This is a genomic window from Odoribacter lunatus (genome assembly GCF_943193135.1).
GTDB lineage: Bacteria > Bacteroidota > Bacteroidia > Bacteroidales > Marinifilaceae > Culturomica > Culturomica lunata.
This window is the reverse complement of record NZ_CALPCZ010000003.1, coordinates 1-57,671: the sequence shown is the minus strand read 5'-3', so window position 1 is coordinate 57,671 and position 57,671 is coordinate 1. Positions and strand designations below refer to the sequence as shown.

Here is a 57,671-nt window from a genome sequence, read left to right as displayed (position 1 = left end):
AACAAAGTACTGCAAGACTATTTCGATAAACTTGAAAGTGAAAAAGGAGCCAATGCAAAAGCTAAAGGTGAAAAATTCTTAGCGGAAAACAAAAATAAAGAAGGAGTAATTACACTCAAAAGTGGTCTTCAATATAAAATACTGAAAGAAGGAAACGGTAAAAAACCCAAAGCAACAGATACCGTTAAATGTCATTACGAAGGACGGTTAATCAACGGGACGGTTTTTGACTCCTCTATTCGCAGAAACGAACCGGCGGAATTTCCGGTAAACGGTGTCATCGCCGGATGGGTGGAAGCCTTGCAGATGATGAATATCGGTTCAAAATGGCAACTGTACATCCCTTCCGAACTCGCTTACGGTGCACACGGAGCAGGACAATCCATCGGACCGAATGAAACCCTTATTTTCGATGTAGAATTACTTGATATTTTATAAACTATAAAGTCACGAAACAATGAATGCAAAATTATTATTACTGACACTCTCTGCCGGAGTCATCATGATGAGTAGCTGCAACAGCGGCTGCACAACCTCCACCACGGCAACATTAAAAACGGCAAATGACACGGCCAGCTACTACATCGGTTACATGTACGGATCAGGACTTGAACGCTCCGGATTAAAGAAACCGAACATGGAAGCTGTTGTTGCCGGAATGAATGCCGCATTGAAAAAAGCCGATGTGAAAACCGACCCACAACAGATGCAAATGTATCTGAGCATGTATCTACAAAAATTAGCCATGCAAGTTGCTGCTGAAAATCTGGAAAAAGGACAGGAATTTTTGAAAGAAAATGCTAAAAAATCAGATGTAGATACATTGGGTAACGGTATTCAATACAAAATACTGAAAGAAGGAAACGGGCCGAAACCCACCGCTACAGACAAAGTAAAAGTACACTACAGAGGTACTCTCATCGATGGAAGCGAATTCGATTCCTCCATTAAAAGAGGTGAACCGGCTGAATTTTACTTAAATCAAGTTATCCCCGGTTGGACACAAGCCATACAGCAAATGCCACAAGGCTCCAAATGGATTATCTACATTCCTTCCGATCAGGCATACGGCCCAAGAGGAGCTGGAGCTGCCATCGGTCCGAACGAAACCTTGATTTTTGAAGTCGAACTGCTCGACATCAACCCGAAAGCAGAGGAAACGAAAGAAAAATAAATATCGCTCAACGATATAATTCAAAAAAAGGAGAAAACAGATGTTTTCTCCTTTTTACTTTATATAAAAACAACCTTTCAGACGAATATCATCGGAAGAAGCCCCTATTTTCACTTCAAACTCTCCGGGTTCCACAACTCGGTTCATTTCCGCATCATATAGCGCAAGTTCCTCTTGCCCCAGAACAAAAACAACCCTCTTTTTCTCTCCCTTAGCCAAAGCTATACGCCGGAAAGCCTTCAACAAAACCGGTGGTTGTGAAACAGACGCCACCCTGTCGCTGATATAAAGCTGCACGATTTCATGCCCGTCATAATCACCGCAATTAGTCACCGTACAACTCACTACCTGTAACGAATCCTTTCCATTCCCCACCCGTATTTCCAGACTATCATACTTAAAATCGGTATAACTCAATCCGTAACCGAACGCATAAAGAGGTGTCCCCTCCCCGTCCATATAATCCCGGTTTCCCTCCTGCGAATAATACACCGGAAGTTGTCCCTCGCTGCAAGGCACCGATACCGGCAATCGTCCCGACGGGTTATAATCACCAAACAACACATCCGCTACAGCCGCACCCCCTTGCTCTCCGGGATACCAGCACGTAAGCAAAGCCTGGGCTTTCTCTGCCGCCATATTCATATTCAGCGGCCGTCCCTGAATATAGACAACAACCAACGGTTTACCCACATCTGCAAGCGCTTTCAACAACCGTTCCTGTTCTCCCAACAAACGCAACGTACTCCGGTCAAAACCTTCTCCGCAATCCATATCCGACACACCTTGCTCATCCTCTGTGGAAACCGTCGCCGCCCCCGTAGCTATATACTGCGTTTTAAAATCCCGGGCACTGGAGCCACCCACCACCAATACGACCACATCCGCCTGCGCCGCTACTTTCACCGCTACCGGAATATCTGCAGTCGAACTCTCCCGCACAGCACATCCTTTCACATAACTCACCTTCGTAGAAGGCGCCACTGCCCGACGTATGCCATCCAAAACCGTCACAATCTCTTTCCTGTCTTGCGGAGCAGTGTAATCTCCCAACTGATTATACATCACATCGGCATTGGGGCCGATAACAGCAATATGTTTCACCTGCTTACTCAAAGGCAAAATCCCCTCATTCTTCAACAACACAGTACCCTGTCTTGCCACTTCACGCGCCAATTCCTTGTGCTCCGCCGAACGTACCAGCTTTTTCGCCAAGGCAGGCGAAACATAGGGATTCTCAAACAATCCCAAACGGAATTTCAAGCGAAGTACATTCGCCACCGCCCGGTTCAAATCATCCTCCGTAATCTTTCCCTCCTCCAAAGCATTCTTCAAATTCCTGCCAAAAGCATTTCCTCCCAAATCCATATCCAAACCGGCTTTCAAAGCCAGCGAAGCCGCTTCCTTATTGTCTTGCGCCACCCGCATCCCGACAATACCCTCTATGCTGAATAAATCCGAATAGACAAAACCATCAAATCCCCACCTGCCACGCAACACCTCCATCAATAAATACCTGTTCGCCGTACAAGGCACCCCGTCTATCGAATTATAGGAAGTCATCAATGTACCCACACCCGCCTCCACGGCTTTTCTGAAAGGAGGCAAATACTCCGAAAACAACTGACGCATCCCTACATTGGCTCGGTAACCGTTATGTCCGCCTTCGGGAATACCATAAGCGGCAAAATGCTTGAGCGTCGAAAACAAATGCCTCCCGTCATCCTGCCTGTCCCCCTGCATGCCTTTCATAAAAGCCACCCCCAACACAGACGTCAATACGGGGTCCTCGCCAAAAGTCTCCTCCATACGCGACCAACGGGGATCACGGGCAACATCCAGTACCGGCCCGTACCCGATGCCCGCTCCCTGCAAACGGGCCTCCAAAGCAATGGCAGCACCCATTCTGTATATCAGCTCCTCATTCCACGTACTGGCCTGCGCCAGAGACGTCGGAAAAACCGTCGTACCTATGGCCATGTGACCGTGCGGACACTCTTCGGCAAACAAAACCGGTATACCCAGACGGGTTTGCTCCACGGCATACCGTTGCAACGCATTCAAAGCCATAGCGGCCATCTCCGGATTCAAACCGGTCTCCAACGTCTTCTGTGTCCACGGATCTGCACGAAGTACCGCCCAAAAAGAGCCCGCAGGCATCTCCGCCATCCGTTTTTTATAAAGTTCCGACACCTCCACGCCCTTCTTCGTTTTCGTATACATCTCCCAACCCATCGGACAACACAACTGTCCCACCTTCTCTTCCACCGTCATGCGCCCGAGCAAATCCTTCACCCGCTCCTCAACGGAAGCCTTCGCCTCCTTATACAACGGCTTTTGCGCCGACAATCGCCCTACGGCAACAACAACAATCACAAACAACCAAATCCCGCGTCTCATCTTTTTCGTGTAAACTGTAAAGCTATCGACTCATTTTTCAACCCTTTGGGCAATGTCACCGTCACCTGCTCACCCACAACCTTATACCTCAATTTCCGACCATCCCCCAACAATATCATATCGCCTTCCGGCACATTACCAGTCCACAGAACCGTTCCCGGCAATACCTCGTCATCAGGCAACGCATACACGGCATACAGCGTATTCCCATCCTTATCTGCCGTAAACCACACATTTCCATCATGATAATGCGGAGTCGTACGAGTAGCATAAATTGCTTTTCCATTCGCACGCAACCACTTCCCCACACCTTTCAGACTCTCTTCCACTTCCGGCTGTATAATACCCTCCGGTGTAGGTCCGACACCCAACAACAAACAACCACCCTTGGCCGTTATCTCCGCCAAAATGTTCACCACCTGATTCGACGTCTTATATTTGGCATCCGGAGCCCATGCCCAACTGTGCGACAACGTAATGCAACTCTCCCACGGATGATTTATCTGTCTGTCCGGGATACTGCGCTCCGGCGTCTGGTAATTCTCATTCTTTCCCTTAATCGTCCGGTCCACCGCAATCAATCCCCGTTGCTTTCCCGACCGGGCTTTTGAAAGCACATCATCCAGATAAACCTCCTCGCCGGTAATCCAACCGCCATCCAGCCACAAAATATCGAACTGTCCGTAATCCTCCATCAACTCGGTAAGCTGATTCTTCGTAAAATCCTGATACTTTTTCCACCAATCCGGATGCTGCTCCCGTTTATAATTCTGCATACGGTTCGGCGTAGCATAGTAAGGATTCCAAAACCACTTGCAATGCCAATCCGGCTTGGAAAAATAACACCCAATCATAAAATCCTTTTCCCGAAAAGCATCAAACACATAACGCGCCACATCCCTGCGGGAATTATCCGCAAAAGGACCTTTGGCAATGGAAAAATCCGTGTACTTAGAATCAAACATACAAAAACCGTCATGATGTTTCGTCGTGAATATCATATACTTCATACCCGCATCTTTCATTACTTCCGCCCACTGTTCCGGATTAAACGCCGTCGGATTAAAGACATTGGCCAATCCCCAATACCACTCCTTATACCCCTCATACGTATACTCTCCGGGACGCGTAATCCACCCTTCCGAACAAATCTGCCACGACTCCACAATTCCCGGCACGGAATACAGACCCCAATGGAACAACACCCCGAACTTCTGATCCTGCCACTTTTCCAATTTCTCCAGAACCGCCTTATCCGTCGGCCATTCATACCCGTCGGACTGCTCGTGTACAAAACTATTTTCTTCTTGCGCGTACACTTGGCATGCGAAAACAAATCCGCAGATACACGCCATACATTTTTTCAATCCACTCATAACCGATTTTATTAATTATCAATTCTTGCCTTTACTTTCAAACACTCATCCTGCAAAGCCGTCCGAAGCAACCGGTAACGGCTGACCGATACCGGAGCCTTCACCAATTCGGGAACATTAAACGAATAAAGAAAACGCTTATAAAAATTTCCTTTTTTCTGCGGCAACACAAAAGGCTTATGCACTACCCCCTCCGTATCAATATAAGCAATATACGGACACGTATAAAGCCCGTCTCCCCGCCGGCTGCTGAAAACCACCCAACGGCCGTTACCGCTCCACGTGTGATAACTCTCTACACTTTCACTATTTAAAGCCTCCAGCGGATAACATGCCGACGTCTTCAAATCGAGCATCCACAAATCCGCTTCCTGATGCCAGATAGAAAAGTTCCCGTAATCGGACAAGGTAAACATCAAAAACCTACCGTCCGGAGAAACCCGCGGAAACGACACGCTCTTCCCGTAACGCTCCCCCTGATACAACGTATCCACCTTCTCGCCGAATGTCCGGCTTTCGGCATCAAAATCAATACTGCACAAACTATACTTCACCTGCTCATACTCATCGGGCATAGACCGCTTGCGCGCCGAACAAAAATACAGTTTTTTCCCGTCCGGAGAAAAAGCCGGAAACGTTTCATACGCCTCTTCATCAAACAGCAAAGGCGACGTAAACACCTCATTCCGCCGTACATCATACACCACCACATCCGAAGCCAGGTCCATCACCTCTATGCGGTTCCGGTGATGTGTATGGAAAAGCTGCTTCGTATCATTCACCGAATAAGCGATAAACTCACCTCCCGGATGCCAATAAGGATATACCAGCGCGGAAATCGTCCGGTCCGTCTTCGTATCCAGCTTCACCACCTTTCCCTCCTCCGATAGGATAGTTCCTCCGTGCTTGGCTCGCAAATGAAACGTCATCTTATCCGGATTCTGCATACAAAAAGAGTGACAATTCATGCAATTACGCCCCGTCTGCTCATTCGTAAGAACAGCCCGCTCATCGAAATTCTCCAGATTACGCTGATAAATTCCCATATCGTGCCACATCTCATATCCCGGCGGTATCAGCCTGTACACCAGATAAGGATCTATCGGTTCTTCCGCCACGGTCAGACAAAAAGGCCGGTAAGCCTTCCACCCCTCCTCTGTCCGGACACAATGTTCCGCCCGGATTCTCTTTCCTTTGGCCGCCGCCAACAGTTTTTTCCACTCCTTCATGTGCGGAATCGCCGCTCCGTCCCGGCATAATGCAACAATCCGCCGCTCTTCGTATGACAGGACAATCGCTTCCCCCTCCGGCATAAAGAAATTAAGCGGAGCGATATTACCCGGAACAACAACTTCCGAATAACTCCTTTCCAAAGGAGAGGCATCCTCCAAATGTCCGTCAATCCGGAACTCCCTCCCGCATGCCACACAGGCAAACACAAAACAAAACATCCACCATTTCATCCCTTATACAAACATTAAATAAAACCAATACGTATCCTTAAAATAAGGAGCCAATGCAGCTTTCCGATTTCTGTTGTTCCTCGTCTGGAACAATGCCTCCTGATAACTTTCATACAGCTTCCGTACCTCCGGAGAAACCCCGAACTCTTCCCACCGTTCTTTTTCCTGCTGGTACAACGCCACCACCCCTTGCTGAAAAGCAAGCGGAAGTGCTTTCAGACTCTCCGTCCCGTAATACTTGTCAAGAAACCGGCGAAAGCCCTCCATATCCTTTGTCAGCAAATAGGAAAGTCCCAGATAAGCCACCGCTTTCCCGTTCTGCGGATTGGCATCCAAAATATCCTCCAATTCCGGTACCCAGCCGTAAAACATCGCAAAACGATTATGCCTACTCAAACTGCGCCGCTTCTCTCCCAACTCCGCATCCGCCTCCACAGCCTCGTCATTGTACAAAAAGCGGCGATACTCCTGTGCCCACTTTCGGTAAAAAAGCGTCTTTTCCAGCAGCGACAAATATTTATCCGCCACGGCATAATGCCCCAATATCAAATTCGTCTTCACCAACCTAATCATCGTTTGCACCCCGTACCCTTTCGGAAACGTCATCTGGGCTTCAAACGCATGCTGTTGTGCCTCCGCCACCCATCCCACCGTATAACACACATCACTCATAACCATCCGCACCACTCCTGTATTACCGCTATTCACCAACAACGCTCCAGCCCCATACGGTTGAAAACGAAATGCGTAATCCCCCAAAACACCCTTCTGTGCCAACGCCATATTTGCATAATTCATATACACCTGATTCGTAAGCGGCTGACGGGACAACACATTCAATATCTCCTCCCACCGCTCTGTAAAAGCATAATGATTCAATTGCCACACCAATTGATTGGAATCCTTGCGCACCAGCTTCTCCCCTCCCAAAAAGAGTCCGACACCCATTCCCCACAGCAGCACTGCGGTCACTACCTGCCACCGCATTTGAACCTTCCCTGAACGTTTCCATAAACGTCCCCACGCCAACAACAGCACCGGTACTCCCCAAGCCAGCCAATGATACCACGGCATCTCCATAAAAGAATTATAATAAAAAGCCGGAGAAAAAGCCCACAGCGACACAAAAGGAAAAATCAGCGGAAACAACCAGCACCCCAACGGCAACAAAAGTGTCGCTTTCCAATGGCCCCGGCAAAAAAACAGCAACATACCGCACACAGCATACACCGTTGCCACGCTTCCCAACAAATAAAATACCACCGGTATACTCCCGGCGAAACATAGTGCTTTCACCCTGCCGTCCTGCCACCGGACGAAAAAAGATAAAAGTGCTATGACCAACAACAGGCAAACACTCCCCGTCCATTGGTAATAAAAATCACATTGGGAAAAAAGCTGCACCACAGCAACAATCGCCACCCATCCCATCGGCACCCCCGCCCTGCGGAACAAAAACGCCATACACGGCATCCCCAGACAAACGGGCAAAACAAACAGCCATGCCCCCCAATGAGGTACGGAAAAAAACTGCATTCCCCAACCGCACAACCATTCTCCAAAACCGCCCAATCCCTTCAATGCCTTATAAAAAGAATCCCCATCCGTCAAAAACAACCCTTCCTGCTCCCACTCACACAACTGGTAAGGAATCGAAACATCCACCCGCCACCACAGTAACACACTCAACAACACACCCAAACCCGCATATATCCACTTCATAAAAATCACATATTAAAAGAAAGGGGCTGAAAGTCAGCCCCCTTCAACAAAACACATAAAATTAGTAACCCGGATTCTGTCTCAAATTCGGATTGGCATCGATAGCCGTCTGCGGTATCGGCAATACTTCATTCTTGCCTACCGTAAAGGTACGATTTTCTTCAAGCTCTGGAGTTGTAAGTTCTACATCAAAATCTCCATCAGCATTCTTTGTGTCCAATATTTTACCCATCACACGTACAACCGGTTGATTCAATACGTCTTGAGCTATACCCCAACGGATAATATCCATCCGGCGGAGTCCTTCATAAGCAAATTCTACCCGACGTTCCCGACGTACCAATTCACGCAAAGTTGACTGACTGTTGTATTTTGCCCGATCAACTTTCGGCATCGGAACTCTTTCACGTACTTGGTCTATAGCATCATACACAGAAGCATCAATCTGATTCTGTTCTATTTTTGCCTCTGCATACGACAACAGAACTTCTGCATAACGCAATACAGGGAAATTCCTATCTGCATCCCAAATATCATCAAACTCATCCAAATTACCGTAGAATTTCTTGAAATTATATCCTGTATGAGTACAGTTATTAGCATCAGGACCGTAATCCCCACTCTTCGGTATGATAGAAGGGAAACCTTTGCCTCTTGCTGTCGTATCACCTTCTTGGCCATAAATATCATACACCTGCCCCGGATAAAGAATCGTTGCACGCAAACGCGGGTCACGACCTACATACGGATTTTTAGCATCATAATCAGCAGACTCCTCTATAGTCTCCCCAGTTGCCATTTCATAAGCATCCACCAACGCCTGTGTCGGTACGATAGACGACCAACCACCGTAACCATTAGCCATATAAGCACCAAACCACATGCTATAGTTACCTTCTTTATTGTGCTCTGTAGAGAAAATCACTTCGCTATTGTATTGGTTAGCCTTATAGAATGATTCTTCATAATTCAGCTTCGGCATAGAATATTTTCCCTCATCCATGATGGTCTTCGCCATTGCTGCAGCATTCGGATAATCACCGGTAATCAAATATACACGGGTCAAGAAAGCCTGAGCTGCACCTCTCGTCAATCTACCGGCGGCAGCCGTAGCAGGAAGAGCGTCAATACACTCATTCAACTCTTTCTTAATAAAATCCAAAATCGTATTTTTATCAGTACGAGGCACCATAGCATCTTCTATAGTTGCAAACACCTCTTCCGTAAACGGGAAATCACCGTAGCAATTTACCTTCCAGAAATAAGCCATTGCACGAAGTACCCGTACTTCTGCCCGGTATTGATTACGCTTTGCCTCCGAAGAGAACTCAATCGTATTCTCCCGCATCAGATACTCATTGTAGGTACGGATATCCAAAAAACTAAAATAGTTTACAATACTAACTCCGGAAGGAGCCATAGATCCGTTAGCAACACAACGATAACCTTCATGTGTATGGAAATTGTACTGATTATCGGTAGTACAGTCCCAATACCACATCTCTTCTATACGGTAAGGACTGGCAATACTGCGATAGCAACCGGTCAAAGCCACATCGGCATCTCCTTCAGTTTTCCAGAATGTAGCAGGTGACAAAGCATCTCCCGGTGCTCTGTCCAAGAAATCTTCCGAACAACCGGCAAACATTGTCGGTACCGCTAAAAGCAGGCAATATTTAAAAAATCTTTTCATATTCAATTCCTTTTTAATCGTTAATAATTAAAACGTAACATTCAGACCCACAGAATGTACCTTCGTTTGCGGATAATAGTTACCACGTCCGGCTGGAGCTTCCGGGTCCCAACCTTTCAAGAAATTGGTTACCGTCCAAATGTTCTGACCGGAATAGTAAATTCTCACTTTGGAAATTCCGGCTTTTGCCAACCAATTCTTCGGCAACGTATAACCTACCTGCAAATTCTTCAAACGAAGGTAGTTTGCATTCTGTAACCAGAAATCGGAACAGGTATTCGGCATACTTACGTCATTCAAACCAATCGTTGCACGCGGGTATTTGGCATTGGTATTTTCCGGTGTCCAGCTATCCAACCACAATTTAGCAGGTTTAGCAGCATCACCATCAATAGAACCGATAGCCTCAATACCCAAATATCCTTTCACGTCAGCAGCACCCTGGAAGAATGCCATTACATCAAAACCTTTGTAATTTGCTCCAATATTAAAACCATAAGTTATGCCCGGATCCCAAGAACCCAATACAACACGGTCATCTGCATTGATGACACCATCACCGTTTACATCCACATATTTCAAATCACCGGGACGTACAGTATTACCAGTAATAGCATATCTATGTTCAGCATTATAAGCATCTATTTCAGCCTGAGACTGGAAGAATCCATTGGTTTTATAACCGTAGAAGCTATTCATGGCTTCGCCTTCACGCATAATAGATGAATAATCTCCGCTACCATATTGTTCTCTCACATCCCCCATTGATTTAATCTTATTCGTATTGAAAGCGACGTTACCTCCGAAATTAAAGTCTACTTCACCAAAAGAATCCCGGTAGTCCACAGAAATTTCAAAACCTTTGTTGCTCACTTTTCCTACGTTGTCATAGTAACTACTCAAAGCATAAGTAACCGGAGTAGACACTTGCATCAAAATACCGTCAGTGGTCTTATCGTAATACTCCAATGTTAAATTTACTTTCTGGATAAATGACAAATCCATGGCAACACCCCACGTAGTTGTCTCTTCCCATTTCAAATTCGGATTGGCTGCATACACTGTTTTAGCACCAGAAGAAATAGATCCTCCGAAAGGATAATTATATCCCAAGGTCATGGTAGAAACTGTCGGATAATATCCCTGGCCGATATCCTGGTTACCCAGTTTACCCCAGGAAGCACGCAACTTACCATTGTTTACAACTCCCTTCAATGATTCAAAGAAACCTTCTTCAGAAAAACGCCATCCAGCAGATACAGAGGGGAATGTACCCCAACGATTACCGCGGGCAAAACGGGAAGAACCGTCATAACGCAAATTGGCTTCCAACAAATATTTGCCGGCATAATCATAATTGATACGTCCGAACCAAGAAAGCATTGCCAATTCACGAGTATAACCGCTATTACTCATACTAGCAGTACCTCCGGCATTCAAATCAGTCAAAGTATTACTCGGGAAATTTTGACGATAAGCCTGTGTATTTTTGTATTTATACAATTCGGCATGATAACCGCCCAATACAGACAAATTATGAGCTCCGAAAGAATCTTTATACTCGGCAATTACATCACCGGTAATACGGTCATAATGCGTTGCACCTTCCCACAATTTATCTACAGAACCTTGTGTATATGTTTCAGAAAACTTCAACGCTTTACGCATTTCGTGCATATCCTCATAATACAATTTATAAGATCCCATCGCCTTTACGGACAACGACGGCAAAATATAATATTTGGCAGAAGCAATAGACTGCAAATTATGACGAACCCGGTCATTCGTAGAATTGTTATCCAACCACGCAATCGGGTTACCGTCTCCGATTCTTCCATACGTACCGTCAGAATATTTATAAGGAACCATCGGAGAAATCATATTTACTTGACGGAAGAATTGTGCGAAACCACCAACATACGGGTTAGTCGGCTCTGTCAAATCAATATGAGAATAAGACATACTGAATGACGTTTCCAAATTGTCTTTCGGATTCGCATCCAAATTCAAACGCATGTTATATTGCTCTTTTTTAGCATGACGAACAATACCATCTTGACTTTGATAACCCAAAGAAGCCATATAACGCAATGCCTCATTACCACCGGAAACGCTCAAATTATGTGTCTGCTGGAATCCAGAATCTTCGTAAAACAATCCTTGCCAATCCGTATTTGCATAATTATCGGGATCGGAACCATCCTCAAATTTACGGATATCTTCTGCTGTATAAGTCGGAGCATATCCATTATTTATACGAGCCTGATTGGTCAAACGGGCATATTCCGCAGAACTAGCATATTCAGGTAAATCGGTAGCCGACTGCCATCCGAAAATACCGGAATAATTTACAACAGCTTTACCGGTCTTACCGCGTTTGGTCGTAATCAAAATCACACCGTTGGCAGCCTTTGAACCGTAGATGGCGGAAGAAGCTGCATCCTTCAATACGGAAATTGATTCAATATCATTGGCATCAATGTCATTCATGGTAGATTCCACTCCATCCACAATCACCATCGGGTCGGCAACGTTGAACGTACCGGTACCGCGTACGCGAATCGTACCGTTATCCGAACCAGGCTGACCGCTTCTCTGAACAACTGTAACACCGGGAAGCAAACCCTGCAAACCGGCAGAAACGGAAGTAATCGGACGAGCCTCAATCAATTTGTTGTTTACGTTAGCCACAGAACCCGTCAAATTCAACTTTTTCTGCGTACCGTAACCAACCACAACCACCTCTTCCAGATTCAGATTGTCTTCTTTCAAAGAAATCGTAAGCGGACTTCCGTCCCATTTTACTTCTTGGGTCTGATAACCCATGAAAGAAACAACCAACGTACTCCCCACAGAAACATTATCAATGGAAAACTTACCGTCGAAATCCGTAGAATTTCCATTGGTTGTTCCTTTCACCAACACAGCCGCACCGACAATCGTTTCGCCCGTCGCTGCGTCTTTCACCACTCCGGTACATGTACCCGACTGTTGTTCGGTCATTGCACCTGACATTCTCTTTCCGGCAAATGCATAGTTACCCACACATAAGAAAAAAGAGAAAAATAGCATTACTGCTAAACTTAAGTGTTTTGTCATAACTAAAATGTTTAAAATTAAGTATTTATATCAAAATAATCCAATTGACCGGATCTCCGTAAAAAATCCGGCTCAATCGTTTAATTATTTTCAGCTAAAAATCCCTTTATCACCTCCACACATCATTACTCAATCGTTTTCGTTACAAAATACAGGTACATGCTTGCTAAGCAGGTATCACTTTTATAAATCATTTATTAGTAACCACTTTTGAAGTAAAAACTATAATCTCCAAAGTAAAAATCACTCTTTTTTTTCAAATAACTTCCTTGCACATTATTTCGACGGTAAAATTAGAACGAAATTCGGAAACAACAAAATAAAATCGTTAATTTTTATAAAATGCTGTGGTTCTAACATTTAAAAATTAAAAATAATCCTCAACAACATCTTAAAAAGCCTCACCCTCCTTCAACTTTCCCATCACCGATACCTGCTTAGCAAGCAGGTATCTTTTATTTTCACCTTCACCTCTCCCCTAATCATGTTTATTAAAGATTTTCGTTGAGTTCTTTTGAAAAACGTTCAAATTTGCCCACATTTGCAGTCAAATTTTTAAAAACCATGAATTACGAAATTAGCGGTAAACTCATTTTTAAAGAAGATACCCAACATATCAGCGACAAGTTCCAGAAAAGGGAATTTGTCATCGAAGTGGAGAATGAAAAAAATCCCCAATGGAATGATTTTGTCAAAATACAACTTATTCAAGACCGTTGCGATTTGTTGGAAAATATCCAACTAAATGAAAATATCAAGGTATATTTTAATGTACGAGGCAGAAAATGGGAAAATCAGGGGAAAGTATCCTATTTCACCAATCTGGAAGGCTGGAGAATCGAGAAGGTGGCACAGGAAGCTCCGGAAAACATACCGGTACCCCAATATACCGTAGAAGATATTCCCCCGATGCCCGAAGCCGACGACCTGCCGTTCTGATACTTTTTCGCCGCAGGCTCCTGTATTTCCGTACAGGATTTCTTAAAGACACTGCCGTTATACTGCCGTATTAACTCCGAATCAACTCCGTTCCGAAACGGAGTTGATTCGGAGCAAACAAATTAAAAACATACAAGCATCCATACGAAAGCATAACGGACGTATGGCGTTTCACTTATGAGAAATTAGCTTTATCTCCGTATCGGTCAATTCTATCTTTTTCTCTTTAAAAAGAGTGCCGATAGCTTTCTTGTAATCTTTCTTGCTGCATTCAAACAGATTGTAGATAATTTCCGGTGCAGTTTTGTCGGACACATCCAAGATTCCTCCGTTATCTTTCAGTTTCTCGAGTATCTTATTTACAATAGCATCTATCCGGCTGTATCCCCTCTTTTGCAAAGTAATATCTATTTTCTCGTCTTCCCGCACCGCTTTGATATAGCCTTTCAATTTCTGCCCCAGTTTCAAAGGACGGAATATTTCATTCCGGTATACAAGTCCCCAATAAAGATTGTCTACAATAACACTATACCCTAAATCGGATTGGCGGGCTATCAATACATCCACTTCCTGTCCCGGCTTATAATCAACAGGAACGTTATCAAGGTATTTCTCTATTTTTGCCGTCGCAACGATACGGTCTGTCGTTTTATCGACATAAGCATAGACCAAATAAGATTTTCCTTCCACCATCCTTTCCCGCTGTTCACGGAAAGGAACGAACAGGTCTTTGCGTAATCCCCAGTCCAAAAAAGCGCCGACAGATGTCACCGATACCACTTTCATCCGGGCAAATTCCCCTACAGCGATATTGGGAGTTTCTGTCGTAGCGATGATTCTGTCTTCAGAATCAAAATAGATGAATACTTTTACGTAATCTTCCGGAAAACAATCTTTCGGGACGTATTCGTTAGGCAACAATATTTCCCCCCATTCTTCCCCGTCCAGATATACCCCGAAGTCTACAACCTTTACGACCTGTAAAGTATTGTATTTTCCTATTTCTATCATGTTGCAGCAGTAAAAGTCCCTATCCCATTATATTTTCCACTTCCCCTACCGTGATAGGAATGCGTTTGTCTCCCAATACCCGGCAGCCTTCTTCCGTAATCAACACGTCGTCTTCCAAACGGATTCCGCCGAAATCTTTAAATGTCTCTATCTTGTCATATACCAAAAAGTCTTTGTGCAACCCCTGTTGTCTCCACTGGTCTATCAGCGCCGGTATAAAATAACATCCCGGTTCATCGGTCACAACGAATCCCGGTTGCAGGCGCCGTCCCATACGCAAAGAAGAGGTGCCGAACTGGTTTACCGGACGTACTTCGTCGTCATAGCCGACGTAAATCTGTCCCAAATCCTCCATATCGTGCACATCCAGCCCCATCATGTGTCCTAGTCCGTGAGGCATGAACAGGGCGTGTGCTCCGGCAGCCACGGCCGCATCAATATCCCCCTTCATCAAGCCCAGTTCTTTCAAGCCCTGTGCCAACACCTTGCATATTTCCAGATGAACGGAAAGATAAGTCACTCCCGGACGGGACAATTCCAACGCTTTCCGATTACAGGCCACGACGATGTTGTACACATCCTTCTGCCGGGAATCGAATTTCCCGTCTACCGGTACTGTCCGGGTAAAATCGGAACAGTAGTTCATATCGTTCTCCGCACCGGCATCCGTCAGCATCATCCGTCCTTTTTTCAAGATGTTGCCATGATAATGATTATGCAATGTTTCTCCGTTTTGAGACAATATGACCGGAAAAGAAACCATTTTTCCGTAGGAAGCGGCAATACCTTCTATCAATCCCGCCACATATTGCTCTTTCACTCCCGAACGGCAGTTTTTCATAGCTGTCGTGTGCATCTCGTATCCGATGTTGCAGGCATTGGTTATCTGTTCTATCTCACACTGTTCTTTTACGGAACGTAAAGCAACAACAGCGTGTATCAATTCGAGGGATGCATATTTTTTCTGCAATTCGGGGCGAATCCCCAATAATTCTTCTATCTGCAGCATATTCGCATGTCGGTAGGGAGGCAGGAAATGAATTCTCCTTCCCTCTGCTATCGCTTGCCGAAGCATATCGGCCAATCCGGCAAAAGGGCTTGTATTTTCCACTCCGATTTTCTCGCCCAGTTCTTTTACTTTCGGTTGCGGTCCCATCCAGATAATATCGTCCATATCGACATCATTCCCAAACAAGTATTCTTTGCCGGAATCCGCATCCAGCACGCCGGCAAATCCCGGCATATCCAAACCGAAGAAGTAAAGGAAGGTGCTGTCCTGACGGAATTTGTAGGTATTGTCCGGATAATTTGCCGGCGATTCCCCGTTTCCGAGAATCAGTACCAACCCGTTGCTTACTTTTTCTTTTAATGCTTTTCTTCTGTTTTTATAAATCGTAGCCTCAAACATATCTTTTCTATATAATATTAATTCATCAATAGCGTATTTTCAAATTATTGAGCCGCATGGCACTGTTGCGGGTTTCCGGATTCGCCAAGCGGATGCCGCAGGTGTGCCAGGAACGGGATTTCAACGGACAGGCATCCGTTTCCAGTCTGTACACCGGGAAGTCTTCCAAAGGCCGGAGACTGAAACACAGTGTCTTCTCAAAACGGTTGTAGGTTTTTATCAACAAGGTGTTTTTCCCTTTTTTCAGAGGAAGGAGCACCTTTTCTTTGTTATACCCGTTCCCCCTTCCGGAGGAGTGCGTCGTCAGGACTTGCCCGTTCAGCAGCACCATGACACCATTTCCGCTTCCTATCTCAACCGCGGCATCGGTTTCCCGGTCCGCTTCTATCTCCTGCCAGAACAGGAAGGAACGCCTCTCTCCCGCCGGGATTTCCCATTTTTCCCCGTTCTGCCAGTTCTCGCACAGCTGCCATCCCTCGCCGGCCGGTCGTCCGTTGATAAGCATCACTTCCGGTATACTTCCCAAGAGACCTCCCGAGCGTTTCCGGTACAAGCTGCCCCATTTGATTTTCGAGGGCTGCGGATGCTGTTTTTTTCCGCCTTCCAATAGGAACTCTTTTTCCGTACCGTCCACGGTCAATACGATTTTTTTCCCCTGCTCTTCTTCCGTATAGAAAATCACCGGCTTCAACTGTTTCGCAGAGGTCTGTATTCCCCAATTATAAGCGATGATACTCCTGAATCCCGTATAATAGTCCATACTCGAATAAGCATACAAAGGCACCGCATTTTCGCATGTCAAGGTTCTACCCGTCACAAAAGCATGCAGCGGAAGTATTTCAAAACCTTCTTCCAATTCTATGCGAATAACCTCTACCGGCAATTCAGGCGTGCTTTCCGGTTCCGGGTAAACAGCCCAGGTTCCTTTCTCTTCGGCGGTTTTCAGCGGTTTTCCGCCAATATACTCCGCCTGTTTTATTTTTCCTTTCAGTCCTTCGAGTAAAATGCGTTCCGGACGGTTTTCTTTTTCTACAAAAAGATAGAGATTATTTCCTTTGACCGTTATATCGCCCCACTCCGCAAAATAATCGAACGGATTCGCCTGTACCCCGTAAATCGCCTCGCCGTATTTATCCAGCCATGCCCCTATGCCCATTAATACTTCCTGCTCAAAAGGTATAACACTGCCATCCCCCATCGGTCCGATGTTCAGCAGATAGTTGCCTCCACGGCTGACAATTTTTATCAGGCTCTCTATCTTTTCATGCACTTTGTCCGCCACTTCTCCCCGCTGCTGCCAGGAGCGGTAGCCCCAGGTCTCAGGAAAAAAAGAGGCCGCAGTCTGCCACGGCACACCTATTTTATAATCGGGATATTCATTGTCCGCCATAACACTAAAATCCGAACAATCGTTGCCCAAGCGTCCGCTAATCATGCACCGAGGTTGCAGACGGCTGACCAACGCATACAATCCCCGGCTCTGTTCCGGTGTCAAAGACCCCATATCAAACCAAATTTCGGATATAGGGCCGTATCCGGTCATTATTTCCTCCACCTGTTTCAGGTTGTATTCATAGTGTTCGGGCGTCAGCGGGTCGGCATTGTGGCTGGAAATCGGATAAGCCTGCGGGAAATGCCAGTCTATCAATGAAAAGTATACCCCAAAACGCATGCCCTTTTTCCGGCAAGCCTCCGCCAGTTCTTTCATGACATCCCGTTTAAAAGGAGTGGCATCCACTATATTATAGTCCGTATATTGGGAATGGTACATGCAGAATCCGTCGTGATGTTTGGAGGTAAAAACAATGGATTTCATCCCTGCTTTCTGCGCCAGCCCGACTACCTCTTCCGCATTCCATTTCACGGGATTAAAACTGCGTACCACTTCGGCATACCAATCACTGAATATTCCGCCATGTGACTGTATTTGTTCGCTGTATCCGCTAATTATCGGTTTATCGTTCCAGACTCCGCCCAATTCAGAATACAATCCCCAATGAATGAACATGGAATATTTCTGATTCATCCAAGCAGAATCGGGCTTTACTTGTCCGTAAACGACATTTATTCCCACAAATAAAATAAAAAATATCCTCAACATCCCATAAATAATTTATGGGGATAAAAATAGTATTTATAAAAATAAAACCGTGAATGTTAGCGAAAAAAGATTCTTTCAATCGTAACGCTCGTTCAATGCGGTACGCTTGTTTCTGAAAATAATGGCAGTCAATGGAACGCAAAAGCCGGCGATAACAACAAGCCATGCCCCGTAACGTATGCTCACTTCATTTGCCATAATGCCGCTCATGCGTCCGCTTAAACTCATCATGGTATCCTGCGAGAAATCAATATCCATGATCCGCCACAATACCACAATTCCCGCTACGATACCGCAAAGGGACATCAGCCACAGCGTTCCTTTGGAAACATCTTTTCCCATATCCCGCCGGATGGCTAAAAAAAGCACCAAAAGAAACATGATGAAGGTAAACCAGCCCGAGGAAAATACTCCCGTAAGGTTACCGACCATTTCGACATAATACCACGGTAAAAACGTAGCTACTAATCCTATTATTCCTACAATAAATATGGCAAAACGTTGTCTGTTCATAATTTTTTATTTTATGGTTTCCGATTCATATACGCCAGAAAGTAAGAAAAAGTTCATTACTTGTTTTCTAATATTTTTAATGAAAATTATCAAAAATATGTGCTACTTTTTTTGATTATCGAAATAAGTATGAGTAATTTTGGATGTTTTTTCACGGGAAACGTTTTCATTCTTCAATCCAGAAGAAGAAGGTTTATTGTGATGTAAGGTATTTTTGAATATATTTTATTGATATACAGTTAATTTATTTTTTAATTTCATTATTTATGACACCAACTCATATTGAACACATCGGCATTGCCGTAAAAAGTCTGGACGAGGCTATCCCTTTCTACGAGAAAGTACTGGGCTTGAAGTGCTATGCCATTGAAGAAGTAAAAGACCAGAAAGTGAAAACGGCTTTTTTCCAGGTAGGCCAGACGAAGATCGAATTGCTCGAATCAACCGATCCGGAAGGTCCTATCGGTAAATTCGTGGAGAAGAACGGCGGCGGCATGCACCACATGGCTTTTGCCGTGGACGATGTGGCTCAGGCGCTGAACGACGCGGAAGCAGCCGGCTGCCAGCTGATTGACAAAGCCCCCCGCGGCGGTGCGGAAGGTCTGCGCATCGGATTCCTGCATCCGAAATCCACCAACCGGGTATTAACCGAACTCTGCGGTAAGAAATAAAACGGTCATGAAGCCCGTATCCGGGAGGATATGGGCTTTTTCCTTTATAAACATCATAAATTCAAACCCTATATGATTACAAATCAAGATAAAGTAAAAAAACTGATCGAACTTCGCGCAACCGCGAAGTTAGGCGGTGGTGAAAAAAGGATCGAGTCCCAGCACAAAAAAGGGAAACAGACAGCCCGTGAACGTATCGAAATGCTGCTGGACGACGGCAGTTTCGAAGAGTTCGACATGTTCGTCACACACCGGTGTACCAATTTCGGCATGGAGAAGACCAAATTTCTGGGCGACGGTGTGGTAACCGGACAGGGTACTATCGACGGACGTCTGGTATTCGTGTTCGCACAGGATTTCACTGTGTTCGGCGGCGCATTGTCCGAAACGCTGGCACAAAAAATCTGCAAGGTGATGGACAAGGCGATGGTTGCCGGTGCTCCGGTCATCGGCCTGAACGATTCCGGCGGTGCCCGTATTCAGGAGGGTGTCACCTCACTGGCCGGCTACGCTGAAATTTTCGAACGCAATATTCTGGCTTCCGGAGTGATTCCGCAGATTTCCGCCATTTTCGGCCCCTGCGCGGGAGGAGCCGTTTATTCTCCCGCCCTTACTGACTTTATTCTTATGACCGATGAGACTTCCTATATGTTCGTTACCGGTCCGAAGGTGGTAAAAACCGTTACCGGCGAAGATATCAGCACGGAGGACCTGGGCGGTTCGGGCGTTCACTCTTCGAAATCAGGCGTTGCCCATTTCAAGGTGGAGAGCGAGGAAGAAGGTATCCAGATTATCCGCAAGCTGTTGTCTTACCTGCCTTCCAACAATCTGGAAGATGCACCGATGATCGACTGCACCGACCCGATCGACCGTCTGGAAGACAGTCTGAACGAATTGATTCCGGACAACCCCAACCAGCCTTACGATATGCTCCAGGTAATCGAAGCCATTGTGGACAACGGGGAGTTCCTCGAAGTACACCGCAATTTCGCCAAGAACATCATCGTAGGTTTCTGCCGCATGGGCGGTATGCCGGTGGGTGTCATCGCCAACCAGCCTAATTTCCTGGCAGGCGTACTGGATATTCAGGCTTCCCGCAAGGCAGCCCGTTTCGTACGTTTCTGCGACTGTTTCAATATTCCGATTCTGACGCTGGTAGACGTTCCGGGATTCCTGCCGGGCAGCGGTCAGGAATACGGCGGTATCATCATCCACGGTGCCAAGCTGCTGTTTGCATACGGCGAGGCTACCGTACCGAAGGTAACCGTTACTCTGCGCAAGTCTTACGGCGGTGCTCATGACGTTATGTCCTGCAAGCAGCTGCGCGGCGATGCCAACTACGCATGGCCTTCGGCTCAAATCGCCGTTATGGGTGCTTCCGGCGCCATCGAGGTTCTTTACGGAAAAGAAGTGGCCGCTATCGAGGATGCGGAAGAAAAGGCCAAGTTCATCCAGGAAAAGACCAACGCTTACGACGAGGCATTCGCCAATCCGTATCAGGCCGCTTCCTACGGATATATCGATGATGTCATCGAACCGCGCAATACCCGTTTCCGCGTGATCCGCGCTTTCGAAAGTCTGCGTACGAAGAAAGTGGTCAATCCGCCGAAGAAACACAGTAATATACCTTTGTAAAATAAAGAAATATGACGAATTCAATTATACTTTTCACGGATCTGGCTGCGGAAGCCAGCGGATATACCATTTCTGTCGTGAGTATCATTGTGGTATTTCTGTCCCTTACCGTGCTGGTGCTTATCTTCATGGCCATTCCCAAACTGCTGGAAATGAAGATAAAGAGCAGCATCAAGAAGACGGGGGCGACGGAAGTAGCTCCGAGCATCAAGATGGATGCCGATATCAATGCCGCAATTGCCATGGGTCTGCACATGTATTTCAATGAGTTACACGATGAAGAGAGCAATGTCATCACGATACACAATGCACCCAAACAATATTCACCGTGGAGTTCCAAAATTTACGGAGTACAAAATCAGCCTTTGAGAAAATAAAAAGGTAAATCAGCGTATTATAACTTTAAAAAAAAGAGTATGAAAAAATATAAATTCAAAATCAACGGCCAGGTCTATGAGGTAGAAGTGGGTGAATTCGAGGGCAACAACGCTACCGTATCCGTAAACGGAACCCCCTACCAGGTGGAGCTGCAAGGCGAGGAAAAGAAAGCCAAAACCCCGGTATTAGCCCGGAAACCGGTTGTCAACAAACCCGGAGAAGGCCAGATTAAGAAATCGGATAACGCCGGCGGTGCGTTTAAAATCAACTCCCCGCTTCCCGGCACGATCAAGAAGGTCAATGTCAGCGTAGGAGATACGGTGAAGGAAGGCGATTGTCTGATGGTCATGGAAGCCATGAAGATGGACAACAATGTGATGGCTGAAAAGGGCGGTACGGTAAAAGCCGTTAAAGTAAAAGAAGGCGACGCCGTTCTTCAAGGCGATACGTTAGTAGAAATTGCATAATCGAAAAGTGTATGAATAAACTTATTTTCATTACGTTATCGTTCCTGTTCGCATTCCTGAACGGTCCTCTCTGCCAGGCAGCGAACGGAGATAACTTAAAAGAAGAGCTTGTACACGGCAAGTGGGTCAATAAAGCCGACGGCTATATTCCCAATGCGACCGGCAATTCCGACCGGACCGTGGCCCGTTACAAGATATATCAGTTCAATGAGAACGGGACGTTCACGATGGACTCCATCAAGCAGCGTTACACCGGGACCTGGGAAATGGAGGGCAATACGGTTACCATGCTTTTCAATCCCAAAGTGATTACGGAGTTTTCTCCCAATCTGGACCCGAATGCTTCGGGACAGGGGTATGTCACGACCGATGTTACGGTTAATTTAGGCGAAAGGAAGGCCGTGGTGACGCCGGAAGTATTGAAGTTCGGCAATCCCAGCCTGGATGCCGTCCACAATTCGGACGCCGTTGCCGGTATGAAGAATTTCTGGGAGTTCACGGGTTTTGCCAATGCTACCTGGAAGAATCTGGTGATGATTCTGGTGGCCCTGCTTTTCATCTGGCTGGCCATCCGCTTCGACTATGAGCCTATGTTGCTTATCCCCATCGGTATGGGTATCATTATCGGAAACATCCCTTTCTATATGGGTGAGGCTTTCAACCTGAAACTCGGTATTTACGAACCGGGCTCCGTGCTGAATATCCTCTACTCGGGAGTGATCAACGGATGGTATCCTCCTTTGATTTTCCTGGGTATCGGTGCCATGACCGACTTCTCGTCACTGATTTCCAATCCCCGCCTGATGATTCTGGGAGCTGCCGCACAGATCGGTATCTTCGTGACTTTCATCGGTGCGCTGTGGCTGGGCTTCGCTCCTCCCGAAGCAGGTGCTATCGGTATTATCGGCGGTGCAGACGGTCCGACTGCCATTTTCCTTTCTTCCAAATTGGCCAACGGCGTGAATATGCTGGCGGACGGAACTCTGGTGAAGAACCTGATCGGTCCTATCGCTATCGCCGCCTATTCCTACATGGCACTGGTGCCGGTGATACAGCCTCCCGTTATCAATCTGCTGACGACGAAGAAAGAGCGGAGAATCAAGATGCGTCCTCCCCGTTCCGTAAGCCGTCTGGAGAAACAGCTGTTCCCGATTATCGGCTTGTTGCTGACGGCGTTCATCGCTCCTTCCGCACTGCCGCTGTTAGGAATGCTTTTCTTCGGTAATCTGCTGAAAGAGTCTACGGTTACCAACCGTCTGGCCAATACTGCCAGCAACGCTCTGATCGACTCGATCACCATGCTGCTGGGTATCACAGTGGGTGCTTCCACGCAGGCCGATGTGTTCCTGACCGATACATCCATCAAGATTTTCATTCTGGGAGCGTTCTCTTTCGTGATTGCCACCGCCAGCGGTGTGCTGGTTGGAAAGCTTATGAGCTGGCTTTCTCCGAAGAGCAACCCCATCAACCCGATGATCGGTGCGGCCGGCGTGTCTGCCGTCCCCGACAGTGCGCGTGTTGTACAGAATCTGGGACTGAAAAACGATCCCACCAACTATCTGCTGATGCATGCCATGGCCCCCAATGTTTCCGGAGTGATCGGTTCTGCCGTCGCCGCCGGTACGCTGTTGAGTTTCCTGATGTAAAAGCGGTTTATTCTATAAAAACTCCCGGGTTTGAAATCCGGGAGTTTTTTTATAACCATTTTTCCCCTATCTTTACCCGAAGAATTTTAACAACGACTGATTTATGAGTTTACGCGGTTTCGGAAGCGACAATTTTTCAGGTGTCCTGCCCGAGGTGTTCAATGCCTTGAAAGAAGCGGCCTACGGGCACCAGCATTCCTACGGAGAAGATGTCTTTTCAAAAAAAGCCATTCAGGATTTCAAGCATATTTTCGGCGAAGATATAGAGGTATATTTCGTATACAACGGTACGGGCGCCAATATTCTGGCGATTTCCGCCTTTACCCGCCCCTTCCATGCCGTGATATGCGCGGAAACCGCCCACATCAATGCGGACGAATGCGGAGCCATACAGAAACAGACGGGCTGCAAGCTGCTGACGGTTCCCACTTTCGACGGGAAACTGAATGTGGGGCTTATCCAAAATCACATGCACGGTTTCGGGGACCAGCATCATTCCCAGCCGAATCTGATCTCCCTGACGGAGTGTACGGAACTGGGCACTGTATATACTCCCGAGGAGCTGAAGGAAATCTGCGATTTCGCCCATGCGCATCATCTGTATGTCCACATGGACGGAGCACGCCTTGCGAATGCCGTGGCTTATCTGGGCTGCGACCCGCGCGACCTGACGGTCCGGGCGGGCATTGACGTGCTCAGTTTCGGCGGCACCAAGAACGGCATGATGTTCGGTGAAGCGGTGATATTCTTCAATACAAGCGTATGCCCCGATGTCAAGTATATCCGGAAACAGGCTATGCAGCTGCATTCCAAGACCCGTTTTATCGCCGCCCAGTTTTCCGCGGTACTGAAAGACGGCCTGTGGCTGAAAACGGCAGGTCATGCGAACCGTATGGCCGAGAAACTCGCCAAAGAGGCCGCCCTGATTCCGGGGGTAAAGATTACCCAGGAGGTACAGGGGAATGAAGTGTTCGCGATTATCCCCCGCAATAAAATCGGCGTGCTGCAAGAGGAGTGCTTTTTCTACATATGGGACGAAAACGCTTCGGAAGTGCGCTGGGTATGTTCTTTCGACACCACGGAAAACGACATCATCGAATTTGTGAATCTGCTCCGGAAAGAACTGATTTAGGGAAGGGGAATCATGGAGCGCAGCTTTATAGAAACCGAGGACGGCAGCACGTCACTCTATGTACCGGCGTTGAATGAACATTACCATTCCGTTCACGGCGCGGTGCAGGAATCGCGCCACATTTTCATTCAGGCAGGTATCGAATTTTACGGACAGGAAAATATCTCCGTTGTGGAGGCCGGTTTCGGCACAGGGCTGAATGCCTATCTTTCGCTTATCCATGCGGAGACCCGGCATTGCAGCATCCGTTATACCACACTGGAGAAATATCCCCTTTCGGAAGATGAAATCAAGGCGTTGAATTATCCCTCCCTCCTGCCGTTCGACAGACCCGAATTATTCAACAGGCTGCATACTTCCCCTTGGGAAGAGGAAATCGCCCTGACACCTCGCTTCACCTTTCTGAAACGCCGCACGGATATTCGGGAATGGCAATCCGACACACAAGCGGACATTGTCTTTTTCGACGCTTTCAATCCGGAGGTGCAGCCTCATCTGTGGACTACGGAAGTATTCCGCCGTTTCCATGAATCGCTGAAACCCGGCGGCATTTTAGTCACCTACTGTGTCAAGGGGATTGTCAAGCAAGCCTTGCGCGACGCCGGTTTTTCGCTGAAACGTCTGCCCGGCCCTCCCGGGAAACGGGAGATGCTGCGGGCGACAAAGGCCTGATTACCATTTATCCGTATGCACTTTGGAGGCATCCCATTTGTCTTTGGGTGTCTGGGGCGCCGCCGGATAGCCTACCGGAATGACACAAAGAGAAGCGATGTGGTCCGGCAGTCCGGTGTATTTTTTCGCGGCTTCCATCCGGTCTTCATAAGGATAGGTGGCAGTCCACACCGCACCCAGTCCCAGTGCCTCCGCTGCCAGCAGTATGTTTTCAGCAGCCGCGGAACAATCTATGTACCAGTAGGAAGATTTCGTCACGTCTCCGCAAACGACAATGGCCATCGGAGCATCTTTCAACATTTTGGCATACGGCAGGGCAGCAGCCATGGAATCGAGTACGCCACGATCGGTCACGACAACAAATTCCCAGGGCTGGGTGTTCTTTCCCGTCGGAGCAGCCATACCGGCTTTCAGCAGTAATTCCGCTTTTTCCCGCTCTACCGGCTTCGGCAGGTATTTCCTCACACTCTTTCTGGCAAAAATATTTTCCAGCGCATCCTGCGTCTGTCCTTCCCGGTTTTTGTCACCACAATTACATGCTGTCATCATAAAAGATAAAATAAAAGTTGAAACGATTAAAGTAAGTTTTTTCATGCGTATCTGATTTATATCAACGATCACCGCTTTTCTTTGGCCTGTTCGTAGTAAACCCTCCTCTCTCCGAGGTGGCGGCAAACGAAGCGGTGTATTTCTTCGTCGCTGAGTTTGCTGACTATCGGGCGTCTGTGTTTTCCGCGGATCAAACGCTCCGCAATGATATCGACAGGCGTATCCAGAAAAATCGTATGTCCCCGCTCGTTCATGTAGTCCATGTTCCCGTTGAAGCAGGCTGCACCCCCGCCCGTCGACATCACGAAACTTTCATACAGTTCACACACTTCATGCAAATAGCGGGTTTCCAGTTTCCGGAATTTGTCTTCTCCTTCTGCTGCAAAAATCTCCGGAATGCTTCTCCTCTCCCTGTCTGCGATATAAGCATCGAGGTCTATAAAGCGCATCCCCAGTTCGGCAGCCATTTCGCGCCCCATACGGGTTTTCCCGCAAGCCATATACCCTACAAGAAAGTATTTCATCGAATCCGGTCCTGCTATTCAAAATCTATTTTCATCTGCTCCGTGTCTTCCGCTATCTCGGAAGGATTGGTCACTTCGAATTCCACATCGGTGTTCAGTTCTTCCGGTTCGCTTTCTTCGGTCTCAATCACGAGAGGTTCCATCTCCCGTATTGTCTTCACTTCAAACGTAGTGAGCCGTTTCCCGCGTGCCTTGTAGGATTTTTCCCCGATAAATTCGTCCGCCTGCACGGTTTCTTTCGGGCGGGTGGAATATTTTCCTCCAAAGCTGATTTCGAAACGGGGATGTTTTTCTCCGCTCAGGACTGCCAGGTAGGAACCTTCCGTCTCCCCGATGAAGGAGGCCAGTTTGGCGGTTTCCTCGAATTTGAAGCGTTTCACGTAGTAGAATCCCTGGTCCGCATCGAAAAATACCGCCGACCAGATTTTATGGGGATCAAATTTTTCAATGACGGAATAGCCTTCTTCATAATGGTTTCCCAAATCGAAATCGGACGTGTAGTACGTCCCGTTTTTATTCACGACCAGTATCCGTTCCTCGCCCTGGAATTCTCCCAGGAATCTTCCCCGTCCGTCGGTGTTCAGGCGCAATACGTCCTCGTCAAACCATATTTTTCTGCCTCCCAAGGTGGACACGCCCTTCTGCACCAGATTGATTTTATGAATATCGTTCTTAGAGAGCAGATTTCCCTGCGAATCCCTTCCTTTTATGGCCAGCTGGGCGAAGTCGTAATCAAACACCAGTTTCTTCATGCCCGGTTTCGGTTTCAGGCACACTTTAATCACTTCCGCCTCGCCGTTGGGGTTGGCACTGAAGTAGACGATTCTCGACCCTGCCGTTCCCTTGGTGAGGTTGTACTGTTTGTCCCGGGTGGTTCCCGTGACGCAGAAGCGTTTCACGAAGTAGGAGCCGTACCGGCCGTCTCGGTAGGCCACATTGTATATGGTCCGCTTGTCGTTTTTCTTGAAGACATCGACATGCTGGACGTCTTTTCCGACGAAAATCTTATCGGCGACTTTCGTGACATAGTAGCTTCCGTCTTTCCGGAAGATGATCACATCGTCCATGTCCGAGCATTCGCAGATGAATTCGTCTTTTTTCAAAGCCGTCCCGATGAATCCCTCTTCCCGGTTGATATAGAGTTTTTCGTTGGCAACCACGACTTTCGCCGCCTCGATGTTCTCGAAGTTCCGGATTTCCGTTTTTCTTTCCTTTCCCTTGCCGTATTTCTTTCTTATGTTCTCGTAGTAGCGGATGGAGTAAGGAATGATATGCTCGATGTTGTAGTTCACCTCTTTTATTTCCTCTTCCAGCGTGCGGATGTGGTTATCGGCTTCTTCGGAGTTGAATTTCAGGATTCTCTTCATTTTAATCTCCAGAAGCGCCTTGATGTCTTCATCCGTCACCGGACGGTGCAGCCGCGGCAGAAAAGGAAGCAGTCTTTTGTGTACATGGGCGATTACAGCCTCCACCGTGCCGCTCTCCTCAAATTCTTTGTCCTTGTATATGCGTTCCTCTATGAATATCTTTTCCAGCGAGCAGTAATGCCATTCCGTTTCCAGTTCATCGAGCCGGATTTCCAGTTCCAGTTTCAGCAACTTGACCGTATCGTCAGCGGACTGCCGCAGGATGTCCGACACCGGCATGAAGGAGGGTTTGTCGTTCTCGATTACGCAGGCATTGGGAGATACGGACAATTCGCAATCCGTGAAAGCGTAAAGGGCATCGATGGTTTTATCTGAAGAGACGCCGGGTGCCAGGTAAATCAATATCTCCACGTTCGCCGCCGTGTTGTCGTCTATCTTCTTGATTTTGATCTTGCCCTTTTCATTGGCTTTGAGGATGCTGTCTATCAAAGACGAAGTGGTGCGCCCATACGGGATTTCCGTAATCTTGAGCACTTTGTTGCTGCTGTCTTTTTCTATCCGCGAGCGGATTTTCACCACTCCCCCCCTGAGTCCGTCGTTGTATTTGGAGACATCGATCATTCCGCCTGTCGGGAAATCCGGATACAATACAAATTCCTCCCCTTTCAAATAGGCGATGCAGGCATCTATCAATTCCAGAAAGTTGTGAGGCAGTATCTTGGACGCAAGTCCCACGGCGATACCTTCTACTCCCTGTGCCAGCAACAAGGGGAATTTCACCGGCAGCGTGACCGGTTCCTTGTTTCTTCCGTCATAGGAAGCCTGCCAGACGGTCGTTTTGGGATTGAACACTACCTCCAGGGCGAATTTCGAAAGCCGCGCCTCGATATAACGGGGTGCCGCCGCATCGTCACCCGTCAGTATGTTTCCCCAGTTTCCCTGACAGTCCACCAGGAGGTCTTTTTGTCCGAGCTGTACCAAAGCATCCCCGATGGAGGCGTCTCCGTGGGGATGGTATTTCATGGTGTTGCCGATGATGTTCGCCACTTTGTTGTACCGTCCGTCATCCATTTCTCTCATGGAATGCAGGATACGGCGCTGCACCGGTTTCAATCCGTCGTTCACATAGGGGACGGCCCGCTCCAGTATCACGTAGGAAGCATAATCGAGGAACCATTTCTGGTACATGCCGTCCAGATGCTGTATGGACCGGATGCTGCCGTTCTCGTCCTGTATCTCTTCGGTTTCTCTTGCTTCTTCCGGTTCTTTTTCTTCTTCGTCCCGCTCCTCTCCGTTATAGTTCTCCTGCTCCTTTTCGTCTTGTATATCCATGGTTATCCGTATTATTTTAATTGGGGAACCGAAGTTATTTCAGTTCATCTTTTTCGATATATAGATTGTCTATGATAAAATCCTGGCGTTCCTGGGTATTCTTGCCCATGTAGTAGCTCAGTACCGTTTCAATGGAGTCACCCCGGCTGAGACGCACCGGTTCCAGCCGGATGTCTTTTCCGATAAAATACTGGAATTCATTCGGCGAGATCTCCCCCAAGCCTTTGAAGCGGGTGATCTCCGGCTTCGGTCCCAGTTTCCGTATGGCTTTCTGGCGTTCCTCGTCCGTGTAGCAGTAGCATGTTTCTTTCTTGTTTCTCACCCGGAATAAGGGGGTTTGCAGGATATAGACATGACCGGACCGCACCAGGTCGGGAAAGAATTGCAGGAAGAAGGTCAGCATCAGCAGGCGGATGTGCATTCCGTCCACATCGGCATCGGTAGCTATGATGATGTTGTTATAGCGCAGATCCTGCAATCCGTCTTCGATGTTCAGCGCCGCCTGCAGCAGATTGAATTCCTCGTTCTCGTACACCACTTTTTTCGTCAGTCCGTAAGAGTTCAGCGGTTTTCCCCGCAAACTGAACACGGCCTGCGTGTTGACATCCCGGGATTTGGTAATGGAACCGCTCGCCGAGTCTCCCTCGGTGATAAAGATGGAGGATTCGTTTTTCCGCTCATGATTGGTGTTGAAGTGCACCCGGCAATCCCGCAGTTTCCGGTTATGCAGGCTCACCTGCTTGGCTCTTTCCCGGGCTATTTTCTGGACTCCCGCCATCGCTTTGCGCTCTTTCTCCGTCTCCACTATTTTCCGCAACAGCAGTTCCGCGGTATCGGGATTCCGGTGCAAATAGTTGTCCAGCTCTTTCGTCACGAAATCGAAAATAAAATTGCGGACGGTGGGACCTTCCGGACCTACATCCTTCGAGCCCAGTTTGGTTTTCGTCTGGGATTCGAACACCGGTTCCTGCACTTTTATGCTGACGGCACCGATGATGGAGGTGCGTATGTCCGTCACATCGAAGTCCTTTTTGTAGAAATCCCGCAATGTCTTGACGACAGCTTCCCTGAAAGCCGCCAGGTGGGTTCCCCCCTGCGTGGTGTGCTGGCCATTTACGAAGGAATAGTATTCTTCTCCGTACTGGCGTCCGTGGGTCATGGCGATTTCTATGTCTTCCCCTTTCAGGTGGATGATCGGATACAGGCCTTCACCGCTCATATTTTCCGTCAACAAGTCATACAACCCTCTTTTGGAATAGAACTTATGATCGTTGAAGAGGACAGTTAGACCGGTATTCAGGAAGACATAGTTTTTAAACATGGCCTCCAGATACTCGGCGATGAAATGATAATTTCCGAAAATCTCACGGTCAGCCCAAAAGGTCACCATTGTTCCGTTCGGTTCGTCCGTGGGGACAATATCCCGTTCTTCCACTATCTCTCCCCGCCCGTACTGGACATATTTGGTCTCTCCGTCCCGGAATGCCTGAATGACAAAGGTTTCGGACAAGGCATTGACAGCTTTGATACCCACACCGTTCAATCCGACCGATTTTTTGAAGGCTTCGGAGTCATACTTGGCACCCGTATTCATTTTGGAAGATACGTCCACCAATTTCCCCAACGGAATGCCCCGACCGAAGTCCCGCACCGTCACTTTCCGGTCTTCCACAGTAATCCGGATTTCATTCCCGGCACCCATGGCGAACTCATCAATCGAGTTATCCACCACCTCTTTCACAAGAATATATATACCGTCATCCGGTGCCGATCCATCACCCAATTTACCGATATACATCCCCGGCCGGCGACGGATATGCTCACGCCAGTCAAGGGTCCGGATCGAATCCTCAGAATAATTTTCTACCATTTTTTATGAGTTTTGCACAAAAATAGTGAAAAACTCACGAAAAAAAAAGTTGAAAAAAGGATTACGGCTTTAATAGATTTATCGGAACGACATAAATTCCGTCTTCCCTTCGGTAAGCCCCGCCTACGGCAGTGAGAACCATAAGGAAGTCCGGCGATTTCTCGTCGCTTTTTTCGGTGATTTTATTACGCAGTATTTTTAAAGCCCTCGCCCCGTCTTCCACACGTTCGTTCCCCCCCAGTTTGATTTCTATGGCGCCCCAGCGTCCGTCTTCCAGATGAAGCACTGCATCGCATTCCAAGCCGGCATTGTCTCTGTAATGCGTCACCGTACCGTTAATGGCTCCGGCATAAACGGAGAGGTCCCGGACGGCGAAGTCCTCGAAAAACAATCCGAAACTTTCCGGGTCTTTTTTCAGATCTTCAGGTCCTACCCCCAAAGCCCGACAGGCAATGGAAGTATCCACAAAGTGCCTTGTGGGCGTACTTCGGATGGAGGTCTTCGACCGGATGTTGGGTTTCCAGGCCGGCAAATCTTCTATAATATACAAATCTTTCAACGCCTCCATGTAATCGTCAAAAGTCTTGTTATCCATCGTGCGCTCATTGTTCTGTCTCACGTCGGCAATAATAGTAGAAACGGTCGCTTCGGTAGAAATATGGCGAGCGTAACTCTTCATTATCATTTTCAGAACTTCCGGTTTCTTGTTTCTGAAACGCTCGTTCTCACAGTCTTCAAAGACAAAAAGACCGTTGTAATAGTTTTTCGTGATTTCTATGGCAACATCCCTGGGAGCCTGAACGGATATAGGCCATCCTCCTCTGCATATCAGGAATGCCACATCATCCAGAGTAAATTCCGTATTCATATCCCAGGGAAGGTCCCTGGCCCCCTCAAACAAAGCGGACAAGGAGACGACACCTTTCGATTCTCTGGATTCCCATAAACTCATCGGACGCATCTTTACGGGTGTTATTCTGCCTGCGCCGCTGTGGTGCACTTCTGTTTTGTCCGCAGGCGTAGAACTGCCTGTCAGAATATATTTTCCGAACCGATAGTCGAAATCCAGGTCATCCTTCACTTGATTCCATATATCAGGAGCTTTCTGCCATTCATCTATCAATCTCGGCGTTTCACCTTCCAATACGGCTCTGGGATTTATTCTTGCCATGTCAATGGCTTGTTTCGTATTCAATTTTACGAAACTTTTCTGATACAGCATGCAAGTCGTCGTCTTGCCGCAAAATTTCGGACCCGCTACGACGACCGCCCCTGAAGTTTTCAGTTTCAGTTCTATCTCTTTTTCAATGAGTCGCTGATAATACATAGCCTGCTATTTTGCTACAAAAATAAAAAATTCCCACGATTTTCAATGAAAAATTCCCACGATTTTCAATGAAAAATTCCCACGATTTTCAATATTTTAATTCTACAGAAACTTGTTCGTCATTTTTTCAATACAAAGTTTCCGTAAACGACGGAAATAATTCAAAAAAATTCCGTTTTTACGGAAACATGTCAAAAAAGGAAACACGCCTCTTTAACGTTTTTCAACGTTTCAACCCTTTCAACTTCTTTAGCCCCTACTTTATGAATTTGATAATCTGTGTCCCCAATCCCACACGATACCCCTGTGAAATGAAGACCACCTCCCCTGCTTTGTTCACTATCAGAATGAGGGGCAGGTTATCGGCATTTTTCAGATTCAGGCTCCGGGCGACTATTTCCTGCAATCCACCTTCCGGATCATAGCCCAGCAGCATATTGTCCGGCAGCGGCTTGAAGTCATGCCGGGCGAATTTCTGCAATTGTGTCCAATTGGGAAAGAGAAAGTACATCGGAATACCTTTCGCTTCAAAATCATCTTTCATATTACTCATATCCCGTACCAGATGATTAGTCGGCTCCTGATTGGCTGCGATCCATGCCACTACGGTATACCCTTCTTGAGGTAACCTCATATTTTCCTGTATTTTGCTCTTTTCAGAAATATACGGCATCGGCGTACTCACTTTTCCCAATACGCTTACTTTCTCTGCCCCCCCTCTGACATTCATTTTTACACGAGTGAGTTCACCGGCTTTTACTCCAAAAGAAACTATCTCTGAAACAACAGAACCATCACTATGCCGATTACCAGTTACCAAGATATAATCCCCTGCATCCAACACTACCGGGCTACGGAATATCTTGCTATATGCAACACCACCACCCATATCAACATCCGCATTACTTCCCAAATCAATCAGACGGGCGATGCCGTTTTCCAAACGAGAAATCGTAAAATGAGTATAATAAGCCGGATCTTTTACCTCTCCTCTGTCATAAACAATCATCAATTTCCCCTTAGGTCCCACTTGCTGTGAAGGGATAAACAAAGCCTGTTGCCAGCCCTTGCCCTCGTTGTATTCCGGTTTACCATCCATCGGATTCAGACGAGCAGCGATACCCATTGTACGGCATGCCGCAACAAAAAACAATTCTTTTGAACGCGTATCTGTCACACCGGCTTTCAATACACCTGCCGGAGGCGTAGCCACTCCTATTGTATTAACAGAATCCACTACCCGCAATTTTTGCATAACTGAAAGCAAATCCTCTACTGTAAAAATCCCGTTTTCTTTCAAATATTCCCTCAACAACTCCCGATAAGCCGTAATCTCTTCATTTTTCACTCTCGGATTCAATATATATTCTTTATACAATCCGGCATTATGCAAATCTTCAAAACGAGGCTGCTTCTTAAATTCATACGCCCCACGCAAATGCTCTTCCCATACAGTAGCCTTCGTATCCTGCAAATCCTTTCCGGCAACTACTTCCAACAAATCCATTGCCGTCTCTATATCTCCCACTTGTAAAGTATAAACCTTTTGAAGAAAAGCTACAATTTCAGGATAATTTCCCCGAGCTTCCTTCAATAGTTTTGTCAATCTTTTTGTATCCACATTCCATACTTTGGCTTTATCTGCAATCTGTTTTTCACTGATAAACGAAGCCACATAAGCATTTCTGACGGAATCCTCTTTCATAAAACGTCTGTCATTCACCGCCCTTTCCTCATCGGGCACTAACGCCTGATACGCCTTTTCCACCGGAGGAATCATATCATAAGCCAAACGATACCCCTCCTTGCCATTCTTATCCAATACCACTGTTATCTCTTCCATCGAAGCAGCTTCCAGTTTCCCGAAACCATACTTTCCCTGATTAGAAGCCCAAATCAACCAATCTCCCAATCCTACCGTCAATTCAGATGTACCCGACTCATCAGTAAACAAGACTACCGATGGATAAAATTCACCATAATTATATATCTCATAAGCAACCCTTGCCCCTGCCACCGATTTACCTTCAGCATCCACCACCTTCACTTTTACCTTACGCACATCCGTATAATTACCCGTCACATTCACGCTTGTCATATTCGGATTAACAGAAACCACTTCCTCATCGGCAAGATAGCGGCCGAAGACCCTAGCTGTCATAAACAAACCACGACGTACAGGAGCTGTAAACCAAGCAATATCCAACCGAGGTTCCGGTTCACAAGCCCCCAAATACTTCCATTTTCCATCTACCCACACTTCAATCCACGCATGATTATCATCACAATGCGCCCACCGGGGTGTATACACCTGACGCGCCGGAATACCCACCGACCTCATGGCAGCCAAAGCAAATACCGACTCCTCTCCGCAACGTCCGTAAGCAGTAGTTGTCATCGTCAATGGCGAACAAGTTCGGGCATTGGTCGGTTTATAAATCGCTTTTTCATGACACCAGTGATTCACTTCCAAAGCAGCTTCTTCCATCGAAGCGCACTTTTTTACCCTGTCCCGCAATTCTCTATAAAAAACCATTCTTGATGAATCCAGACTTTCATTACCGGCCCGCACCGGTAATACAAAATGCCGGAATATCACTTCGGGTATATCCTTTCCCCAAGGCATTTCTTCGCGAACCAGCAAAGACTGCCGTACATTCTGTAACAAAAAATCCCCTCCATAATAAGCTATATCGATTAAAGGAGAATAAGCATAAAGAAATTGAAGTGCTTCTTTTTCTTCCAAACTCAATGGCTGTTCAAATACGGCAAATAAATTTCCGGGAGCATCCGCCAACATCTCTTTTTTTATTCCAAAATCCCGTTCTATCCGTTGCCGCCCTTGTGCATCCGCAACAAAATGTTTTTCCTTGTGACAGCCCACACACAATGCCGTCAATACCGATAACAAAACCAATCTTCGCATCATATATCTATTTAGTTATTTATAAGCAACTTCCTTAAATCCATACACCCGCAACGTACCCTCCGTATCTTTAAGCACCAAACGTCCAAATTCATCAATTCTTACAACCGAAGCCTCAAACTCTCCCTCCTCATCTTCCCACCTGTAAATCCCCTGACGCCGATACAAACATTCCATAAAATCCCGTTCCAAGACCTCATATTCTTCTATTCTACCATAGCGTTTTCCGATACACGCCAATAATTCCTCCACCGCTTTATCCAAAGGTATTTCCTTGCCCGTCAATTGGAACAATGACACCGGATTCGGCGCATCCGAAAGAAATACTGTCTGGTTAATATTCACGCCTATTCCACACAAAGAACTCCGAATAAAACGCCCTGCAACGGTATGTTCTATCAAGATACCACAAATCTTCTTATCCCCCACATATACATCATTGGGCCATTTTACAGATACCCCTTCCACATACTTACTTACAAAATCATAAACACCCAAAGCACATACCATCGAAACGGCAAACTGCCGAGATGCCTCGTAACACGGTGGACACAACACAACTGTTACGGCTATATTCTTATTCGGTTCACTTTCCCAACGATTGGTTGCCTGCCCGCGTCCCGACATCTGACGATAAGTCAAAACGACCCTTTTATCTTTCAGTTCCTCACGCTTCCATTGTTCCGCTTCCGTATTAGTCGAAGTCAATGCCCCATACTCCCACACTTCAAATCCCGAAACATTGTATTTCTTTATCATTTCACCCTTATTTCCGTTCTTCTATTTTTCGCCTTTCCTTCTTCTGTATCATTAGAAGCGACAGGATTTTCCTTACCATATCCCTTATAAGTCATTCTTTCTTTCCTTATACGATGAAGAAACAAATACTTAAACACTTCAAAGGCCCGGCTCTCTGACAAACGATAATTATAATCATCTGTTCCGCTATCGTCCGTATACCCGGCAATCTCTATCTCCACATTCGGATTGCGCTGCATAAACGCTACTAACTGCAATAATTCAGCCTCCGACTCAGGACGCAAGGAGTAATCGTTTACTTCAAAAAAGATTCCTTTCAATACTAAAGAAGTATTAGTCCGAATCTTTTTCATAACAATCTTCCGGTAAAGCGGACGTTCCCAATCTGCCTGCCCAACCAGCACCGTATCCGAATAATACAGATAACCGTCTTTCAATACACTCAACAGCAATATACTCTCCGCAGGTGTACACACCAACATTTCCGAATTTACATACTTTCCATCATACAAAGCCAACGTATCCCGCCTTCCAATCACCTGCACCGTAACCTGATCCGGAATAAGACGCATATCTTCCTCATCTGTCACTTCCAATTTCAAATAAGACGTTTCACCACACCGAAATTCATCCTCCAGCTCATACCGATATATATTCCGCTTTCCATTTTCCCGAGAGGCAAAATATCCTTTTCGTCCCGAAGCATCTACCGCAAATCCCATTTCATCCTCAAAAGTATTCACGGTAATCCCCACATTCTGCGGTTCTCCGACTTCCTCCAAATCCACTTTATAAATATCCATTCCTCCCATTCCCGGATAAGCATCAGAAGCAAAAAACAACGTCTTCCCGTCATAATGTAAAAAGGGAGCCATTTCCTGTCCTCCTGTATTAAAATACAGCAATCGGGGCTCCGACCATACTTGTCTTCCATTCTCTTCCCGACGCAACAAAACACTATACCAGATATCACTTCCTCCCCTTCCTCCCGAACGATTGGAAGCAAAAAACAAATGCCTGCCATCCGGAGAAATCGACGGCTGTGCCTCCCATGAATCCGTATTGACAGGTTCTCCCAAATTCACCGGTTCCGACCACACACTATCAGAAAGCCGATAAGCCACATAAATATCACAACTTCCTCTCGAATCGGGACGTCCGCATCCGGTAAAATACATCATCTGCCCATCTGCCGTCAATGATTGCGTACCTTCATTCCCCGATGTATTCAAATTAAGGCCTTGACTTTTCCCGTCCCGAAGCATCCGGATATTTTCCACCCCATCCTCCAGCGCCGTATACAATATTGTTTCACCCGTTATATCCAACGAAGGCCAATAAACATCCCCCGCCTCTGCAATAAACAATTCCCGTTCCTTTTTCTGCTCCGTTGCCAACGCATGCAAAGCAAACTCACAATTCTTTCGCTGCTTTCTTGCACGCACTGCATGCTGTTGCTTTTTATCCTTTTTCAAATACTGCTCATAAGCAAAGCCAGCTTTCTCATAATTCCCCAAGGCCATATAATCTTCCGCCAGAAAAAAATAATACCCCGTATATCTCATGGAATCCAACTCAAGTCCCGCTTCGATAGCTTCTATTTCAGTTTCCTTATTCTTCTGCTTATTATAAATATCCGCCCGTAAAAAACAAGCCTCGGCAAAACGTCCCGCCTCCTCCGCTTTATCCAACCTCTCCAACGCCTCTCCATACCGCTTCTCCCGATAAAACCGCAACGCCTCTTCATACTCTTCCCGCCCCTTCTTATTTGCAGACACATTTTGTGCCTCGACAACCACAGAAGCCAACAAACAAACAAGCCAGCAAACACACCACTTTCTCATCATAAAACCATATTATCCAAAACAATTGCGAATCTAAGAACTTAATCTCAGATTCGCAATCCCTCTTTCTCAATAATTATCCGGGAACAATTCAAAAAACGCCCGCGGATGCAGACAGGACGGACATACCTGGGGCGGTGTTTTCCCCACATGCATATACCCGCATTTACGACAATACCACCTTACCTCTTCAGGACGGGCAAATACCCAGCCATTCCGTACATTTTCCAACAACTTCAAATAACGGTTCTCATGCATTTTCTCCACTTCCGTCACATACTTAAATGTATTCGCTACAGCCGTAAATCCCTCATCGGAAGCAATCCGCCCGAACAAAGGATATAAATTAAAGGCCTCATCATGTTCCCCTTCCGCAGCCTCCAACAAATTATCCTCCGTCTGTAAAACCACTCCCGCAGGATAGGCAGCAGTTATCTCCACCATGCCTCCTTCCAGATAGCTGAAAAAACGTTTCGCATGCATCTCTTCCTGCAATGCCGTTTCGTAAAAAATACCTGCTATCTGTTCGTAGCCGTCCTTACGTGCCACCTCTGCAAAAAACGTATACCGATTTTTTGCTTGCGATTCACCGGCAAAAGCCTTCAATAAATTCTGTTCCGTTAAACTCCCTTTTAAAGCTTTTTCCATAACTCTGAAATTAAATAATTAAAACAACTCTTTTACGTTTTTTTCTAACAACTGTTACAATTTCCCAAAAGAAGCATTTCCCGTAAGTATAAATACACATCCACAATACGCATTTACCCACTCAAAAACTTGCCAGAAATAATCTACTTTTGCATAAGTAAATTTATGCGGTATTTGATACTATCATTCGATTACTATGTCAGAACTAATTGAAAAACTAAAACAGGACATTCATTACATCGAAGGCATGAACAGTTGCATGAACTGCGGTGTCTGTACCGCCATCTGTCCTGCTGCCGAATTCTATAATTACGACCCGCGCACCATTGTCGAGTCCGTACAACGTAATGACGAAGAAACTATCCGCACCCTGATACATTCCGATATGATTTGGTACTGCGGCGAATGCATGTCCTGCAAAACACGCTGTCCCCGGGGCAACACGCCAGGACTCATCATCATGGCTTTACGTAAATTGGCACAAGACGAAGGTACATTCGTACACTCCGAAAAAGGACGCCAGCAATATGCCTTAAAAAGGGTTATTGACACCCATATCCTCGAACGGGGATATTGTGTCACTCCCGATTTAGTCAAGCCCGAAATGCATCCGGAACAAGGTCCCGTCTGGGAATGGGTATACGACCACATGGACGACGTCATGGAACGGGTACACGCCAATTTCCGCAAACCCGGCGAAGGAGCCTTAAGGGAAATAGATGCCGAAAGCATGGACGAACTGCACAAAATCTTCGACGTCACCGGTGGGACGGCCTTCCTGCAAAACATACAAACCTGTTCGGAGAAAAAAGCCGCAGAAACAGGCACCGATATGGAAGATTATTTTCTCCACACCTATACGGACAACAACGGTTCTCACGCATAAACCGACCTGCAACTATTGACAATCATTATGGAACTGTTAGGAAAAGAACAAATATGGAAAGAATACCAGAAAGAAATTGCCGACAACAACTACTTCTATGCACGCAGTTGCATCCGGCAGACTTTCTTTCCCGGCTCGGAATGGGTCTATCTGGATATTCTTCGTAACAAACTACACAAAAATGTCATCGATGATCCCCGTCACACAACCTGTACAGGTATCGGTTACCATTCGGATGTCGTACCGATAGAAACAATCATGACAGTTGTTGCGCGGCATTTCGCCCTCATGACAGAAGCAGGCTATGAAAACCTGACCCCTTCGTGCATTACCTCTTTCGGTATTTATACGGAAATCCTGGACACATGGGAACACCACCCCGAGATAGAAGAAAAAATCAGGGAGTATTTGTATAAAGCGACTCGACGGGAATTTAAAAAGCCCCGTAACCTCGCCCACACTTCCGATATTATCTACAAATTCAGAAACGAGATAGCCTCTCAAATTCTTCATCCGTTAAAAAACATACACACCGGACGCCCTTTAAAAGTCGTAGACCACATCGGGTGCCATTATGCCAAGATGTTTCCTTCCAAAGGTATCGGAGGTGCGGAATTTCCGGCCGTACTGACCGGCATGATAGAAGCGTGGGGTGGTGAACCGATAGACTATCCGGAACGGCGGCACTGTTGCGGTTTCGGTTTCCGTAACTACCTCGTCATGGCAAACAGGGGGTTCTCCGTTGCCAACTCCAAAAAGAAATTTGAATCCATGCAGCCCTACGAGCCCGATTTTATCGTCGCCAACTGTCCGGGATGTGCCATGTTCCTCGACAAATGGCAATATACTATCAGTGAAATGGAAGGCATCACTTACGGAGCCAACGGCTACGGTATTCCGGTACTTACCTATGAGGAAATGGCCGCATTGGTCTTGGGATACGACCCGTGGGATATCGGGTTGCAAATGCACCAAGTTGCCGTAGAACCTTTACTTGATAAAATGGGTATCCCATATGATCCCGATAAAAAATATTGCAACAGCCGGGGTGAATCTTTAGGTGCGCCTAAATGCCCCACTTATTTAAAAATAAAATAATCATAAACTCTTTATCCGTATCATGAACGTTATCATCATAGGAGCCGGTCCCGCAGGATGCGAAGCCGCATTCCGCTTAGCAAACGAAGGCATCCAAGTGGACTTGATTGAAAAAGAAAACAGCACCGGAGGTAACCTCAATAACTGGTATCAACTTTTCCCCGACAGGAAAAGCGCCAAAGACCTCAACACCATTCTGTCAAACCATCTTCAACATCCCCATATCCGTCTTCATCTGAATACAGAAGCTACCGATATCACCCGGGAAGAAAACGGCAAAACTTCCGTCCAGCTCAGCGACGGAGCCTTACTTACCGGTGACGCCCTGTTGCTTGCTACCGGTTTCAAACTTTTTGAAGCCCAAAGAAAAGAAGAATACGGCTACGGCATTTATGAAAACGTCATTACCTCTGTGAATTTGGAAAACAAATTCATCAACCATCAAATCACCATGCGTTCCGGAGCCCTTCCCCAACGCATCGGATTTATTCATTGCGTCGGTTCAAGGGACGAAAAAATCTGTAATTACCATTGCTCCAAATTATGCTGCATTACAGCGGTAAAACAAGCCATCGAAACCCGTGAGCTACTGCCCGAAGCGGAAATCATCTGTTTCTATATGGACATGCGCATGTTCGGACCGGGATACGAAGAAATGTATCGGAAAGCACAGGAAAAATACAACATCAAATTTATCCGCGGCAGACTTTCCGAAGCTTCTGAAAATCAAAACAAACAAATCATCATAAAAGCCGAAGACACATTAATCGGCAAACCGCTACGCATGACACTGGATTTATTAGTACTCATGGTTGGCATGGAGGCCTCGGAAGGAAGCCAGAAAGCGGCTTCACAATTGCACTTGACCCAAGCTCCCAGCGGATTTATTCAACCTGCCGACCCCCACTACGGAAACAACCGTACCAATCAGGAAGGAGTCTTTATAGCAGGCTGCTGCTCCGCCCCGATGAACCTGACAGACACATTAGCCGACGCACGGTCAGCAGCAAATACCATAAGCGAATGGTTAAATCGTAACACGCAACATTAAATCAGACGACTATGAACTTTTGGGGATATTCCATATCAGAAGCCCGGGTCATTGACTACGACAAAAACGATAAGTCTCTTGCCACCTGCCTTGCCCAAAATGCCCCCAGCAGCAAACTGTGCATCGGATGCGGAGGCTGTACCGCCACCTGCACCGCAGGCAATCTCACCGAATTTAATATCCGCAAACTCCAGATGCTGGTTAAACGGGGAGAAAACAACGAAATCCGCCAACAACTACACAAATGTATGCTGTGCGGCAAATGCACATTAGTATGCCCGCGAGGTGTAGATACCCGTAAAATGATACTAACCCTGATTGATTATCTTCACCGACAATCTCTATAAACCCTCAATTCATTAAAGCATGTATTACGATAATTTTGTACTTCCTTTTACCATAGGTATCAATATACTGCTCATATACCTTGTTGTCAAATATGCACGTTGGATTCGCACTTTCTCTAAAAGCGATAAACGCTTAATATGGAAGGGGATGTTCAGCGTAAAAACATTCAAAGCCATTAAGGAAGTTTTTTTAGAGTGTCTGGTACACCACAAAATCTACCGCACCAATCCTTTTCTCGGATACATGCACATGTGTTTCGGGCTGGGATGGTTCCTGCTTATCATCATGGGGAAAATAGAATCGACGGTATACCATACCACCGCTTTCAATCCCCCCTATTTCGCCATCTTTTTCCGCTTTTTCCACCCGGCAAACGAGACTTTCCCGTATAGCAATGTTTTCGCATTCCTTATGGATTTAATTCTTCTTTTCATCCTTTCGGGACTTTTGCTGGCATTTACCAAACGGATCTATTCCAAAGCATTGGGATTGAAAAAAACGACCAACCACCGTCCTTTCGACCTGCTCATTCTAACCGTCCTGTGGCTCATCTTTCCGCTTCGGTTTCTTGCTGAAAGTTTTACCAGCGGCATCCGCGGAGGAGGCAGTTTTCTCACCCACACCGCAGGAGACTTCTTCTCCCGCTTTCTGCCACTGGATACCCTTTCTTATCCGGCATGGTGGGCCTATTCCTCTGTCTTGGGTTTATTCTTTATCTTGCTTCCTTTTTCCCGTTATATGCACATTCCGACGGAAATCGTCTACATTTTCCTGAAAAACTGGGGTGTAAAACAAGGCAAAGAATTTAACGCATTCAGCAACATACAACTATACTCCTGCTCTCGGTGCGGCATCTGTATAGACCGTTGCCAGCTCAATACTTCATTGGGCATGCAAGACACACAACCGGTGTATTTCCTGAAAAAGATACGCCACCATAGGGATTATTCCGTCCAAACGGAAAACTGCCTGATGTGCGGACGCTGTGAAGCCGCCTGTCCCGTAGATTTAAAACTCAATGCCCTGCGTTTAAGCAAACGCCAAGACAGAACCCGGATAACCAAAGACACATACAGCTACATACAACCCGGCCCAAACGGAGAAAGCAAAGTCGCCTATTTTGCCGGCTGCATGGGACACCTCACACCATCCGTTATCCGCTCCATGCAATACCTTTTTAAACAAGCACACGTCGACTACACATTCATAGACGAACAGAAAGGCATCTGTTGCGGCCGTCCACTCCTGCTTTCGGGCAACCGCTCTGCCGCTACCGTTATTATGGAGAAAAACAAAGCGGCTATCGAGGCTTCCGGAGCCACTCTTCTTGTCACCTCCTGCCCGATTTGTTATAAAACTTTCAAAGAAGATTATCAGTTGAACATCCCGGTAATGCACCACAGTGAATATATCCACATGCTTATTAAAAACAGGCACCTTTCGCCCCGGCAGGCAGAGTATACCACCGTATTCCACAACCCTTGCGAATTAGGGCGGGGTGCAAACGTCTATACCGCTCCGGAAAGCGTCTTAAAAGCGGTAAGTCATAAAATAGCCATCCGTTATGACAGTAAAAATTCACTCTGTTGCGGCGGCTCTTTAGCCAACATACACATCACCGCCCCCCAGCGGACAACCATTGCAACAGATACGGTAAACGCCTACGCAGCTTACAATCCGGACTATATTGTCACAGCCTGTCCGCTTTGTAAAAAGACATTCACCAAAAAATCTTCCGCCATCCCTATCAAAGACATTGCGGAAATTGTCGCCGAAAACTGTTAAAACACATAAATAAAAAAGAGAGGGTGCCCGTATCGGCACCCTCATTATTTACAATGTAAGGAAGTTTTAATTTAAAATCACTCCTCCGTTGTTTGTCGGGTTTTGTGTCAATGTTCCCGGATAAGCATTGATAGCATTCTGCGGGATATAATATACTACCCGGAAATCAGTTGCCGACACATCTTCCAATTGTTCGTGCGGTCCCGGGAAACGGCGAGTCAATGCCTTTCCATTACGGAATACATCATAACTGCGTTCTGCCTGATAAGCCAATTCCAACTGACGTTCCTTGTCAATCAAGTCGCCGGCTTCGCTTGGATTCAGAGAACCATATTCACCACCAAGAATAGCACGACCACGGATAGTATTCAAATCTGCCAAAGCAGCCCCGTAATTTCCCAATTTAGCATATGCTTCCGCACGGTTCAGGTAAATTTCACCCAAACGGCTGATAAGCGGAGAATGCAAATGAGAATCTTCTCCCTCACGGGAACATTTCGTAATATAGAACTGCGGATTAGCACGATTCAAGGTGATAAAATAATCTTCAACACCAATAACTTCCGTCAGCACTTCAGTAACATTTGTTCCTATATTATACTTAGCAATCTTAAAAATACCTTGTGCTTCATCTACCACCTCCAATTCGTACTTAATCGTGTCGATTCTAACTTTTCCTACTTTTTTATCCTTTTCCCACACAGAATCTACAATAGCAACTAGTTTATCTTCACCCTGTTTATATTGAGTTACTCCTTCAATAGCATAATACTTACCATTCTCGACAACCAAAGAGTCCTGGACATAGCTATAACCGGTAAATTTATCCAATGAAACACCAGCTTGCAACGGAAGACTCGGTTTGATAAAACGAAAGACCTTTTTATAGTTACCTTCCTTATCTTTTGAATAGGTCGGTTCTATGAAAGCCGCACGAGCATCCACAATTGTATAGTGATCCGGACGCCAGTCATTTCTTCCGGTTTCATTTAACAAAGCGATATACTTAGCACTGGCAAACATTTCACCCCAGCCCATACCACCGATATTGGCATACATACCACCAACACCGTAATAATGGTCAAAACCGGAAAATTCGGAAGCAACACGTTTGATTGCAAAAATTGTTTCCGGGTTATTTTCAGGAGTAAACGTATTATACTTCATAAAATTATCTCTGCTCAACAAGCTATAGTCTCCCGAATTGATAACCTTGTTTGAATACTCTACTGCCAATTGTGCATACTGCGGATTCGGATTTTCATACGTACCGCTCATATACAGATACACACGTGACAACATGGCCTGAGCAGCCCCTTTAGAAGCATAAATAGGTCCCTTATCAAGCGTAATCAAACGTTCAGCTGCTTTCAAGTCACTAATTACCTGCTCATAAGTTTCCTGTACGGTAGCCCGGTCCGGCAGAAACATTTCTCCTACAACATTATCGGGCGTACCATTTACGATGGGTACTCCCAAATTCTTGTCAGGAGCCTGATAATAAGGACGTCCGTAAGCCCGGCACAGATAGAAATACATCATACCGCGCACATAATAACATTCGCCGATTTTATTATCGATTTCAGCACTCTGCCCTTCCTCTATCATCTTAATAATATTGGAAGCCTGGGCAATAGCCTTGTAACCGTAATCCCAAAAATTCTGCAAACGGTAATTATTCGGGGTACGGGAATAAGAAATAAATTCAAAAAACGCATCCGTGGAATTTCCGCGAATCACCATATTATCACCGGCATACTCTCCGCAACGGTGCATCGGGTCCGACCAAGTCTTCAATTGTGCATACATACCGTTCATCAAGGCATCCAACGAAGCATCCGGATCATCGGTAATCTGTTCTGCCGCCATAGAACCGTATGGCAAACAGTCAATATCGCAAGCAGTCAGCGAAACTGCCGCAGCTACTAATATTGTAAATATTTTTTTCATATAATTCAATTTAGAATGTTAGATTTAATCCGAACATAAACTTACGTACGGAAGGATATACGCCGGGACCAGCACTTCTCATAACAACTCCGTCTGATGCCGGGATTTCGGGATCCACACCGGAATAATCCGTAATCGTGAACAGATTCTCGCCGCTCAATGCTACACGTAAATTCTGAATACCCCATTTCTTAACCGGAATATTGTAACCCAAAGTCAAAGAACGCATTTTCAAGAAATCACCGTCTTCCAAATAACGGGAAGAAGCGGAATTGCCTTTATCCGCATTATTGTATTTAGCTACCGGATGCGTTGCTTTGTCACCTGGTTTCTCCCAACGTTTCCAGCCGCTTTGCAGTTTCATCTGATTACGGTCGCAATACGCACCGTCTGAATCATACTCCTGGCGGGAATAGTTGTAAATCTTACCGCCGATAGAATAACCGAATACGGCATTCAAATCAAAATTTTTCCAGGTCAGTGTTGTAGAGAAACCTCCGAACAAATCGGGAGAACCGGAGCCGCATTTGAAATATTCGGCTTCCGCATAATTGGAGGTGGTCACCAATTCTCCGTTTTCATCGGTTTTATACCACATCGGGGCACCGTTGTCCGGATTAACTCCAGCCCATTTCTTCAAATAATAGGTATCAATCGGTTCACCTACTTCCAAAATACGATTGGCAGAACCTGCAACACCGCTACCGTCACCGATGATGACCGGTTTTACGACGTAACTGCCGTCGGCTTCTTTTTGTTTGTACAGGTTTTTCAACTCGTTCTTATTATGGCTGATGTTCACTTCCACACTCCAGTTCCAATCTTTCGTACGGATAATATCTCCGCCCAATGAAATTTCGTAACCGGTATTGCGCATCTCTCCGATATTCTTATAGATGCTCGTCACACCGGTCAGACCGGTTACGGGAACATTGTACAGAATATTGTCGGTATTCTTGATATAATAATCGAATGTCAAACGCAAACGGCTTTGGAACATAGCTGCATCCAATCCCACACCGGTAGTATACGTTTTTTCCCAAGTCAAATCTTTATTACCGATAACGCTGATCAAAGCTCCGGAATTGGTATTATAACTGGCTCCGGTTGATACCGCATACAAGTCATATTGCGGATAAAGTGAACTCGGACGGTTACCTACGGAACCGTAAGAAGCACGAACTTTCAAATTATCCACCCAATCGGCTTTAAACCAATCTTCGCGATTGATAACCCAACCGGCACTGAAAGAGAACAAGTTACCATATTTAGCATTGTCACCCAAGTTGGAAGCACCATCCCGACGGAAAGAGAACTCTGCCAAATATTTGTTATCATACGCATATTTCCAGTTTGTAAAAATAGACTGTACTTTCCACTCAGAAATACCGCCTTTGGTACGTTCGGGTTTTGCCACAACATCCAATACCTCGAATCCCGGAATAAATCCCGTTCCGTAAACATCCAGCGATTTGTACCAATAATCTTTGTACTCATACGAAATCAATCCGTTAAGGGCATGTTTTCCGTTAAACGTCTTATTGATTAACAATTTTTGGTTTGTCAGTTTACGGGCAGTTTCCGAACGCCATTCCGTCAAACGTCCGTCCACATTTTCACCTCCGCTTGAACGCGGGTCGGTATAACTGTGCTGGGAATAATTGTTATAACGATAGCTGTTTACAGAAGCAAATGTCAACCAGTCGGTAATCTTCACATCGAAATCGAAGTTACCCATAAATTCATGATTTGTAGATTCAGAGTAATTTCCATACTCAAGGTCTAACAGATAGTTGGTGGAGGAGGTATTTACCCAGCCGCTGTAACGATGCGAAACCAATTCTCCGTTTTCATCATAAGGGCTATCCCACGGCAGCATGGAATACATAGCCGTCACGGAATACTGTTTATTTTCAATATCCCGGCGCGAACCGCTCACTGACGGTTTCACCGTCAACCAATGATAAGGTTTGTAATCGGTATTGAAACGGAAACTATAGCGTTTGTAATCATATCCTTTTACCGCACCGTCTTCATCGTAGTAACCCAATGAAAAATAGGATCTGAGTTTATCGGAACCTCCTGCCAAAGACAGATGATAATCCTGCGTAAAACCGGTATGAGTAGCCAAATCCCACCAATCGAAATTGCTGTTGCGCAAGTCGGCATTCCAACGAGAGAAACTGATTTTATCTGCATTCTGGAAAGAACTGTAATAATCGTACAATTCCGCTCCGTTCATCACTTCCAGATTACCGGTAGTCAAACGACTGATACCCAATTTTACGGAAGCGTTGATTGTCATTTTACCTTCCCTTCCTTTTTTTGTCGTTACTACGATAACACCGTTGGCGCCTTCCGAACCGTAGATAGCCGTAGAAGCCGCATCTTTCAGGATGGTCATGCTTTCGATATCGGACGGGTTCAATTCGCCGGCACTGCTACCGACAATGACTCCGTCGATTACCCACAACGGCGATGTACTACCGCTCAAAGAAGCCTGTCCGCGGATAACCACCGCACCGGCACTTCCCGGCTGACCGGAACCCGGAGCTACATACACGCCCGGCACCTTGCCGTTCAACATATTCTCAACCGAAGGAGTCGTGATGTCTTTCAATTTATCATTCTTGATACTTGTCATGGCACCCGTCAAACTCTCTTTACGCTGGGTGGTATATCCCACAACAATTACCTCGTCCAAACTTTGGGAATCCTCCTGTAAGGTAATAACCAACGGAGTACCTTCCCATTTCACCTCCTGTGTCCGATAACCGATAAAAGAAACAACCAAGATGCTTCCTTCCTGAACACCGGCAATCGTAAAATTACCGTCCAAATCTGTAGAAGCTCCCGAAGTCGTGCCTTTTACCAAAATAGATGCCCCCACAATGGTTTCACCTGTTGCATCCTTCACCACTCCGGTACACGTGCCCGTCTTTTGTTCGGCCAATGTACCTGACGTTCTCTTTCCTGCAAATGCGTAGTTACCTACACACAGGAAAACAGAGAAAAATAGCATTACTGCTAATCTTAAGTGTTTTGTCATAACTAAAATGTTTAAAATTAAGTATTCATATAAATAATATCCACTTGCCGAAACAAGTTTCCTACTATTTCAATTTGACCACGCTCTCACTGTTATTCACCTTATCGGCCTATTCCGGAAACATTTTCATTTTCTCTTTCATTTTTCCCCTTGGGATACATGCTTGGTAAGCAGGTACAACAGACGATATGGTTTGTTTTTTTTAATTGCCATATTTTGATGTTTATTAACACCTTACATATTGTTTAAGACTTATTAGGCTGATTTATTATAAATAATTAACGGTTTAACTTTTATTCTTGGAGTTTTGTATTACATTTGCATTGGCATATTTCATGAGGAAATATTCGTTCTCAGAAATAATTTTAGTGATTAAAATAGGTTTAATCATTTTTTTATTCCCTTATGCTCAAACGTTTGCATGAGTTCGATACCTGCTTACCAAACATATATCCTTTTTCAAAACTATTCTTTTCTGTATTTCAGCCAGATAAATAAATTCTCTCTCAAAATACGACAGCAATAAACTATGAAAGTTGTAAAAGAAAACACGACGGCCTAAAATGAGCCCTAAAAGTTTTTATCTAACCTTTAGGGCTCATTTTCTATGAGAACAAGTAAAAAACAAACGATAAACATCAATATCAACGAAACATCATTTTTCCACAATAGTTTCAATAAATAGCTTACCGTTTTTAATTGGTTCTTTTAATAATTCAGGAAGATTGAAAGTATAGGTAAAAGTATCGTAAAAGCGAGGATCTTTTTGAGGCAATAAAAAAGGTTTAGCTATTTCTCCGGTTTCCGGATCAAATGCTGCTAAATAAGGACGCGCCCACAATCCATCCAAACGTTTGCTGCTGAATACAAACCAATATCCTGTCGAAGACCAGGTATGAAAACTTTCTACTTCGTTGCTGTTTACTTCTTCACAATTCCTTATTTCCCCGTTAGTCAGATTAAGCAAAAATAAATCGCTTTCCGGATGCCAGATAGAAAAATTTCCGTAATCCGATTGGGTAAACATCAGCCACTTGCCATCGGGAGAAATTCGGGGGAAAGAAACGGAATGCCCGGAAGCAGAGGCCTGGTACACACATTCAAGCTTATGCAGTTTTTGGGTTTCCACATCAAACTGAATCCGATAAAGGTCATAACGAATACTATCAAATGGCATCCCTTGCCGATAACCTTGTGCCCGGCAAAAATAGAGAGTTCTGCCATCGGGTGACCAAGTCGGAAAAGTTTCCATATACGAATCTCCGCTCAGCAATGAATCCGTATACGCCTGATGTTTCTCCACGTCATAAATTATCAGGTCTGCTCCCAAATCCGACACTTCTATCGGTTTTTGCCCTGAAGCATGGAAAAACTGTTGTATCTCATTGGCAGAAAAAGCGATGTACTTTCCCGAAGGATGCCATGCCGGATAGGTTGCCCCATATTTATGACCTTGGGGTTTCGGATTTACTTTTTCCACTTTTCCATCACGATAAATCAACGTTCCTCCCTGCTTTCCCCGCACATGTACCATCATATTATCCGGTGAATTTTGATTGAATGTATGACAGTTGATACATTGCTTTCCGAAATTTCTATTCTCCGCCACCGGCGTTTGCTTATAATTGGTCAAATCCCGTTGATAAATTCCCATTTCATTCCATAATTCATAACCGGGATAAAGAAGACGATAGACTAAATAAGGGTCTAGGGGATGTGCAGACACCTTATTCTCAATAGCCGCATATTCTGTCCATATATTATCTTTGCACAACGCAATCCGGAAATAAATTTCCTTTCCTACAGCCTTTCTAAGCAAGGCCTTCCATTGTTTCTCCGGGATTCGCACCAAAGATTCCGAATGATGAATCAGTATCTCTCCGGGTTCATTTTTTATTCCAATTTCCGTCTGATAGGCTTCAGCTTTTTCCAAAATTACGAAATTGGGCGGGGCTATATTGGGTGGAAAAGTCACAGCACTGTAATCCGGATAAATTGCAGGAGGCGTTTCCAATCTGTTATCCGGTTGATGATAGGAACTACAGCTATATATGCAAAAAAGCAGACAAATAATCCAATAACGTATATTCATTTCATTTTCTTTTTATCGAGTAACTACTTTACTGCCGTATGGGCTTATATAGTTGAGGTAAAACCAATAAGTTTTGCCGAATTCTGCTTGCAAGGCCTGTGTCTTCTTACCTTGAGCCAGTGCATAATAACGTTTAAAACGGCGTTCTGTTTCGGGGCTGACCATAAAACCGCTGCGGGAAAATTCCTCTTCACTTACTCCTAATTTATAAATATACAGAGCCTCTTCATACGCCGGCGGAAGAGGTGTCGGTGCCAAATAGCGGAATTCTTTCAGGTTTTTCACGAAGCGGGGAATATGATTACTCAACAATAAATAGCTCATTAGGTATTCAAAAGCCATCCGGTGTGTCGTATCATGTTGGCACAGATACTCCAATTCCGGTCCGATATTCAATACGTTGGCAAAGCGTGCCGGTTGTTCCTGCACGTCTGCCAAAACATCCCGCATATCGGGCAATTGCGTGCCATTCAATTGTTTTTCAAGTTCCAATGCCTCCTTGTAATAGAAAAGTGATAGCTTTAATTTATTGATAAAATGTTGAGCAACCCGAGGGCGCCCGTTCAAAATATTGTAGCGAGCAAGGTTGAGCAAATGGGGAGCGGTTTCTCCCCACACAACCATCGCCTCAAACTCCCAGCGTTGTGCTTCATTGATATAACCTAACTCTTCATAGAGGAAATGACCATATTCACTTTCCCGACTATCGCTATTCCAGGGGAAGTAAAGGCTTTTAACCCCCAATACCTGCGGAAAATCAAATAACCGATAGGAAAGCTGTCCTGTATGATATAATGCCAAATGGTGAAAATAAGCAATCAATTGATTCGTGCGTCCGCTTTTCCAATAACGGGATGTATAAGTCAATACTTTATCCCATTCTTTGGATTTAACGTATTGTTCTGCTTTCAACATGATACGTTCGCTCCGTTTATAATTCCGGACAAAATAGCGGTAACCGAAACCGGCATATCCGGCCAGAAAGCATAAGGTTAAACCTATACGTACCGATTGACGTATCGTATATTTTATTTTAAAAAGTGGAAAAATTTTCCAGTACTGTTGTACAAACACAAGCAGTAGATACAGGAAAAGCAGCGTTAAAAAACAACCTGTTACAAGTGTCAACGCCCGGTCGGCAGACAGAGTATAAAAAAATAATCCCAATGAGGGAATTACAGAAAGTTGTAACAGGTCGTTCCATCCTAAAATTTTCCGAACAATCTGATAGCATAACGGATAAACTGATGCTATGATCAGAGCCAGCAATCCACTACCCAATTCCGGAATATAAAAAAATTGGATGATAAAATCAGTCAGATAGCTTATAATACCTTCCGAAGCAACACTTCGCCAAAAATAATCCCAGGAAAAAAGAAAAAGATGATGCTGTTCATGATAAAAAAGCACATGAGAAAGCACACTGTAATAACAGAAAAAGTAAAGCAAAAACAAAAAGCCCCAAAGGATGTAATGCAATCGTTTCATAAACAGGAATTAAAAGCAAACAGGGGGGGCATTTGCCCAAAAGCTGATGCCCCCCTGCTATTAATATAGTTATGACAAAATATTAATATCCTGGATTTTGTGTGAGATTCGGATTTAGATCTCGTTCTTCTTGCGGAACCGGATACACATAATTATGCGGTTCATAACCACCGTAGCCGGCTACGATAATTTCATCTCCTTCATACAGAATACAAATCATATTATTGTCGCCCTTCTGAGCATTCAGAGAGTCCTTAACTAATTTGTATCTTAATCCGCGGAACGGTTCGTTCAATACCTGTTCTGCTATTCCCCAACGACGGATATCCCACTGGCGTTTTCCGCCCTCCAAGGCAAATTCCACTCGCCATTCATTGCGGATGCGCTGACGCAAATCATCCTGTGTTGCGCAATATGTCGGCAAGCTAGCATTTGTATTTTGCAGTTCGGGCATACCGACACGACGGCGTACCTGGTTCACAGCATCAAAAGCATCGTTTGCCAACGGTGAAATTTCATTCAAAGCTTCAGCATAAGTTAAAAGCACCTCTGCATAGCGGATTTCCACTGCATCTTTTCCCATACTCCAACCAGTAGATTGCGGGTCGATAGACGGGTCAAGCCATTTTTGCTGATAATAACCGGTTGCCGTTGCATCTCCGTGCTGACCGATACCTGTGTTGCCGCTGGATTTTAGCGGAGCCACTTTTATCGTCTTTCCATACATGGTTTCTCCATCATGCAATACATTCACTTCCAGACGGGGATCCCGGTTTTCAAACGGCTTCTTTGCATCATAAACAGTTGATTGAGCAATCGGTGCTCCATCAATGTCTTCAAAAGCATCTACCAAACTTTGCGTAGGATTGATACCACCCCAGCCTAACGTGGGGAAACATTCCCAACCGATCAGCCCCCAATCATTTTCATTCGGTTTAAATTGTCTCACCAAAATAAACTCATCGCATCCGTCTGTTTTTTCCCAAAACAATTCCGCATATTTTCCGGTATTATTCTGGTCATACAAACTATACACACCCAAATCCATGACAGCTTTGGCATTATCGGCAGCAACCTGCCAATTGCCATAGTACAACGCCGCACGGGCTTTCATCGCGTATGCAGCACCTTTTGTAATACGTCCGTATTGAGAAGACGGCCAGCTGACCGGCAAATAAGCGATGGCCCTGTCGAAATCGTCCATCATTTTGGCATACACTTCTTCTCTCGGAGTACGGGTAACACCGGCCTGATCTGCAAGCGTCAGAGGTTTAGCGATGTATGGAACATCTCCAAACGAACGAATCAAATCAAAATAATGGAAAGCCCGGAAGAAATAAGTCTGACCAAGTACTTTTTCTTTGTCTTCCTGATTGTAATCCGGAATTTCATCAATTTTACTTAAAATCAAATTCGTCTGACGAATTACAGTGTAAGTTCCACTCCAACTAAAATCCAACGGATCATAGATTCCTTTTGAAACATTACCGGCAGCCCACTTGATTCCATGCACGGCGTTATCAGAATTAATATCTTCATCAACAACCCAATAAGGAAGTGAAGGATAAAGATCGGAAACAGCCATTTCGGCATCTTTGGCCGTTTTCCAAAAACTGCCATCCGAAAGCTCTTCCAATGGATAGAGATCCAGGTCGACACAAGAGGTCAATCCTGTCAGCAACGCTGCTGTTATAATAATTAAATATTTTTTCATATTCATTATAAGTTAAGAAATTTAGAATGAAACTTTTAACCCGATGGAAACTTTTTTCACGTTAGAGTAGAACGCTCCGCGGGTATCGGACGGGGATTCCGGATCCAATCCTTCCAGCCCGGAAAAAGTCAGCAGGTTTTCACCGGCGACATATATTTTTGCTTTTTCAATACCGGTTTTTGACAACCATCTTTTCGGCAAATTGTAACCCAGTGAAATATTCTTCAAACGCACGTATGAAGCATCTTCCAACCAGAAAGAAGAGGTTACGAAGTTGTTCTGGGTAGATTTGGTCAAACGGGGATAGCTGGCATTGTGATGCTCCGGTGTCCAGCGGTCCAAATGGCGTTTCAGGACCTTGCCGCTATTATAAAATGCATACGAAGCTTCTCCCGTATAATAAGCATCTACGTCAAAAGCTCCCTGCCACAACATGGAGAAATCAAACTCCTTGTAAAACAGCGTCACGTTCAGACCTCCAGTCCAGCTCGGGAAATTCTTACCGATAACCGTCCGGTCTTCCGCATCAATCTTGTTGTTATTGTCCAGATCCACATATTTAATATCTCCCACCTGGTCCGAACTGGTACGTTTCGGAAGTGTCGCCAGTTCTTCGGCTGTATTGAAATAGCCGTTTGCCTTGTAACCGTAGAATGAGCCGATGGGATATCCTTCCAAACGCCAGTACTTTTTATTGTCTGGATCCTCACCCTCAGTACCTTTCATGTCGGTAATTTCGTTTTTCAAGTAAGATACATTAAAATTAACAGCATAACTGAAATCGCTATTAATACGTTTGTTGTGGAAGATATTCAGATCAAATCCCCTGTTTTCCACACTACCTGCATTCTGGGCAGGAGCCTCCATACCGATTACCCCCTGGATCGGCAGGTAAAGCAGCATATCGTTGGTTTTCTTTTTATACAGAGACAATTCGAAACCGATCATATTGTTCAAGAATCCGGCTTCAATACCCAATTCGTAATTGGTAACGGTAGCCCATTGCAATTCGTTATTCACATAACGTGATTCGTAAGCCGTGGAATAGAGCTGATGGCCAAACATCGTTTTTCCATAAGCATACGTAGCTACCGCCGGATAAATATCATCGTCTTTCAACTCTTCATTACCGGTTTTACCCCAGCCCAAACGCAATTTCAAATTGCTTAACCAGTCGGCATTGTCTTTGATAAATGCTTCCTCCGAAATCCTCCATCCTGCAGAGAGTGCTGGGAAATATCCCCAACGGTTATCTTTCGGGAAACGGGAAGAAGCATCAGCACGCAGATTGGCCTCAAAAAGATACTTGTTATTGTAGTCATATTGGATACGACCGAAATAAGACTGACGAGCCGTCTCATAGCCACCATCCGTGTTTTTCTGAGAGGAAGCATCCAGTGTGTTCAACGATTCCGTCAATTCATCGCTACCACCCCCTTTGCGTGACGTAGTAGTATAACGGTAGGTATATTTTACCTGCTCTGCTCCAGCCAATACACCGAAAGAATGCTTGTTGATTGTTTTGTTGTAATTAATCAACAACTGGCTGGTATACCAATTCCAATTGTAGTGGTTATGAGCACCTTCACGGTCTCCGGAATCGAAAGTCCCATAACTGAAATGTTTCTTGAACGTACGGTAATCGCGGTAGTCATGTCTTAATGAATACACCCCTTTGATACTCAAACCTTCAATCGGAGTAACATTGAGATAAGCCGTCGCATTCAACTGCTGGTCCAATTGTCGCAATTCACCGCTACGCCCTTGCTGTGCCACCGGATTTTGTAAACCGTTATAATTGTAATTGCCTTCAGAGTCATAAACCGGAGCGGTAGGCGCAATTCGGTTTACATACTGCATCAAGGAACCAAAGCCTTCGTATTCGTCACTATTCAAACCACGGTAAGCGGAAGCATTGACACCTAAATTCACCCATTTGGCAACCTTGGAATCGATGTTTATACGTCCGTTGTAACGTTCGTATTGTTTTTCCTGAGACAAACCGTCCTGATACAAGTAAGCCAATGAAGCCATGTACGTTGTATTTTCAGAACCACCGGAAATAGACAGACTATGCTGAGTCTCAATCGCATGTTTTTTAAACACTTCATTATACCAGTCCGTGTTAGGATGACCGATAGGGTCTTTGCCGTTGCGGTAAAGCTCAATATCTTCAGGCGAATAAAGCAGGGCGGCATTCGGATCTTCATTGAGAGTCGCCTCGTTATACAACGTCGCATAATCGGCAGCTCCCAGGAATTTCAATTTGGCCGTTGGGCTTGCCCAAGTTACCGTACCGGAATAATCCACCCGTGCCTTCTGTCCTTTTTTACCTTTCTTGGTTGTAATCAAAATAACACCGTTGGCAGCCTGCACACCGTAGATGGCAGAAGAAGCCGCATCTTTCAGGACGGAAATGGATTCGATTTCCTGCGGATCAATATTGTTCATAGATCCCGGAATACCGTCAACGATGACCAACGGACTGGCTGCGTTGATGGAGTTCTTACCACGAATAGTGATAGAACCGGTTTGTGCTCCCGGAGCTCCGGATGTCTGAATAACCGTTACGCCAGGCATAGTTCCTGCCATAGCTGCCGATACACTGGCCACTGAACGGGATTCCAATGCTTCTGCATTAATAGAAGCAACAGAACCTGTCAAATTTGCCTTTTTTTGTACACCATACCCTACGACTACCACCTCATCAAGAGTTTTGGAATCTTCTTTTATGGTAATCGTCAAAACTTCTCCGTTCCAAACCACCTCTTTGGTTTGATACCCCATAAAAGAAACTACTAGCGTACTTCCCACCGGAACATTATCAATGGAAAACTTACCGTCAAAATCCGTAGAATTTCCATTGGTTGTCCCTTTCACTAACACTGCCGCCCCGACAATCGTTTCACCTGTCACTGCGTCTTTCACCACTCCGGTACATGTCCCTGTCCGTTGTTCAGAGGATGTACTAACTGTTCTTCTTTCTGCCTGTGCATAGTTGCCCACACAGAGGAAAAAAGAAAGAAATAGCATTCCTGCTAATTTTAAGTGTTTTGTCATAATAAAATGTTTAAAATTAAGAATTAATATCAATAACATCCGATTGATTGGACCTCCATAAAAATCCAGCTCAATCTTTCAATTATCGTCAATTAAAAATCATATCATCCATCACTACCACACGTCATTATTCACTTGTTTTCATTTTTATGAAATACCTGCTTTATAAGCATGTACCTGTAGTTTCATGTTGAAAAAAAGAAAATAAGTTTTTAATATTTTATTGGGGATTATTTTGAGTATATAAAAGATTGATTATTAATTTTTTATGAAAAAAGAAAGATTTTATTTTGTTATTTTGGAAATTCATTCTACTTTTGTTTTCGAAAACGTGTGCGAGAAAGTAATTCTTAAAAAGAGCGATATTTACACAACCGACAAGAATTATTTCTTTATAAACGTCTGGAAAAAAGTTGTTTGCACACATGGTACATGCTTATAAAACATATATCCTTTTTTAAGTTGTTTTTCCTGTACTTCAGATAGAAAAATTCCCCCAAAATT

Annotated in this window: 40 protein-coding genes (1 of these 40 running past the window's edge); 15 read left to right on the top strand and 25 right to left on the bottom strand. The window is 45.4% G+C overall.

The features are described 5' to 3' along the window. Positions 1-438: the 3' portion of a BamJ family beta-barrel-assembly machinery protein gene (locus tag NFR61_RS02590; protein ID WP_251620297.1), read on the top strand. 165 nt of this gene lie to the left of the window's left edge; only the last 438 of its 603 coding nucleotides appear in the window; its start codon lies beyond the left edge, outside the window; its stop codon occupies positions 436-438. Between the two features lie 19 nt (positions 439-457). Beyond that, on the top strand, positions 458-1,174 hold the full coding sequence (locus NFR61_RS02585) for a BamJ family beta-barrel-assembly machinery protein (protein WP_251620293.1): 717 nt from the start codon (positions 458-460) through the stop codon (positions 1,172-1,174). 54 nt (positions 1,175-1,228) lie between these two features. On the opposite strand, the gene NFR61_RS02580 is transcribed toward NFR61_RS02585, so the two are convergent. The 6 genes from NFR61_RS02580 to NFR61_RS02555 form a co-directional block, all read right to left on the bottom strand. Beyond that, positions 1,229-3,574, bottom strand: coding sequence for a glycoside hydrolase family 3 N-terminal domain-containing protein (locus tag NFR61_RS02580; RefSeq protein WP_251620290.1), 2,346 nt, complete (start codon positions 3,572-3,574; stop codon positions 1,229-1,231). Beyond that, positions 3,571-4,950 (bottom strand): alpha-L-fucosidase, encoded by a 1,380-nt coding sequence (locus tag NFR61_RS02575; protein ID WP_251620287.1) that lies wholly within the window; start codon positions 4,948-4,950, stop codon positions 3,571-3,573. Before NFR61_RS02575 ends, NFR61_RS02580 begins: the two co-directional genes overlap by 4 nt. Before the next feature lie 11 nt (positions 4,951-4,961). Then, a complete protein-coding gene (locus NFR61_RS02570; protein ID WP_251620284.1) occupies positions 4,962-6,413 on the bottom strand; it encodes a TolB family protein in 1,452 nt (483 codons plus the stop codon). 3 nt (positions 6,414-6,416) lie between these two features. Next, complete coding sequence (locus NFR61_RS02565; RefSeq protein WP_251620282.1) at positions 6,417-8,135, bottom strand: DUF6057 family protein; 1,719 nt, start codon at positions 8,133-8,135, stop codon at positions 6,417-6,419. Positions 8,136-8,196: 61 nt separating this feature from the next. Further along, complete coding sequence (locus tag NFR61_RS02560) at positions 8,197-9,828, bottom strand: RagB/SusD family nutrient uptake outer membrane protein (RefSeq protein ID WP_251620279.1); 1,632 nt, start codon at positions 9,826-9,828, stop codon at positions 8,197-8,199. Positions 9,829-9,855: 27 nt separating this feature from the next. Then, positions 9,856-12,927 carry a SusC/RagA family TonB-linked outer membrane protein gene (locus NFR61_RS02555; RefSeq protein WP_251620276.1) on the bottom strand — a complete coding sequence of 1,024 codons (3,072 nt, stop codon included), beginning with the start codon at positions 12,925-12,927 and terminating at the stop codon, positions 9,856-9,858. A gap of 564 nt (positions 12,928-13,491) precedes the next feature. Here NFR61_RS02555 and NFR61_RS02550 point away from each other — a divergent pair. Beyond that, positions 13,492-13,866: a DUF3127 domain-containing protein gene (locus NFR61_RS02550; protein WP_251620273.1), complete on the top strand. Its 375-nt coding sequence runs from the start codon at positions 13,492-13,494 to the stop codon at positions 13,864-13,866. A 171-nt stretch (positions 13,867-14,037) separates the two neighbouring features. Here NFR61_RS02550 and NFR61_RS02545 read toward each other — a convergent pair whose 3' ends face one another. The 4 genes from NFR61_RS02545 to NFR61_RS02530 all read right to left on the bottom strand — a co-directional run bounded on the left by NFR61_RS02545 (position 14,038) and on the right by NFR61_RS02530 (position 18,899). Continuing rightward, positions 14,038-14,877, bottom strand: coding sequence for a CvfB family protein (locus tag NFR61_RS02545; protein ID WP_251620270.1), 840 nt, complete (start codon positions 14,875-14,877; stop codon positions 14,038-14,040). Positions 14,878-14,896: 19 nt separating this feature from the next. Beyond that, entirely contained in the window at positions 14,897-16,285 is a 1,389-nt protein-coding gene (locus NFR61_RS02540) for an aminopeptidase P family protein (protein WP_251620267.1), read from the bottom strand. 25 nt (positions 16,286-16,310) lie between these two features. Further along, on the bottom strand, positions 16,311-18,386 hold the full coding sequence (locus NFR61_RS02535) for an alpha-L-fucosidase (RefSeq protein WP_251620264.1): 2,076 nt from the start codon (positions 18,384-18,386) through the stop codon (positions 16,311-16,313). A 75-nt stretch (positions 18,387-18,461) separates the two neighbouring features. Next, positions 18,462-18,899, bottom strand: coding sequence for a hypothetical protein (locus tag NFR61_RS02530; RefSeq protein WP_251620261.1), 438 nt, complete (start codon positions 18,897-18,899; stop codon positions 18,462-18,464). 266 nt (positions 18,900-19,165) lie between these two features. On the opposite strand from NFR61_RS02530, the gene mce reads away from it, so the two are divergent. The 7 genes from mce (at position 19,166) to mnmC2 (ending at position 25,500) form a co-directional block, all read left to right on the top strand. Beyond that, positions 19,166-19,570, top strand: coding sequence for a methylmalonyl-CoA epimerase (mce, locus tag NFR61_RS02525; protein ID WP_251620258.1), 405 nt, complete (start codon positions 19,166-19,168; stop codon positions 19,568-19,570). A gap of 72 nt (positions 19,571-19,642) precedes the next feature. After that, a complete protein-coding gene (locus NFR61_RS02520; protein WP_251620254.1) occupies positions 19,643-21,205 on the top strand; it encodes an acyl-CoA carboxylase subunit beta in 1,563 nt (520 codons plus the stop codon). Positions 21,206-21,216: 11 nt separating this feature from the next. Beyond that, positions 21,217-21,582, top strand: coding sequence for an OadG family protein (locus tag NFR61_RS02515; protein ID WP_251620238.1), 366 nt, complete (start codon positions 21,217-21,219; stop codon positions 21,580-21,582). A gap of 39 nt (positions 21,583-21,621) precedes the next feature. Then, a complete protein-coding gene (locus NFR61_RS02510) occupies positions 21,622-22,050 on the top strand; it encodes a biotin/lipoyl-containing protein (protein ID WP_251620235.1) in 429 nt (142 codons plus the stop codon). A gap of 476 nt (positions 22,051-22,526) precedes the next feature. Then, positions 22,527-23,696, top strand: coding sequence for a sodium ion-translocating decarboxylase subunit beta (locus tag NFR61_RS02505; protein WP_251620465.1), 1,170 nt, complete (start codon positions 22,527-22,529; stop codon positions 23,694-23,696). 103 nt (positions 23,697-23,799) lie between these two features. Then, positions 23,800-24,828 (top strand): threonine aldolase family protein, encoded by a 1,029-nt coding sequence (locus NFR61_RS02500; RefSeq protein WP_251620233.1) that lies wholly within the window; start codon positions 23,800-23,802, stop codon positions 24,826-24,828. 12 nt (positions 24,829-24,840) lie between these two features. Beyond that, positions 24,841-25,500: a tRNA (5-methylaminomethyl-2-thiouridine)(34)-methyltransferase MnmC2 gene (gene mnmC2 / locus NFR61_RS02495; protein WP_251620231.1), complete on the top strand. Its 660-nt coding sequence runs from the start codon at positions 24,841-24,843 to the stop codon at positions 25,498-25,500. On the opposite strand, the gene NFR61_RS02490 is transcribed toward mnmC2, so the two are convergent. The 9 genes from NFR61_RS02490 to rbr form a co-directional block, all read right to left on the bottom strand. Then, positions 25,501-26,094, bottom strand: coding sequence for a nitroreductase family protein (locus tag NFR61_RS02490; protein WP_420910093.1), 594 nt, complete (start codon positions 26,092-26,094; stop codon positions 25,501-25,503). 23 nt (positions 26,095-26,117) lie between these two features. After that, a complete protein-coding gene (locus NFR61_RS02485; protein WP_251620230.1) occupies positions 26,118-26,573 on the bottom strand; it encodes a shikimate kinase in 456 nt (151 codons plus the stop codon). Between the two features lie 14 nt (positions 26,574-26,587). Next, positions 26,588-29,272 (bottom strand): DNA gyrase/topoisomerase IV subunit A, encoded by a 2,685-nt coding sequence (locus NFR61_RS02480; RefSeq protein WP_251620228.1) that lies wholly within the window; start codon positions 29,270-29,272, stop codon positions 26,588-26,590. A gap of 34 nt (positions 29,273-29,306) precedes the next feature. After that, positions 29,307-31,142 carry a DNA topoisomerase IV subunit B gene (locus tag NFR61_RS02475; protein WP_251620227.1) on the bottom strand — a complete coding sequence of 612 codons (1,836 nt, stop codon included), beginning with the start codon at positions 31,140-31,142 and terminating at the stop codon, positions 29,307-29,309. A gap of 61 nt (positions 31,143-31,203) precedes the next feature. Then, on the bottom strand, positions 31,204-32,469 hold the full coding sequence (locus NFR61_RS02470; RefSeq protein WP_251620225.1) for an ATP-binding protein: 1,266 nt from the start codon (positions 32,467-32,469) through the stop codon (positions 31,204-31,206). A gap of 256 nt (positions 32,470-32,725) precedes the next feature. After that, positions 32,726-35,398: a transglutaminase-like domain-containing protein gene (locus tag NFR61_RS02465; RefSeq protein ID WP_251620223.1), complete on the bottom strand. Its 2,673-nt coding sequence runs from the start codon at positions 35,396-35,398 to the stop codon at positions 32,726-32,728. Between the two features lie 12 nt (positions 35,399-35,410). Then, entirely contained in the window at positions 35,411-36,154 is a 744-nt protein-coding gene (locus tag NFR61_RS02460; RefSeq protein WP_251620221.1) for a biotin--[acetyl-CoA-carboxylase] ligase, read from the bottom strand. Then, positions 36,151-38,001 (bottom strand): OmpA family protein, encoded by a 1,851-nt coding sequence (locus NFR61_RS02455; protein ID WP_251620219.1) that lies wholly within the window; start codon positions 37,999-38,001, stop codon positions 36,151-36,153. The genes NFR61_RS02460 and NFR61_RS02455 overlap by 4 nt, the downstream gene beginning before the upstream one ends. A gap of 66 nt (positions 38,002-38,067) precedes the next feature. Beyond that, positions 38,068-38,646, bottom strand: a complete 579-nt coding sequence (gene rbr / locus NFR61_RS02450) for a rubrerythrin (protein WP_251620217.1) — start codon at positions 38,644-38,646, stop codon at positions 38,068-38,070. A 196-nt stretch (positions 38,647-38,842) separates the two neighbouring features. Here rbr and NFR61_RS02445 point away from each other — a divergent pair, with 196 nt between their 5' ends. The 5 genes from NFR61_RS02445 to NFR61_RS02425 all read left to right on the top strand — a co-directional run bounded on the left by NFR61_RS02445 (position 38,843) and on the right by NFR61_RS02425 (position 43,814). After that, a complete protein-coding gene (locus NFR61_RS02445) occupies positions 38,843-39,532 on the top strand; it encodes a 4Fe-4S dicluster domain-containing protein (RefSeq protein ID WP_251620216.1) in 690 nt (229 codons plus the stop codon). 27 nt (positions 39,533-39,559) lie between these two features. Next, the gene (locus NFR61_RS02440) at positions 39,560-40,630 is read left to right on the top strand and encodes a heterodisulfide reductase-related iron-sulfur binding cluster (protein WP_251620214.1); all 1,071 of its coding nucleotides are present in this window, start codon (positions 39,560-39,562) and stop codon (positions 40,628-40,630) included. 22 nt (positions 40,631-40,652) lie between these two features. After that, positions 40,653-41,681 carry an FAD-dependent oxidoreductase gene (locus tag NFR61_RS02435; RefSeq protein ID WP_251620212.1) on the top strand — a complete coding sequence of 343 codons (1,029 nt, stop codon included), beginning with the start codon at positions 40,653-40,655 and terminating at the stop codon, positions 41,679-41,681. 11 nt (positions 41,682-41,692) lie between these two features. Continuing rightward, positions 41,693-42,028: a 4Fe-4S dicluster domain-containing protein gene (locus NFR61_RS02430; RefSeq protein ID WP_251620211.1), complete on the top strand. Its 336-nt coding sequence runs from the start codon at positions 41,693-41,695 to the stop codon at positions 42,026-42,028. Between the two features lie 148 nt (positions 42,029-42,176). After that, complete coding sequence (locus NFR61_RS02425; protein WP_251620209.1) at positions 42,177-43,814, top strand: (Fe-S)-binding protein; 1,638 nt, start codon at positions 42,177-42,179, stop codon at positions 43,812-43,814. A gap of 66 nt (positions 43,815-43,880) precedes the next feature. On the opposite strand, the gene NFR61_RS02420 is transcribed toward NFR61_RS02425, so the two are convergent. The 6 genes from NFR61_RS02420 to NFR61_RS02395 all read right to left on the bottom strand — a co-directional run bounded on the left by NFR61_RS02420 (position 43,881) and on the right by NFR61_RS02395 (position 57,140). Continuing rightward, positions 43,881-45,764, bottom strand: coding sequence for a RagB/SusD family nutrient uptake outer membrane protein (locus tag NFR61_RS02420; protein WP_251620207.1), 1,884 nt, complete (start codon positions 45,762-45,764; stop codon positions 43,881-43,883). A 10-nt stretch (positions 45,765-45,774) separates the two neighbouring features. Then, a complete protein-coding gene (locus tag NFR61_RS02415) occupies positions 45,775-48,813 on the bottom strand; it encodes a SusC/RagA family TonB-linked outer membrane protein (RefSeq protein WP_251620206.1) in 3,039 nt (1,012 codons plus the stop codon). Positions 48,814-49,468: 655 nt separating this feature from the next. After that, positions 49,469-50,905, bottom strand: a complete 1,437-nt coding sequence (locus NFR61_RS02410) for a TolB family protein (RefSeq protein WP_251620204.1) — start codon at positions 50,903-50,905, stop codon at positions 49,469-49,471. Positions 50,906-50,917: 12 nt separating this feature from the next. After that, positions 50,918-52,393, bottom strand: coding sequence for a DUF6057 family protein (locus NFR61_RS02405; protein WP_251620202.1), 1,476 nt, complete (start codon positions 52,391-52,393; stop codon positions 50,918-50,920). An 82-nt stretch (positions 52,394-52,475) separates the two neighbouring features. After that, positions 52,476-54,107: a RagB/SusD family nutrient uptake outer membrane protein gene (locus tag NFR61_RS02400; protein WP_251620200.1), complete on the bottom strand. Its 1,632-nt coding sequence runs from the start codon at positions 54,105-54,107 to the stop codon at positions 52,476-52,478. 21 nt (positions 54,108-54,128) lie between these two features. Further along, a complete protein-coding gene (locus NFR61_RS02395; protein WP_420910094.1) occupies positions 54,129-57,140 on the bottom strand; it encodes a SusC/RagA family TonB-linked outer membrane protein in 3,012 nt (1,003 codons plus the stop codon). Between the last annotated feature and the right edge of the window lie 531 nt (positions 57,141-57,671).

Bases quoted from the DNA above. Each gene is read 5' to 3' on its own strand.
- NFR61_RS02475 (WP_251620227.1), bottom strand. From the start codon at position 31,142: ATGGTAGAAAATTATTCTGAGGATTCGATCCGGACCCTTGACTGGCGT.
- NFR61_RS02465 (WP_251620223.1), bottom strand. From the start codon at position 35,398: ATGATGCGAAGATTGGTTTTGTTATCGGTATTGACGGCATTGTGTGTG.
- mnmC2 (WP_251620231.1), top strand. From the start codon at position 24,841: ATGGAGCGCAGCTTTATAGAAACCGAGGACGGCAGCACGTCACTCTAT.
- NFR61_RS02445 (WP_251620216.1), top strand. From the start codon at position 38,843: ATGTCAGAACTAATTGAAAAACTAAAACAGGACATTCATTACATCGAA.
- NFR61_RS02505 (WP_251620465.1), top strand. From the start codon at position 22,527: ATGAAGAATTTCTGGGAGTTCACGGGTTTTGCCAATGCTACCTGGAAG.
- NFR61_RS02575 (WP_251620287.1), bottom strand. From the start codon at position 4,950: ATGAGTGGATTGAAAAAATGTATGGCGTGTATCTGCGGATTTGTTTTC.
- NFR61_RS02470 (WP_251620225.1), bottom strand. From the start codon at position 32,469: ATGTATTATCAGCGACTCATTGAAAAAGAGATAGAACTGAAACTGAAA.
- NFR61_RS02560 (WP_251620279.1), bottom strand. From the start codon at position 9,828: ATGAAAAGATTTTTTAAATATTGCCTGCTTTTAGCGGTACCGACAATG.
- NFR61_RS02520 (WP_251620254.1), top strand. From the start codon at position 19,643: ATGATTACAAATCAAGATAAAGTAAAAAAACTGATCGAACTTCGCGCA.
- NFR61_RS02460 (WP_251620221.1), bottom strand. From the start codon at position 36,154: ATGATAAAGAAATACAATGTTTCGGGATTTGAAGTGTGGGAGTATGGG.
- NFR61_RS02415 (WP_251620206.1), bottom strand. From the start codon at position 48,813: ATGACAAAACACTTAAGATTAGCAGTAATGCTATTTTTCTCTGTTTTC.
- rbr (WP_251620217.1), bottom strand. From the start codon at position 38,646: ATGGAAAAAGCTTTAAAAGGGAGTTTAACGGAACAGAATTTATTGAAG.
- NFR61_RS02535 (WP_251620264.1), bottom strand. From the start codon at position 18,386: ATGTTGAGGATATTTTTTATTTTATTTGTGGGAATAAATGTCGTTTAC.
- NFR61_RS02410 (WP_251620204.1), bottom strand. From the start codon at position 50,905: ATGAATATACGTTATTGGATTATTTGTCTGCTTTTTTGCATATATAGC.
- NFR61_RS02550 (WP_251620273.1), top strand. From the start codon at position 13,492: ATGAATTACGAAATTAGCGGTAAACTCATTTTTAAAGAAGATACCCAA.
- NFR61_RS02555 (WP_251620276.1), bottom strand. From the start codon at position 12,927: ATGACAAAACACTTAAGTTTAGCAGTAATGCTATTTTTCTCTTTTTTC.
- NFR61_RS02510 (WP_251620235.1), top strand. From the start codon at position 21,622: ATGAAAAAATATAAATTCAAAATCAACGGCCAGGTCTATGAGGTAGAA.
- NFR61_RS02420 (WP_251620207.1), bottom strand. From the start codon at position 45,764: ATGAAAAAAATATTTACAATATTAGTAGCTGCGGCAGTTTCGCTGACT.
- mce (WP_251620258.1), top strand. From the start codon at position 19,166: ATGACACCAACTCATATTGAACACATCGGCATTGCCGTAAAAAGTCTG.
- NFR61_RS02530 (WP_251620261.1), bottom strand. From the start codon at position 18,899: ATGAACAGACAACGTTTTGCCATATTTATTGTAGGAATAATAGGATTA.
- NFR61_RS02515 (WP_251620238.1), top strand. From the start codon at position 21,217: ATGACGAATTCAATTATACTTTTCACGGATCTGGCTGCGGAAGCCAGC.
- NFR61_RS02395 (WP_420910094.1), bottom strand. From the start codon at position 57,140: ATGCTATTTCTTTCTTTTTTCCTCTGTGTGGGCAACTATGCACAGGCA.
- NFR61_RS02500 (WP_251620233.1), top strand. From the start codon at position 23,800: ATGAGTTTACGCGGTTTCGGAAGCGACAATTTTTCAGGTGTCCTGCCC.
- NFR61_RS02565 (WP_251620282.1), bottom strand. From the start codon at position 8,135: ATGAAGTGGATATATGCGGGTTTGGGTGTGTTGTTGAGTGTGTTACTG.
- NFR61_RS02540 (WP_251620267.1), bottom strand. From the start codon at position 16,285: ATGTTTGAGGCTACGATTTATAAAAACAGAAGAAAAGCATTAAAAGAA.
- NFR61_RS02585 (WP_251620293.1), top strand. From the start codon at position 458: ATGAATGCAAAATTATTATTACTGACACTCTCTGCCGGAGTCATCATG.
- NFR61_RS02455 (WP_251620219.1), bottom strand. From the start codon at position 38,001: ATGATGAGAAAGTGGTGTGTTTGCTGGCTTGTTTGTTTGTTGGCTTCT.
- NFR61_RS02580 (WP_251620290.1), bottom strand. From the start codon at position 3,574: ATGAGACGCGGGATTTGGTTGTTTGTGATTGTTGTTGTTGCCGTAGGG.
- NFR61_RS02480 (WP_251620228.1), bottom strand. From the start codon at position 29,272: ATGGATATACAAGACGAAAAGGAGCAGGAGAACTATAACGGAGAGGAG.
- NFR61_RS02570 (WP_251620284.1), bottom strand. From the start codon at position 6,413: ATGAAATGGTGGATGTTTTGTTTTGTGTTTGCCTGTGTGGCATGCGGG.
- NFR61_RS02490 (WP_420910093.1), bottom strand. From the start codon at position 26,094: ATGAAAAAACTTACTTTAATCGTTTCAACTTTTATTTTATCTTTTATG.
- NFR61_RS02545 (WP_251620270.1), bottom strand. From the start codon at position 14,877: ATGATAGAAATAGGAAAATACAATACTTTACAGGTCGTAAAGGTTGTA.
- NFR61_RS02405 (WP_251620202.1), bottom strand. From the start codon at position 52,393: ATGAAACGATTGCATTACATCCTTTGGGGCTTTTTGTTTTTGCTTTAC.
- NFR61_RS02435 (WP_251620212.1), top strand. From the start codon at position 40,653: ATGAACGTTATCATCATAGGAGCCGGTCCCGCAGGATGCGAAGCCGCA.
- NFR61_RS02425 (WP_251620209.1), top strand. From the start codon at position 42,177: ATGTTCAGCGTAAAAACATTCAAAGCCATTAAGGAAGTTTTTTTAGAG.
- NFR61_RS02430 (WP_251620211.1), top strand. From the start codon at position 41,693: ATGAACTTTTGGGGATATTCCATATCAGAAGCCCGGGTCATTGACTAC.
- NFR61_RS02440 (WP_251620214.1), top strand. From the start codon at position 39,560: ATGGAACTGTTAGGAAAAGAACAAATATGGAAAGAATACCAGAAAGAA.
- NFR61_RS02485 (WP_251620230.1), bottom strand. From the start codon at position 26,573: ATGAAATACTTTCTTGTAGGGTATATGGCTTGCGGGAAAACCCGTATG.
- NFR61_RS02400 (WP_251620200.1), bottom strand. From the start codon at position 54,107: ATGAAAAAATATTTAATTATTATAACAGCAGCGTTGCTGACAGGATTG.